The 54,504-nt window shown below is 58.6% G+C and carries 59 protein-coding genes and 2 tRNA genes (2 of these 61 running past the window's edge); 33 read left to right on the top strand and 28 right to left on the bottom strand.

The window, feature by feature from the left end:
- Window positions 1-283, bottom strand: partial view of a transcription-repair coupling factor gene (mfd, locus tag KQ661_RS00810; RefSeq protein WP_216685396.1) — the start only. 3,137 nt of this gene lie to the left of the window's left edge; only the first 283 of its 3,420 coding nucleotides appear in the window; the start codon lies at window positions 281-283; the stop codon falls past the left edge of the window.
- A gap of 193 nt (window positions 284-476) precedes the next feature.
- Between mfd and KQ661_RS00805 the strand changes: the two genes are divergently transcribed.
- Together KQ661_RS00805 and KQ661_RS00800 are read left to right on the top strand one after the other, a co-directional pair.
- The gene (locus KQ661_RS00805) at window positions 477-1,217 is read left to right on the top strand and encodes a metal-dependent hydrolase (RefSeq protein ID WP_216678911.1); all 741 of its coding nucleotides are present in this window, start codon (window positions 477-479) and stop codon (window positions 1,215-1,217) included.
- A gap of 392 nt (window positions 1,218-1,609) precedes the next feature.
- Complete coding sequence (locus tag KQ661_RS00800) at window positions 1,610-2,608, top strand: NYN domain-containing protein (protein ID WP_317196048.1); 999 nt, start codon at window positions 1,610-1,612, stop codon at window positions 2,606-2,608.
- A 93-nt stretch (window positions 2,609-2,701) separates the two neighbouring features.
- Here the strand turns inward: KQ661_RS00800 and KQ661_RS00795 are convergent, their stop codons facing one another.
- Window positions 2,702-3,181 (bottom strand): PaaI family thioesterase, encoded by a 480-nt coding sequence (locus KQ661_RS00795; protein WP_216678909.1) that lies wholly within the window; start codon window positions 3,179-3,181, stop codon window positions 2,702-2,704.
- Window positions 3,182-3,291: 110 nt separating this feature from the next.
- Between KQ661_RS00795 and KQ661_RS00790 the strand changes: the two genes are divergently transcribed.
- Window positions 3,292-3,600: a DUF962 domain-containing protein gene (locus KQ661_RS00790; RefSeq protein WP_216685395.1), complete on the top strand. Its 309-nt coding sequence runs from the start codon at window positions 3,292-3,294 to the stop codon at window positions 3,598-3,600.
- A 72-nt stretch (window positions 3,601-3,672) separates the two neighbouring features.
- Here KQ661_RS00790 and KQ661_RS00785 read toward each other — a convergent pair whose 3' ends face one another.
- Window positions 3,673-4,131 carry a GNAT family N-acetyltransferase gene (locus KQ661_RS00785; RefSeq protein ID WP_216678907.1) on the bottom strand — a complete coding sequence of 153 codons (459 nt, stop codon included), beginning with the start codon at window positions 4,129-4,131 and terminating at the stop codon, window positions 3,673-3,675.
- Window positions 4,132-4,235: 104 nt separating this feature from the next.
- On the opposite strand from KQ661_RS00785, the gene KQ661_RS00780 reads away from it, so the two are divergent.
- Entirely contained in the window at window positions 4,236-4,727 is a 492-nt protein-coding gene (locus KQ661_RS00780; protein ID WP_168671249.1) for a YajQ family cyclic di-GMP-binding protein, read from the top strand.
- A gap of 133 nt (window positions 4,728-4,860) precedes the next feature.
- Entirely contained in the window at window positions 4,861-5,628 is a 768-nt protein-coding gene (locus KQ661_RS00775; protein WP_216678906.1) for a TerC family protein, read from the top strand.
- An 89-nt stretch (window positions 5,629-5,717) separates the two neighbouring features.
- Here KQ661_RS00775 and KQ661_RS00770 read toward each other — a convergent pair whose 3' ends face one another.
- Together KQ661_RS00770 and KQ661_RS00765 are read right to left on the bottom strand one after the other, a co-directional pair.
- Window positions 5,718-6,119, bottom strand: coding sequence for a hypothetical protein (locus KQ661_RS00770; RefSeq protein WP_216678905.1), 402 nt, complete (start codon window positions 6,117-6,119; stop codon window positions 5,718-5,720).
- A 54-nt stretch (window positions 6,120-6,173) separates the two neighbouring features.
- The gene (locus KQ661_RS00765) at window positions 6,174-6,707 is read right to left on the bottom strand and encodes an RNA methyltransferase (RefSeq protein ID WP_216678904.1); all 534 of its coding nucleotides are present in this window, start codon (window positions 6,705-6,707) and stop codon (window positions 6,174-6,176) included.
- Window positions 6,708-6,967: 260 nt separating this feature from the next.
- Here KQ661_RS00765 and mutS point away from each other — a divergent pair, with 260 nt between their 5' ends.
- The 4 genes from mutS to KQ661_RS00745 all read left to right on the top strand — a co-directional run bounded on the left by mutS (window position 6,968) and on the right by KQ661_RS00745 (window position 10,512).
- On the top strand, window positions 6,968-9,661 hold the full coding sequence (gene mutS / locus KQ661_RS00760; RefSeq protein WP_216727916.1) for a DNA mismatch repair protein MutS: 2,694 nt from the start codon (window positions 6,968-6,970) through the stop codon (window positions 9,659-9,661).
- A 131-nt stretch (window positions 9,662-9,792) separates the two neighbouring features.
- Window positions 9,793-9,868 (top strand) — tRNA-Gly (locus KQ661_RS00755).
- 62 nt (window positions 9,869-9,930) lie between these two features.
- Window positions 9,931-10,425 (top strand): HNH endonuclease, encoded by a 495-nt coding sequence (locus KQ661_RS00750; RefSeq protein ID WP_216685394.1) that lies wholly within the window; start codon window positions 9,931-9,933, stop codon window positions 10,423-10,425.
- Window positions 10,426-10,429: 4 nt separating this feature from the next.
- Window positions 10,430-10,512: transfer RNA gene (locus KQ661_RS00745), tRNA-Leu, on the top strand.
- 237 nt (window positions 10,513-10,749) lie between these two features.
- On the opposite strand, the gene KQ661_RS00740 is transcribed toward KQ661_RS00745, so the two are convergent.
- On the bottom strand, window positions 10,750-11,148 hold the full coding sequence (locus tag KQ661_RS00740) for a hypothetical protein (protein ID WP_216685393.1): 399 nt from the start codon (window positions 11,146-11,148) through the stop codon (window positions 10,750-10,752).
- Between the two features lie 135 nt (window positions 11,149-11,283).
- Here KQ661_RS00740 and KQ661_RS00735 point away from each other — a divergent pair, with 135 nt between their 5' ends.
- Window positions 11,284-12,279: an AAA family ATPase gene (locus tag KQ661_RS00735; protein WP_168671242.1), complete on the top strand. Its 996-nt coding sequence runs from the start codon at window positions 11,284-11,286 to the stop codon at window positions 12,277-12,279.
- A 73-nt stretch (window positions 12,280-12,352) separates the two neighbouring features.
- Here the strand turns inward: KQ661_RS00735 and KQ661_RS00730 are convergent, their stop codons facing one another.
- The 3 genes from KQ661_RS00730 to KQ661_RS00720 all read right to left on the bottom strand — a co-directional run bounded on the left by KQ661_RS00730 (window position 12,353) and on the right by KQ661_RS00720 (window position 16,250).
- Entirely contained in the window at window positions 12,353-14,251 is a 1,899-nt protein-coding gene (locus KQ661_RS00730) for a T9SS type A sorting domain-containing protein (protein WP_216685392.1), read from the bottom strand.
- A 177-nt stretch (window positions 14,252-14,428) separates the two neighbouring features.
- The gene (gene mnmH, locus KQ661_RS00725) at window positions 14,429-15,451 is read right to left on the bottom strand and encodes a tRNA 2-selenouridine(34) synthase MnmH (protein WP_216678900.1); all 1,023 of its coding nucleotides are present in this window, start codon (window positions 15,449-15,451) and stop codon (window positions 14,429-14,431) included.
- An 82-nt stretch (window positions 15,452-15,533) separates the two neighbouring features.
- A complete protein-coding gene (locus KQ661_RS00720) occupies window positions 15,534-16,250 on the bottom strand; it encodes a pyridoxine 5'-phosphate synthase (RefSeq protein ID WP_216678899.1) in 717 nt (238 codons plus the stop codon).
- A gap of 246 nt (window positions 16,251-16,496) precedes the next feature.
- Between KQ661_RS00720 and KQ661_RS00715 the strand changes: the two genes are divergently transcribed.
- From KQ661_RS00715 to KQ661_RS00645, 15 genes are all read left to right on the top strand, one after another.
- Window positions 16,497-17,525, top strand: coding sequence for a hypothetical protein (locus KQ661_RS00715; RefSeq protein ID WP_216678898.1), 1,029 nt, complete (start codon window positions 16,497-16,499; stop codon window positions 17,523-17,525).
- Window positions 17,526-17,563: 38 nt separating this feature from the next.
- Entirely contained in the window at window positions 17,564-18,025 is a 462-nt protein-coding gene (locus tag KQ661_RS00710; RefSeq protein ID WP_216678897.1) for a GatB/YqeY domain-containing protein, read from the top strand.
- Between the two features lie 123 nt (window positions 18,026-18,148).
- Window positions 18,149-18,679, top strand: coding sequence for a CvpA family protein (locus KQ661_RS00705; protein ID WP_216685391.1), 531 nt, complete (start codon window positions 18,149-18,151; stop codon window positions 18,677-18,679).
- An 80-nt stretch (window positions 18,680-18,759) separates the two neighbouring features.
- Window positions 18,760-19,341, top strand: a complete 582-nt coding sequence (locus KQ661_RS00700) for an anthranilate synthase component II (protein WP_216678895.1) — start codon at window positions 18,760-18,762, stop codon at window positions 19,339-19,341.
- A 26-nt stretch (window positions 19,342-19,367) separates the two neighbouring features.
- On the top strand, window positions 19,368-20,150 hold the full coding sequence (locus KQ661_RS00695) for an alpha/beta fold hydrolase (protein ID WP_216727915.1): 783 nt from the start codon (window positions 19,368-19,370) through the stop codon (window positions 20,148-20,150).
- Window positions 20,151-20,297: 147 nt separating this feature from the next.
- Entirely contained in the window at window positions 20,298-20,975 is a 678-nt protein-coding gene (locus KQ661_RS00690; RefSeq protein WP_216678894.1) for a CBS domain-containing protein, read from the top strand.
- A gap of 36 nt (window positions 20,976-21,011) precedes the next feature.
- A complete protein-coding gene (locus KQ661_RS00685; protein ID WP_216685390.1) occupies window positions 21,012-22,436 on the top strand; it encodes a BamA/TamA family outer membrane protein in 1,425 nt (474 codons plus the stop codon).
- A gap of 228 nt (window positions 22,437-22,664) precedes the next feature.
- Window positions 22,665-23,558 (top strand): NAD kinase, encoded by an 894-nt coding sequence (locus KQ661_RS00680; protein ID WP_216678892.1) that lies wholly within the window; start codon window positions 22,665-22,667, stop codon window positions 23,556-23,558.
- 138 nt (window positions 23,559-23,696) lie between these two features.
- Window positions 23,697-24,575, top strand: coding sequence for a DUF6089 family protein (locus KQ661_RS00675; protein ID WP_216685389.1), 879 nt, complete (start codon window positions 23,697-23,699; stop codon window positions 24,573-24,575).
- 48 nt (window positions 24,576-24,623) lie between these two features.
- Entirely contained in the window at window positions 24,624-25,379 is a 756-nt protein-coding gene (gene porG / locus KQ661_RS00670) for a type IX secretion system protein PorG (protein WP_216685388.1), read from the top strand.
- A gap of 132 nt (window positions 25,380-25,511) precedes the next feature.
- Window positions 25,512-26,258 (top strand): isoprenyl transferase, encoded by a 747-nt coding sequence (locus KQ661_RS00665; RefSeq protein ID WP_216678889.1) that lies wholly within the window; start codon window positions 25,512-25,514, stop codon window positions 26,256-26,258.
- Window positions 26,259-26,276: 18 nt separating this feature from the next.
- Window positions 26,277-28,799: an outer membrane protein assembly factor BamA gene (gene bamA / locus KQ661_RS00660; RefSeq protein WP_317196047.1), complete on the top strand. Its 2,523-nt coding sequence runs from the start codon at window positions 26,277-26,279 to the stop codon at window positions 28,797-28,799.
- 38 nt (window positions 28,800-28,837) lie between these two features.
- A complete protein-coding gene (locus tag KQ661_RS00655) occupies window positions 28,838-29,515 on the top strand; it encodes an OmpH family outer membrane protein (RefSeq protein ID WP_216678887.1) in 678 nt (225 codons plus the stop codon).
- Window positions 29,516-29,556: 41 nt separating this feature from the next.
- Window positions 29,557-30,195 (top strand): OmpH family outer membrane protein, encoded by a 639-nt coding sequence (locus KQ661_RS00650; RefSeq protein WP_216685386.1) that lies wholly within the window; start codon window positions 29,557-29,559, stop codon window positions 30,193-30,195.
- A 73-nt stretch (window positions 30,196-30,268) separates the two neighbouring features.
- Entirely contained in the window at window positions 30,269-31,324 is a 1,056-nt protein-coding gene (locus KQ661_RS00645) for an RluA family pseudouridine synthase (RefSeq protein ID WP_216685385.1), read from the top strand.
- A 78-nt stretch (window positions 31,325-31,402) separates the two neighbouring features.
- Here KQ661_RS00645 and KQ661_RS00640 read toward each other — a convergent pair whose 3' ends face one another.
- From KQ661_RS00640 to mazG, 8 genes are all read right to left on the bottom strand, one after another.
- On the bottom strand, window positions 31,403-33,025 hold the full coding sequence (locus tag KQ661_RS00640; RefSeq protein WP_216685384.1) for a tetratricopeptide repeat protein: 1,623 nt from the start codon (window positions 33,023-33,025) through the stop codon (window positions 31,403-31,405).
- A gap of 54 nt (window positions 33,026-33,079) precedes the next feature.
- Window positions 33,080-34,072, bottom strand: coding sequence for a PstS family phosphate ABC transporter substrate-binding protein (locus KQ661_RS00635; RefSeq protein WP_216678883.1), 993 nt, complete (start codon window positions 34,070-34,072; stop codon window positions 33,080-33,082).
- On the bottom strand, window positions 34,065-34,337 hold the full coding sequence (locus tag KQ661_RS00630) for a hypothetical protein (protein WP_216678882.1): 273 nt from the start codon (window positions 34,335-34,337) through the stop codon (window positions 34,065-34,067). The genes KQ661_RS00635 and KQ661_RS00630 overlap by 8 nt, the downstream gene beginning before the upstream one ends.
- A 358-nt stretch (window positions 34,338-34,695) precedes the next feature.
- Complete coding sequence (locus KQ661_RS00625; protein ID WP_226915670.1) at window positions 34,696-35,523, bottom strand: energy transducer TonB; 828 nt, start codon at window positions 35,521-35,523, stop codon at window positions 34,696-34,698.
- Window positions 35,520-36,056: an ExbD/TolR family protein gene (locus tag KQ661_RS00620; protein WP_168671221.1), complete on the bottom strand. Its 537-nt coding sequence runs from the start codon at window positions 36,054-36,056 to the stop codon at window positions 35,520-35,522. The genes KQ661_RS00625 and KQ661_RS00620 overlap by 4 nt, the downstream gene beginning before the upstream one ends.
- Before the next feature lie 52 nt (window positions 36,057-36,108).
- On the bottom strand, window positions 36,109-36,741 hold the full coding sequence (locus tag KQ661_RS00615) for an ExbD/TolR family protein (protein ID WP_168671220.1): 633 nt from the start codon (window positions 36,739-36,741) through the stop codon (window positions 36,109-36,111).
- A gap of 88 nt (window positions 36,742-36,829) precedes the next feature.
- Window positions 36,830-37,711 carry a MotA/TolQ/ExbB proton channel family protein gene (locus KQ661_RS00610; RefSeq protein WP_394369597.1) on the bottom strand — a complete coding sequence of 294 codons (882 nt, stop codon included), beginning with the start codon at window positions 37,709-37,711 and terminating at the stop codon, window positions 36,830-36,832.
- Between the two features lie 270 nt (window positions 37,712-37,981).
- The gene (gene mazG / locus KQ661_RS00605; RefSeq protein WP_216678881.1) at window positions 37,982-38,839 is read right to left on the bottom strand and encodes a nucleoside triphosphate pyrophosphohydrolase; all 858 of its coding nucleotides are present in this window, start codon (window positions 38,837-38,839) and stop codon (window positions 37,982-37,984) included.
- Window positions 38,840-38,914: 75 nt separating this feature from the next.
- Here mazG and glmM point away from each other — a divergent pair, with 75 nt between their 5' ends.
- Window positions 38,915-40,312 (top strand): phosphoglucosamine mutase, encoded by a 1,398-nt coding sequence (glmM, locus tag KQ661_RS00600; protein ID WP_216678880.1) that lies wholly within the window; start codon window positions 38,915-38,917, stop codon window positions 40,310-40,312.
- Window positions 40,313-40,453: 141 nt separating this feature from the next.
- Window positions 40,454-41,629 carry a cysteine desulfurase family protein gene (locus KQ661_RS00595; protein WP_216685383.1) on the top strand — a complete coding sequence of 392 codons (1,176 nt, stop codon included), beginning with the start codon at window positions 40,454-40,456 and terminating at the stop codon, window positions 41,627-41,629.
- Here KQ661_RS00595 and KQ661_RS00590 read toward each other — a convergent pair.
- The 5 genes from KQ661_RS00590 to KQ661_RS00570 form a co-directional block, all read right to left on the bottom strand.
- A complete protein-coding gene (locus KQ661_RS00590; RefSeq protein WP_216685382.1) occupies window positions 41,626-42,255 on the bottom strand; it encodes a hypothetical protein in 630 nt (209 codons plus the stop codon). The two genes, KQ661_RS00595 and KQ661_RS00590, sit on opposite strands and share 4 nt — an antisense overlap.
- Complete coding sequence (locus KQ661_RS00585; RefSeq protein ID WP_216678877.1) at window positions 42,228-42,476, bottom strand: hypothetical protein; 249 nt, start codon at window positions 42,474-42,476, stop codon at window positions 42,228-42,230. The genes KQ661_RS00590 and KQ661_RS00585 overlap by 28 nt, the downstream gene beginning before the upstream one ends.
- Before the next feature lie 198 nt (window positions 42,477-42,674).
- Window positions 42,675-42,824, bottom strand: coding sequence for a hypothetical protein (locus tag KQ661_RS00580; protein ID WP_216678876.1), 150 nt, complete (start codon window positions 42,822-42,824; stop codon window positions 42,675-42,677).
- A gap of 56 nt (window positions 42,825-42,880) precedes the next feature.
- Window positions 42,881-43,378: a hypothetical protein gene (locus KQ661_RS00575; RefSeq protein WP_216685381.1), complete on the bottom strand. Its 498-nt coding sequence runs from the start codon at window positions 43,376-43,378 to the stop codon at window positions 42,881-42,883.
- A 31-nt stretch (window positions 43,379-43,409) separates the two neighbouring features.
- Window positions 43,410-43,862: a DUF2157 domain-containing protein gene (locus KQ661_RS00570; protein WP_216685380.1), complete on the bottom strand. Its 453-nt coding sequence runs from the start codon at window positions 43,860-43,862 to the stop codon at window positions 43,410-43,412.
- Window positions 43,863-43,978: 116 nt separating this feature from the next.
- Here KQ661_RS00570 and KQ661_RS00565 point away from each other — a divergent pair, with 116 nt between their 5' ends.
- Both KQ661_RS00565 and KQ661_RS00560 read left to right on the top strand, forming a co-directional pair.
- Window positions 43,979-44,644, top strand: a complete 666-nt coding sequence (locus KQ661_RS00565) for a hypothetical protein (RefSeq protein ID WP_216685379.1) — start codon at window positions 43,979-43,981, stop codon at window positions 44,642-44,644.
- 83 nt (window positions 44,645-44,727) lie between these two features.
- Window positions 44,728-45,180: a PRC-barrel domain-containing protein gene (locus tag KQ661_RS00560; RefSeq protein ID WP_216678872.1), complete on the top strand. Its 453-nt coding sequence runs from the start codon at window positions 44,728-44,730 to the stop codon at window positions 45,178-45,180.
- An 18-nt stretch (window positions 45,181-45,198) separates the two neighbouring features.
- Here KQ661_RS00560 and KQ661_RS00555 read toward each other — a convergent pair whose 3' ends face one another.
- Together KQ661_RS00555 and hemH are read right to left on the bottom strand one after the other, a co-directional pair.
- Window positions 45,199-46,392 carry a T9SS type A sorting domain-containing protein gene (locus KQ661_RS00555; RefSeq protein ID WP_216685378.1) on the bottom strand — a complete coding sequence of 398 codons (1,194 nt, stop codon included), beginning with the start codon at window positions 46,390-46,392 and terminating at the stop codon, window positions 45,199-45,201.
- Between the two features lie 134 nt (window positions 46,393-46,526).
- Window positions 46,527-47,570 (bottom strand): ferrochelatase, encoded by a 1,044-nt coding sequence (gene hemH, locus KQ661_RS00550; RefSeq protein ID WP_168671210.1) that lies wholly within the window; start codon window positions 47,568-47,570, stop codon window positions 46,527-46,529.
- A 227-nt stretch (window positions 47,571-47,797) separates the two neighbouring features.
- Here hemH and era point away from each other — a divergent pair, with 227 nt between their 5' ends.
- The 3 genes from era (at window position 47,798) to KQ661_RS00535 (ending at window position 50,615) form a co-directional block, all read left to right on the top strand.
- On the top strand, window positions 47,798-48,694 hold the full coding sequence (gene era / locus KQ661_RS00545) for a GTPase Era (protein ID WP_216678870.1): 897 nt from the start codon (window positions 47,798-47,800) through the stop codon (window positions 48,692-48,694).
- 175 nt (window positions 48,695-48,869) lie between these two features.
- A complete protein-coding gene (der, locus tag KQ661_RS00540) occupies window positions 48,870-50,198 on the top strand; it encodes a ribosome biogenesis GTPase Der (protein WP_216685377.1) in 1,329 nt (442 codons plus the stop codon).
- A gap of 156 nt (window positions 50,199-50,354) precedes the next feature.
- Window positions 50,355-50,615 (top strand): hypothetical protein, encoded by a 261-nt coding sequence (locus tag KQ661_RS00535; protein WP_216678868.1) that lies wholly within the window; start codon window positions 50,355-50,357, stop codon window positions 50,613-50,615.
- Window positions 50,616-50,684: 69 nt separating this feature from the next.
- Here KQ661_RS00535 and KQ661_RS00530 read toward each other — a convergent pair whose 3' ends face one another.
- From KQ661_RS00530 to KQ661_RS00515, 4 genes are all read right to left on the bottom strand, one after another.
- Complete coding sequence (locus tag KQ661_RS00530; protein WP_216690314.1) at window positions 50,685-51,269, bottom strand: hypothetical protein; 585 nt, start codon at window positions 51,267-51,269, stop codon at window positions 50,685-50,687.
- Between the two features lie 106 nt (window positions 51,270-51,375).
- Window positions 51,376-52,176 (bottom strand): N-acetylmuramic acid 6-phosphate etherase, encoded by an 801-nt coding sequence (murQ, locus tag KQ661_RS00525; RefSeq protein WP_216727914.1) that lies wholly within the window; start codon window positions 52,174-52,176, stop codon window positions 51,376-51,378.
- A 77-nt stretch (window positions 52,177-52,253) separates the two neighbouring features.
- On the bottom strand, window positions 52,254-52,499 hold the full coding sequence (locus KQ661_RS00520; RefSeq protein WP_216678867.1) for a cytochrome b5 domain-containing protein: 246 nt from the start codon (window positions 52,497-52,499) through the stop codon (window positions 52,254-52,256).
- A gap of 64 nt (window positions 52,500-52,563) precedes the next feature.
- Window positions 52,564-53,721: a formimidoylglutamase gene (locus KQ661_RS00515; RefSeq protein ID WP_216685376.1), complete on the bottom strand. Its 1,158-nt coding sequence runs from the start codon at window positions 53,719-53,721 to the stop codon at window positions 52,564-52,566.
- A gap of 197 nt (window positions 53,722-53,918) precedes the next feature.
- Here KQ661_RS00515 and KQ661_RS00510 point away from each other — a divergent pair, with 197 nt between their 5' ends.
- Window positions 53,919-54,504, top strand: the beginning of a protein-coding gene (locus KQ661_RS00510) for an AMP-dependent synthetase/ligase (RefSeq protein WP_216678865.1). The gene runs 1,193 nt beyond the window's last position; 586 of the gene's 1,779 nt are visible here — the first part of the coding sequence; its start codon is at window positions 53,919-53,921; its stop codon lies beyond the right edge, outside the window.

The raw sequence follows: 54,504 nt of genomic DNA, 5'->3' as shown, positions 1-54,504 counted from the left end.
TGTAGGAGCTCGGAAACAGCAGCACTTCCGGCCCCTCGGGCAGCAGGTGCTGCAGGTCGGCCAGGAAATACGCCGCCTCGTCCTTGTCGTGCAGAATGAATACGTGCGGATGCTGCGGCTGGGCCACGGCGGCCACCACCACGGCATCTTGGCTGCCCACCAGCCCGCGCAGGTGCAGGCGCGGCCGGTCGGCGTCGGGCTTCACGGCGTCGCGCAGGCGCGCGGCCAGCACCTGCAATTCGGGGGATAAACGGTATAGGCGAAGAAAATCAGCTACTTGCACAAGTAATCAGGCTAGGGCGGGGCAAATGAAGTAGCCCGGCCGGAGATTTCTCCGGTCGGGCAGCGGGGTAAATACACAGCAGGGGCAGCGAAGGTTTCCGGGGCTGCCCGTAGCTTCGCGGCCCGCCGGTCATGTAGAGCGCAGCGAAGCATGACCAGCGAAACCAGGAACAAATAACCAGAAACAACAATTAATGCGCGGCTCTTCCCACCTGGCCATTGGCTTCATTACCGGCGTGGCCGTAGCCGGGCTGGTGCCGGGCATTCCGTTTTCGCTGGCCGGCATTGCCCTGGCCGGCTTCTCCAGCCTCGCCCCCGACCTCGACCATCCCGAAAGCCGCCTTAGCAAGCGTCTCGGCTTCACCCAAAATTATGTGCGCTGGGCCTTTGCCGCCGGGGCGCTGGCCCTGGCCGCCTACGCCTACTTTCAGCGGGCCCCCGGGGCCGAGCAGCGGCTGTACTACACGGCGGCGCTGGCCTTCGGGCTTATTGGCGTGGGCATGCAGGGCGGCTCGGCCCGGCGGCTGGCGCTGCTGTTCACGGGCTTGGGCACGGTGGTGGCCGGCCTCTATACCGAGCAGCTTTGGCTAAGTCTGCTGGGCACGTTCGTGGCGCTGGCCCCCTTCACCACCCACCGCTCCTGGACGCACACTATTTGGGCCACCGCGCTCTGGACTTACATCGGCTACCTCGCCGACCAGCACCTGGGCTGGCGCGGCGTGGCTCTGTATGCGGGCAGTGGCTACGCCTCCCACTTGCTGGCCGATACGCTCACCAAATCGGGCGTGCGGTGGCTTTTGCCCATTTCAGGGTTCTCGTTTAAAGTGCCACTTATCAGCACCGGCTCGGCTAGCGGCAACGCCATGGAAGTGGGCATTTGCGTGGGCTACGCGCTGCTGGTGCTGGGGCTGGTGCTGGGGCACATGCGCTTTTAGCCGGGCCGCCTCCCGCCGATTGGCTTGGCGGCGCTAGAAGCGCCATCCGCTTGATTGTGGGCACTATTGCATAAGTCAGCTAAGACCGTTAGCTTCGCAGCAGATATGCTGGTAAATTAGGGTCGATTTGGCATTGAATCGTGTTATTATTCTGCGTTTTCAATCGTTTTCGCCAGCCGGTATCATTAAAAATCAATTAAGCTACATTTTAATCCCGTCAGCCACCGCTTTTTAGCGAGCTGTCGCGCCGGAGTTTTCTTGCTAATTATACTGAGAGCCGGGACAGGTGACGAGTATTTTGTCGCGTGTTGTTCCGGCATTTCTACTTGATTCACTCTCCTAGCCCACTCAAAACACTTCTCTAACTTTACTTAACGCATCCCATGAACCAGATGAACAGCCCCTTGATTCGGGTTGGTGTCTTTTATGACGGCAACTATTTCTTAAAAATTAGCGACTATTATTATTTCCAGCACGACCGCAAGGCCCGTATCAGCCTCGAAGGCCTGCACGAGTACATTCGCCACCAGGTGGCCGAAGAAGAGGATGTAGACGTGCGCTTGGCACAGATTACCGACGCGCACTTTTTCCGGGGCCGCCTCTCGGCTACCGAAGCCCGCGACAAGGACCGCCTGTTCCACGACCGCCTGCTCGACGATATCCTGATGAACTTGGGCGTGCAAACGCACTACATGGCCCTGAAAACCCGCGACGGCCGCCTCCAGGAAAAAGGCATCGACGTGTGGCTCAGCCTCGAAGCCCTTGAGCTCGCCCTGCACAAAACCCTCGATGTTGTGGTGCTCATCGCCGGCGACAGCGATTACGTGCCCCTCATCCGCAAGCTCAACACCGTGGGCACCCGCGTAATGCTGCTGAACTGGGATTTCAAATACGAAGATTTCAAGGGCGAAACCCGGGTTACGCGCGCCTCGCAGCAGCTGCTGGAGCAGGTGACCTATCCGGTGGCCATGCACGACGTGATTGACCGTGGCCTCGCCCAGCAGGATGAGGTGGTGGAAGCCATGTTTGTGAGCCAGTCGGAGCCCGCTGCTTTTGCGCCCAACACGGCGGCCGCGCCCAAGCTGGCCCGGCCCACCGGCCCAACCGCCGCCGGCCCCGTGGGCACACTCGGTATGAGCACCATCAAGAACCTGAAAAACGGTTTTGGCTTCGTGGTAATGCCCCCCAACAACCTGTTCTTCAGCTACGCCGACCTTACTGAAGGTGACTTCAACGACCTGCGCGAAGGCGACTGGGTGGAGTTCACCGTGGGCCGCAACCACCGCGACGAGGACTGCGCCCGCAACGTGCGCAAAGTCACCGCCCCGCAAATGACCGACGGCGAAGACGAGTACGAGCCCGTAGGCGTGCACGCCACGGCCGAGCTCTAGCAGTAGGTAAAAGTTAAGAGTTGAGCGTTAAAAGTTAAAAAGGCCCGTCTGAATTGTCAGACGGGCCTTTTCACTTTTAACGCTTAACTCGACTTACCCCATCAACAGCTGGGCGAAATCACGCTTAGAGGCCGGGTAGCGGTTGAAGGTGCCCAGACCGCGTGCTACGGCCACATCGTCGTGGCCGTCCTTTAGGCGGTAGACTACGCAACTACTCACTACTAGGGAGTTGCCGCTGTGGTCGACTACGCCACGCGCCACCAGCTCATCGTGCAGGTGCACGGCGTGCAGGTAATTCATCTTGAATTCGACGGTGGACACTAATTCGAGCTTGGTGAAGGCCAACGAGAGGGCGGCCGCGCCCAGGGCCGCATCCATCAGGCCGGCAATTACGCCGCCGTGGCAGGTGTTGGGCGAGGAAAGGTGCTCTTCGCGGATGCGCATGCGGTATTCGATTTGGCCGGGGGTGCTCACCGTCAGCTCCATGCCGTTGGTGCGGCCATAGTGGTTCATCTGGTTGTAGGCAGTCACCATGGTGGCGAGGTCGGGGAGGAACGGATTTTGGTCGGACATGAGCGAAGGGGAATTGCGCCGGCAAGATTGCCGGAAAATTTGCTTCATTTGCTGAGAGCGGTGCTTTCAGGTCTGAAAAGCCGTGGTTTTACCTTTTTCGCACTTCTGCCATGTCCACGCAGCCGCTCACGTTCGCCGAGTTTTATCCGCGCTACTTGCGCGAACACAGCCGGCGGGGCACGCGGGTGCTGCATTTTGTGGGCACCACGCTGTTTATTATCTGCCTGGGTATGCTGTTGCGCACCGACAATTGGAACTGGCTGGCGGCCGGCGTGGTGGCGGCCTACGGCTTTGCCTGGGTGGGCCATTTCTTCGTCGAGCACAACCGGCCGGCCACGTTTCAGCACCCGCGGTACTCGCTGCTGGGCGACTTCCGCATGTATTTCGACCTCTGGCGCGGCCGCGAGAAGTTCGGCTGATGTATCGTGGACGCTGTGAGTCCGTGCGGTTGAATATTCACTCGCGCGGACTCACAGCGTCCACGGTACATCTTACAGCTGCTTACGCATCAAAAAATGCTGAATTTCACTAAACAACAGGTGCGAAGGCTCTACTACCGCGTAGCCCAGCTTCTCATAAAAACCAACGGCGGCCTGCCGCGCGTGTAGCACGATTTCGCCCAGGCCCGCCGCCCGCGCCTGCTCTTCCAGATACGCTGTCACGCGCTGGCCCAGGCCCTGCCCGGCGGCGTCCGGGGCTACGGCCATGAAGCGAATCTGGCCCTGGCGGGTGCCGGTGGGTTGCAGCATGCCCACGGCCAGGGCCTCGGGAGCCGCTGAGGCAGCGGCCAGTAGCAGGGCGTGAATGGTACCGGCCTCATCGTCGGCCGGTACGCGCTCCGAGCCGGGGGGCTGCTGCCAGGGCTGGCGCAGCACGGCGTAGCGCAGCTGGTAGTAGGCGGCCCACTCGGCGGGCGTGCGGGGCGGCTGGATGGCGGCGGCTGGATTCATGAGCGAAACGTGAAGCGGGGGCGTAACCCGGGCCGGTGCGGGTTGTTACCTTTACGGCCCGGTGAATCCCGGTTTAAATCTCTCAAAACTACGCCCCACCCGCCATGGCATCCTTCGACATCGTGAGCAAAGTTGACCCGCAAACCCTCGAAAACGCGGTAAACACAGCCCAAAAAGAACTTCAGACCCGCTACGACCTGCGCGACACCAAGGGCGGCATCGAGCTCAACAAAAAGGACAACACCATTCTCCTGTCGTCGGAAAACTCGATGCGCGTAAAGGCGCTGGAGGACATCCTGCTCGGCCGCGTGGTGAAGCAGGGCATCGACGGCACCAGCCTCGACTTTTCGGCCGATGAGCAGCCCAGCGGCCAGCTCATTAAGAAAACCATCAAGGTACGCGCCGGGGTGGACAAGGAGTTCGGCCGCAAAATCATCAAGGCCATCAAGGATGCTAAGGTGAAGGTAGAAGCCCAGATGCAGGACGACCAGGTGCGCGTGACGGCCAAGAAAATCGACGATTTGCAAGCTGCCATCGCCGTACTGCGCCGTACTGATATCGGCCTGCCGCTGCAGTTCGTGAACATGAAGTCATAAAAATATGATGATGAGAGAGATGTGGAAATGTGAGAATGGGCTTTCGTAATGCAGGAGTGACCTCCGCTATTAACCCTGCCCAATTACTCGCTTTCAATCATTTTCACATTCGCACATTCCCACAATCAATTTAATGTACGATTTTTCGGCCTTTGTCCACCCCGCTACCTGGGTTAGCCTGCTCACCCTCACGTTCATGGAAATCGTGCTGGGGATTGACAACATCATCTTCATTTCCATTGTGGTGAACCGGCTGCCCCGCGAGCAGCAGGCGCGTGGCCGTACCATTGGCCTGCTGCTGGCGCTGCTGTTTCGCATTGGTCTGCTGCTGAGTATTTCCTGGATTGTGGGCCTGCGCACGCCGCTGTTCGACCTGCCGTTTCCGTGGCTGGCGCAGCCGTTTGGCGTGACGGGGCGCGACCTGATTCTGCTGGCCGGCGGCCTGTTCCTGATGTACAAGAGCACCACCGAAATTCATACCAAGCTGCAAGGCGAGGAAGAAGAGGAAACCGTGGGCGGCAAGGGCGTTTCGATGATGAGCATCATCCTGCAAATCGTGGTTATCGACATCGTATTCAGCTTCGACTCCATCCTCACTGCCGTGGGCTTGGTCGATAACGTGCTGGTGATGATTGCGGCCGTGATTTGCGCTATGGGCATCATGCTGGCCTTCAGCGGGGTAGTGGCCAATTTTGTGAACGATAACCCCACCATCAAGATGCTGGCCCTCTCGTTCCTCATCATGATTGGCTTCATGCTGGTGATGGAAGCGGCCCACAAAGACATCGAAAAAGGCTACCTCTACTTCGCCATGGCCTTCTCGCTCACGGTAGAAGTGCTGAACCTGCGCCTGCGCAAGAAAACCAAGCCCGTGCAGCTGCGCGACTCGCAGTTCGACTAAATTTTAGCCCGCAGAGGGCGCAGAGGGAAGGCGCAGAGGCCGCAGAACGTTCTGCGACTTCTGCGCCTTCCCTCTGCGCCCTTTGCGGGCTAATTTATTAGCGCTACCTGGTCGAGTACGCGGCGCAGGGTCATTTCCAGCATCCGGCGGTTCAGCTCGGCGCGCTGCGGGCGATAAAAAGCATATTCGGCGGCGGTGAACTGGCCGGTTATCAGGCCCACGATGGTATAGCGCAGCTTGGTATTGCGGGTCAGCAATTCCGTGAGCTGGTGGTGCTGGTCGGTGGGGCGCAGGGCGATGTGGTGTTCGTGCACGAAATCGGTCACCACGGCCAGCAGCAGGTCGTTTTGCAGCTTGAGGACCGGGCGCAGGGTGGCGTGCAGGAAGTGGCCCACGGTGCCTTCGGCATCGGTCGCTGCCGCGTTGATAGTTGGGCGCAGGGCCAGCAGGGCGGCATCGGGCCGGGTGGCGGCGGTAGGGGAGGGGAGCATGAGAACCCAACCGCCGGCCGGGCCAATGGTTGCCGGATTTCGACCCTTAGACCCTTACACCACGCCCAGCTTCACCAGCGCATCCCAGAGCACTACGCCGGCCGCCACGCCCACGTTTAGCGAGTGCTTGGTGCCGAACTGCGGAATTTCCACGGCCAGGTCGCACAGCGCTAGCACGGCATCCTCAACGCCAAAAACTTCGTTGCCCAGCACTAGTGCCAGCGGCCGACCTGTTTCGGGCCGAAACTGCGGTAGCGCGACGCTGCCCGTGGTTTGCTCCACGGCGGCAATGTGGTAGCCGGCCGCCTTGAGGGCGGCCACGGCCGTCACGGTTTCGGCGGCGTATTCCCAGGCCATCGACTCCTCGCTGCCCAGCGCCGTTTTGGTGATTTCGCGGTGTGGCGGGCGCGGCGTGATGCCGCAGAGGTAAATTTTTTCGAGCGCAAAGGCGTCGGCCGTGCGGAAGATGGCGCCCACGTTGTGCATGCTGCGCACGTTGTCGAGCACTAAAACCACGGGGCTTTTGGGCGTACTTTTGAAGTCATCAACCGAGGCCCGGTTCAGCTCGGCCATTGTGAGTTTTCGCATGGTGCTTGTGCGGTAAGCTTTAGCTTGCCGTGAAGGAAAAGGGGAGGGCCAACGCCACGAAATCGCCGCGAGCCGGCCACGGAACGCGTTGCCCGCGCCGGGCGTTTTTAACTAATTGACTTGTTTGCTGCCGGCTGATTTTCCGGCAAGCTAAAGCTTACCGCACAATTTTGCCCGCACCTAAAAAAGAATTCGTCATTAAATCCGTCGGCCCCGACCACTTCACCGTGCCCATCCCGGCTGTGAGTGAAACGCCGCTGATGAAGCAGTATTACCAGCTCAAGCAGCAGCATCCGGGCGCGGTGCTGCTATTCCGGGTGGGTGACTTTTACGAAACCTTCGGCGAGGACGCCGTCACGGCCAGCCGCATTCTCGACATCACCCTCACCAAGCGCGGCGCGGGCAGCAGCAGCGAAGTGGCCCTGGCCGGCTTCCCGCACCACTCCCTCGACAACTACCTGCCCAAGCTGGTGCGCGCCGGCCAGCGCGTGGCCATCTGCGACCAGCTCGAAAACCCCAAGGAAGCCAAAGGCCTCGTGAAGCGCGGCATCACGGAGCTCGTGACGCCCGGCGTGAGTATGCACGATAACGTGCTGGAGCGGCGCAGTAACAACTACCTCTGCGCCATTCACTTCGGCAAGACCGAGGCCGGCATTTCCTTCCTCGACATCAGCACCGGCGAGTTCCTGGCCGCCCAAGGTACCCTCGACTATCTGGGCAAGCTGATGCAGAATTTCAGCCCCGCCGAGGTGCTGTTCTGCAAGAAGAGTCGCGCTGAGTTTGAGCAGAACTTCGGCCCCGACTACTGCACCTACGCGCTGGACGACTGGGTTTTCGGGGCCGACTACGCCCACGATACCCTCACCCGCCACTTCCGCACCACCTCGCTCAAGGGTTTTGGCGTCGATAACCTGAAGGAAGGCGTGATTGCGGCCGGCTGCATCCTGCACTACCTCGCCGAAACCAAGCACAACGACGTCCAGCACATCGCCAGTCTGGGCCGTTTGGAGGAGGATAAGTACGTGTGGCTCGACCGCTTCACGGTGCGCAACCTGGAGCTGGTGCACGCCCAACACCCCGGCGGCGTGCCCCTCATCGACGTGCTCGACCAGACCCTGACGCCCATGGGGGCCCGTCTGCTGCGCAAGTGGATAGTGCTGCCGCTCAAGGAAGTAAGCCAGATTCAGCGCCGCCTCGATACGGTAGCCGCGCTGGTGGCCGATGAGGAATTGCTCAGCGACCTTACCCAGCATCTGCGTCAGATAAACGACTTGGAGCGCCTGATAAGCAAAGTGGCCGTGCGCCGTGTGAACCCCCGCGAGCTGCTGCAGCTGGCCCGCGCCCTCGAAGCCATTGCCCCCATGCGCGAGCGGCTGGCCGTGTCCGGCGTGAAGGCGCTGGTGAAGCTCTCGGAGCAGCTGAACCCCTGCGCCAACCTGCGCCAGGAAATCCTAACCAAAATCAAGCCCGACGCGCCCATCCTCACCAACCAGGGCGGCGTGCTGAACATGGGCGTCGATGCCGAGCTGGACGAGCTGCGGGCCCTGGCCTTCTCGGGCAAGGACTACCTGTTGCAGCTTCAGCAGCGCGAGCAGCGCAATACCGGTATTTCGTCGCTGAAAGTGGCTTACAACCGGGTATTCGGCTACTACCTCGAAGTCACCAATGCCCACAAGGATAAGGTGCCCGCCGAGTGGATTCGCAAGCAGACCCTGGTGAACGCCGAGCGCTACGTAACCGAGGAGCTGAAAACCTACGAGGAAAAAATCCTCAACGCCGAGGAAAAGCTGTTTGTGATTGAGCAGCGCATCTACAACGACCTGGTGCTGGCGGCCCTCGATTTCGTGCCCCAGATTCAGCAAAACGCTCGCGCCATTGGCGTGATGGACTGCCTGGCCAGCTTTGCCCTCACGGCCCGGCAGCAGCGCTACGTGCAGCCACTGGTGAACGACGGCACCGTGCTCGACATCAAAGCCGGCCGCCACCCCGTCATCGAGCGCCAACTCCCCCCCGGCGAAAGCTATATCCCCAACGACATCTGCCTTGACCAGGACGACCAGCAGATTGTGGTGATAACCGGCCCCAACATGGCCGGCAAGTCGGCCCTGCTGCGCCAGACGGCCCTCATCGTGCTGCTGGCTCAAATCGGCTCCTTCGTGCCCGCCGATGCCGCCACAGTAGGCATCATCGACAAGATTTTTACCCGCGTAGGAGCCTCCGACAACCTGAGCAAGGGCGAAAGCACCTTTATGGTGGAGATGACCGAAACCGCCTCCATCCTCAACAACCTCTCCGACCGCAGCCTGGTGCTGATGGACGAAATCGGGCGCGGTACCAGCACCTACGACGGCATCAGTATCGCCTGGGCCATCGTCGAGCACCTGCACAACAACCCCAAAGCCAAGGCCAAAACCCTGTTCGCCACCCACTACCACGAGCTCAACCAACTGGCCGACGACTGCCCCCGCGTGCGCAACTACAACGTGGCCGTGAAGGAGGCCGACGGCCGCATCCTCTTCCTGCGCAAGCTGCAGCCCGGCGGCTCCGAGCACAGCTTCGGCATCCACGTGGCACGGCTGGCCGGCATGCCCACCAGCGTAGTGCTGCGGGCAAATGAAATCATGCACCACCTCGAAGTGGAGCGCACCGGCACCGGGGCCGAAAGTGATATACCCACCGAATTCGACGACGTGCTGGCGGGCATCGAGCCCAACGGCAGTTCTATGCGGGCCGGGGTTGCTGTGCCGCCACCCCGCGAGCCTGCCCAGCCCAAGCCCCGCGCCACTTCGGCCGTGGCAACCGCGCCGCGCGCCCAGCTCAGCATCTTCGAGCCCAGCGACCCGGCCCTCGAACGCATCCGCGAGCTGCTCCAGCACCTTGATGTGAACACCCTCACGCCTATCGAAGCGCTGATGAAACTGAACGAATTGAAGCTCACATTAGGGAAAGGTTAATTTTTTCAGCCTGAAAATGAAGGAGAAAGGCCTCTGGGATGATAATTTCCACACCTGGTACTTGCTTCCTCAAAAAAGCCCCTTACCTTTGTCGCACCATTCAGCACAACGAAACTTGTTCTGAACCTCCTGCGAGAGTAGCTCAGTTGGTAGAGCGCGACCTTGCCAAGGTCGAGGTCGCGAGTTCGAACCTCGTCTCCCGCTCCATAGTTCGAAAAAAGACGTTGCTTTACAGCAGCGTCTTTTTTGTTTTAACTCATGTCATCCGTATGGCTGCTACACGCAAATGCCTCAGTACAGATGATGAATTCCGGCAGGCGGTTAGCGAAAGCCTATCGGTGGCGCAGGTATTGGGGCGCATCGGGCTGGTGCCGGCCGGGGGCAACTACAAAATCGTATATGCCCGCATCGCGAAGCTAGGCTTGGATACCAGCCACTGGACGGGCGCAGCCTGGAACCAGGGAGCCCGCTACAAGAGTTTCGGACGCAAAGCCACCCTTGAAGAAATTCTGGTAGAAAATTCGCCGTATAATTTCACCCATGGTTTACGGAAAAGGCTGCTGGAAGAAAGCGTGAAGGCCAGACATTGTGAGGATTGTGGACTAGTAGAATGGAAGCACCAGCCTATTCCGCTGGAATTACATCATCGGAATGGGATAAATAATGACCACCGTTTGGAAAACTTGCAGTTACTTTGTCCAAACTGCCATGCTCTGACGGAAAACTATCGGGGCAAAAACAGAGTTAATATCATAGCTAAGTAGCTGAGCCAGAGTGGTGTAATGGTAGCCACGAGGGACTTAAAATCCCTTGTCTTCGCGGACGTACGGGTTCGAGTCCCGTCTCTGGTACTATTTGCAAAGCCAAAAAAGCCCGCTCACCTTTTCAGGTGGCGGGCTTTTTTGGCTTTGCCTTCAGCAGTTACTTGGGCTATTCGTGTACCACGCGGCGCGTTTCCAGGCTGGCGGCGGTGCGTACCTGCAGCACATACACGCCGGCCCCCCACGCTGGTGAGGTCCAGCGGCTGGGTGGTGCCCTGGGGGTTGGGCGCTGCTACCGATTTGTGCGCCACCATGCGCCCCAGGGCATCAAACACCGTTAGCTCGACGGGCTGGCGGTAGCCGCTGAGGAGCACGCTGAGGCGGCCGGCATCGCATCGCCGGCATCGCATCGCCGGCCAGCTTACTGGCCAGCGTACCGGTGTACAGCTTCACCGCCATGCGCCACTGGGCCGGGGCGAGCACCAGCTGCAGCAGGCAAATGCCGATGCAGAGGGCCGCGTAGGGGACTACGGCCGGCAGCAGGCGCTTGGTAATGCCGCCGTTGATGTCCTGCTGCATCGCCGCCGCTAAGTGGTGCAGGCTACTGGCAGCCAGCAGTCGCTGCCACAGCACCGTGAGAAACGAGAAAGTTTGCTCATCGTAGGCGCCAATGAGTAGCAGGGCCAGCAGCAGCAGCAGCAGCGCCAGCAAGGCCCAACGCCCCATTTGCCGGGAGCGTGCTACGGGCCCGGGCCATGAGGCAAGGCTCGTGACAGGGCCGAAGGAATATAATGTCCCGGTATCGGCCGTGACCGGCCTTGTGCCTACCTTGCAGCTGCTGTTTTGTCCACGCTCCCACGTATGAACCCTGTTTCTGATACTCCTGTGCCGGCGGCACCCATCGACTATCATCCGCTTATCCGCCAGGTATTCGCGGAGATGGGCAAGGTGGTGGTGGGGCAGCAGCCGCTGCTCACCCGCCTGCTGATTGGCCTGTTCACCGGTGGGCACATCCTGCTGGAAGGGGTGCCCGGCCTGGCCAAAACCCTCACCATCTCGACGCTGGCTAAGGTGCTGCACCTGCACTTTCAGCGGGTGCAGTTCACGCCCGATTTGCTGCCATCGGACCTAGTGGGCACCATGATTTACAACCAGAACCAGTCGGTTTTTGAAGTAAAGAAGGGGCCGATTTTTGCCAACCTCGTGCTGGCCGACGAAATCAACCGCTCGCCGGCCAAGGTGCAGAGCGCCCTGCTCGAAGCCATGCAGGAAAAGCAGGTCACCATCGGCGATACCACGTATCCGCTCGACCTGCCGTTTCTGGTGCTGGCCACCCAAAATCCCGTGGAGCAGGAAGGCACCTACCCGCTGCCCGAGGCCCAGGTCGACCGCTTTATGTTGAAGGTGCACGTTGACTACCTCAAGAAGGCCGACGAGCTGGAGGTGATGCGCCGCATGGCCAACCTCAGCTTTGTGGAAGATGTGCAGCCCATTCTGACTAAAGAAGATATTTTCGGTATTCGTCAGCAAATCAATCAGGTGCAGATTTCTGACACCCTGGAAAATTACCTGATTGAGCTGGTGTTTGCCACCCGCCGGCCGGCCGACTACGACCTGCCCGAATTTGCCCAGGCCGTGCAGTTTGGGGCCAGCCCCCGGGCCAGCATTGCCCTGCACCGCGCCTCCAAAGCCGTGGCCTACCTCGAAGGCCGCGACTACGTGCTGCCCGAAGACATCAAGGAAGTGGCGGCCGATGTGCTCAACCACCGCATCCTGCTCACCTACGAGGCCGAAGCCGACGGCATCCGCACCCAGGATTTGATTGAGGCCATTCTGCGCAAGGTGCCCATCAGCTAAGCTTGATGCCGTCCATAAAAAAAGGGCTGACCATGCGGTCAGCCCTTTTTTTATTGGTGCGGGGCGGGAATGGTTATTCCACTACCACGCGCTTCACCACGAGGTCAGCCCCCGATTTCAACGTCAGCGTGTACACGCCGGGAGCAAGGCTGCTCACGTTGAAGTCGGCGGTGCCGCCGGCGGCGGGCAGGTTCAACTGGCGCGACTGCACCACTTGGCCCAAGGTGTTGCTCAGCGTGGCCGAAGCAGTACGCAGGCCAGTAGGCACCGTGAGCTGGAAGCTCTGGTGCGCGGGGTTGGGGTACAGGCTCACGGTAGCGGCCAGGGCCTCGTTGCGAACGGCCGTGAAAGTGGACAGGCCAACATTGACAGCCAAGCGCGAATTGAGCGTGGAAGTGTTGATGTCTATCCAGGTGGTACCGTTGGTGGTGGTGTAGAAGAACGTGCCGCTGCGCAGCGGCACTTCGGTCTGGTAAGCAACACTCAGGTTGTCGGCGGCAACGGTTTTGAGGCCGACAAAAAAGCCGCCATTTACGGCGATATTCGGAATAGCTACCGTTTCTGTGGTAACCACGTTAGCAGCACCGGCGGGCCGGGGGCGCGCAGGCGAGGTGTAGAGCACGGTGCCGGGCTGACCATTGGCAGCGGCGCTATATACCAATACTTGATAAGTAGCTGTAGCCGTGGTGGTGCCGGCAAAAGAAGGGCTTACCGACGTTACAGCGGCGGCACCCACGGTGCGGTACCCAACGGCCAAGACGCTGCCAGCCGCACCCACACCAGCGCCACCGTTGATGGTGGTGCCCGAAACGTAGCTCAGGGTGCCAGTCGAAATGGTTTGGGTGAAGGTTTGGGTGTTGTTGCTAGCTAAGCCATCCGCAGGAATGGTCACGGTCAGGGTATTGGTGCCGGTGGTGCCCGCCACGGGGTAGGTGAAGGTAACCATAGTGGAAGCACCTGGGGCCAGGGTTGCTACCGTTTGCGTGTTCGTGTAGGTAGTGGCACCACTTACCGCGAGGGTCACGGCAAGGTTGGTTTGAGCAGCAGAGCCAGTATTAGTTACCAGGGCCTGGGCCGTTACTGGCGAACCGTAGGCGCTCGATACTGTACCCAAGGTATAGATAGCCGTAACAGCGGCATCGTTGCTCAGCTGCACGGTGGGTACAAAGCGGTAGGTACGGCCAGCATCCGGCAAACCTACCTTGTTTATGTTGTGAGCCGAAGTGCCGTAGTTCTGGCTAATGAAAGTAGTCGCGCTCCAAGGGTCGCTGGGTACTCCTTTGAGCGCCAGCGCTACCTGGTTGGTTGCGGTACTGCTTCCTTTCAGGCCCACGTTTGGAAAACGAGTGGCTGTGGCATTCGCCGAGGCAAGTGCAGTATTGTAAACAAATTCAATGTTACCGCTTTCGTACAGCTTCGCCTGGAAGCTGAAGTTGCTGTACTGGGCAGGAGCACCGGTGCCGGGCTCTGACTTGTCTTTTACGTTTTTCCACTGAATTGTGCAGACGCGGTTAGGCGCTGTGCCGGTGGTTTGCACCCGGAAATCAGCCGTACCGCTAATGCCTTCCTCCAGGTCGAAGTTGAAGGGCATAATCAGGTTTGTTTCGGCTGCTGCGGCCGACGAAAGCGGGTCGATACCAACGCCACCGGCGAAATTCTCATAGTACAGGGCTGCGGTCGAAGGCGCAACCGAGCCAAGCTTGATGAGGCCGTTGGTGTTTAAGATAAACTGTGTAAAAGCCGTGCCGTTGTAATTGAAAGTGAAGCCAATAGGCTGTGCCGTAGAGTTGGCATCGTCAGGGTTGGAGGTAGCAATAGCCGTTCCACCCGTGCCTAAATCGGTATACGTACCGGCAACGGTTACGGCATTTGCAGCACCATAATTGAACTGTGCGTGCGCCGCGAATGGCAGCAAAGCTACCGGTAGCAAATGACTGGCTTTTTTTAGCCGGGTTTGTAGGTTTGTTAACATGGAAAAAAGAGGAAAAGTGGGGAATAGAAAATACTTAAGTGAGCGAAGACAGAGAAAGGAAAAGGAGGGGGATAAGTGAAAAGCTGAATTGCTATTTCAGCCGACAAATTACAATATATCACCGATACCCGGCCGAATTATCGACTGGCGGCACATTTGTCATGATGCTCAAGCCTTTTAGATGGTCGCAGTGGCCTGTAACAGCTGCGCCGCATTTGCGGCGGCATCGCAGTCGGCCACGGGCACCAGGGTGCGGGGCGGCTCTTCGGGGCGGGGAGCCAGGCCGTAGGTGTAGGTCTTGTCGTAGTAATCGAGCACCAGCTCCACCATCAGCGGGAAGTCGCGGGCGGCCACGGCGGCCAGCGCTTGCTGGGTGGCCAGGCCGCCAAGGCGCTTTTGCAGACGCCCGATGGATTCGGCCAGCAGGGTTGGGTCTTCGGCCCCGTACTCGGCGGCCAGCTTGGCCACGCGGGCGGGGCGGGGCACCTCCAGTACGAAGCGCGGGGAGGCCTGGAGCTGGGCAAACAGCCCGGGCGGAATGGTGAGCCGGCCAATCTGGCGGCTCTCATCCTCCACCCAAATCGGGGTATCGGTGGGCAGGGCGGCCATTGCCGCCGCCAGGTTGTTCTCAAACTGCTCCTGGGTGGGCTGCACCGGCTGCCCAATGGCCCCAAAGGCCGAACCCTTGTGACTGGCCAGGCCCTCTAGGTCGAGCACCAGCTGGCCGGGCATGGCGGTTAGCTGGTGCAGCACATCGGTTTTGCCGCTGCCGGTGAGGCCGCCCAGCACGCGCCACTGCCGGGGCTGCGCAAACGAGGCCAGCACATCGCGGCGGTAGTCCTTGTACCCATGGTCGAGCAGGTGCACTTTGAAGCTGGCCAGCTCCAGCAGCCACATCACGGCCCCGCTGCGCATGCCGCCGCGCCAGCAGTGCAGGCGCACTTCCTTGCCGGGCACCAGCTTTTTGGCCTGCTTCACCATGGCCGACATCTTCGGCCCGAAAAACTCCAGGCCCAGGTGCACGGCCCGCTCCTGGCTCATCTGCTTATAGGTAGTGCCGATGCTGGCCCGCTCCTCATCCGTAAACAAAGGCAGGTTGAGCGCGCCCGGCATGTGGCCCTGCGCAAACTCGATGGGAGCCCGCACATCGAGCACGGGGTAGGGGAGTGCTTCGAATTCGGCTAGGGAGTGACGGGGCATGCGGGGCAATAATTGAAAATAAAAAAATGAACGTCATGCTGAGCGAAGTCGAAACATGACGTTCTCTGAAAAAAACGTCTGACTACGACTTCAGCTGGCGTTTATACAGCTGTACCGTGTTTTCGAGGCCCAGGTACAACGCGTCGCACACCAGAGCGTGGCCGATGCTCACCTCGGCCAGTTCGGGCAGCTGCTGGTGCAGCCAGGCCAAATTATTGAGGTCGAGGTCGTGGCCGGCGTTCACGCCCAAGCCCAGCTGGCCGGCGCGGGCCGCCGTGGCGCGGTAGGGGGCCACGGCGGCTTCGCGGTCGGCGAGGTAGTGCACGGCATAGGCTTCGGTGTAGAGCTCGATGCGGTCGGTGCCGGTGCTGGCGGCGGCTTCCACCAGGCGCACGTCGGGGTCGAGGAAAATGCTCACGCGGGCTCCAAACGACTTCAGCTCGGCCACCACTTCGCGCAGAAACTGCTGGTGCGCCACCACGTCCCAGCCCGCGTTGGAGGTAATGGCGTCGGGGGCGTCGGGCACCAGCGTCACTTGCTCGGGGCGCACCTCGCGGCACAGGGCCAGGAAATCGGGCGTGGGGTTGCCCTCCACGTTCAGCTCGGTGGTCACAATGTGCTTGAGGTCGCGCACGTCCTGGTAGCGGATGTGGCGCTCGTCGGGGCGCGGGTGCACCGTAATGCCTTCAGCCCCGAAGCGCTCGATGTCGCGCGCGACCAGCAGGATGTCGGGGCGGTTGTGGCCCCGGGCATTGCGCAGGGTAGCCAGTTTGTTGATATTGACGCTGAGCTTGGTCATCTTTTATTAGGGTAGGAGGGGATGGGGGTGGGCGGGTAGGAGTTGTTGGAGAGAATAGGAAAACCGGTTGTCATCCTGAGCTTGTGAAGGACCTCATTCCCGCTGAAAAGTTTGCCGTAACTCAACCGGCGGCACCGTAATAAGGTCCTTCGCTGCACGGATAATAAATAAAGGATGCCAACCAGAGCCGTAGCTTCGGGGCGAATTTACACCACACACGGCCCCGCCCCGGGCCGGGGGCCTGTCATGACGCATCCGTCCTCCCTATCTGTTCGGCTACGGCCGGTGCTGGCATTTGCCGCGCTGGCTTTCCTGGTTGTGGGCATCGAACATACCGTTGTGCGACTGCCCTCGTTTCCGCAGCATCCGGCCTTGTCGTGGGCCGTGTTGTTCGATGTGCTGGTGGGGCTGCCGCTATTGTTTTACGTATTGCTGCTGCGCCGCTACCGGCTTTCGCCCCTGGTGTTGGGTGGCGTGGTCAGTGCCTGCCTGGCGCTTGCGTGCTGGCTGCTGCCCGTACCACAATGGCCCTCGCAGGCGCTGCTGCGGCTGCTGCCTATGGCGCTCGAAGCCGTGACGCTGCTGGCCCTGGCTGCCCGGGGGCGGGCACTGCTGCGCGCCTACCGGGCCGCCGGGGCGCATGAAACCCGACTACTCCTTCGCCTGCGGCTGGCCGCCGCGCAGGAGTTGGGCATGGCCGGTGGGCTGCTGGTAGCTGAGCTCGATATGCTGCGCTACGCCCTGTTGGGCTGGTGGGAACCTATACCAGCCACGCGGTCGGGGGTGGCCGCCTTCGCCAGCCACCGCGAGTCGGGCCTGGGAGCTTTGCTGGGAATCGTCTGCTTCGGCCTTTTAATCGAAAGTGCTGCCTTGCACCTGCTGGTGCGGATGTGGAGCCCGGTGGCCGCCGGCTGGTTGCTCGTGGCCGATGCCTATGCGCTGCTGCTATTCATTGCCCACGGCCACGCCGTCCGGTTGCAGCCCACGCTGCTCACCGCCGATGAGCTGCTGGTGCGGGTTGGGTTTTTCTGGCACGTCGCGGTGCCGCGCAGCAGCTGGCCCACCGCCGAGCTGCTGCGGGGAGACTTCGCGGCCGATGCCGAAATCCTGAACCTGGCGCGCCCCCTGCTGACGGCTCCGAATGTAATGCTGACCTTTGCGGCCCCGATATCCGTAACCGGGCCGTATGGCATCTGCCGCCCGGCCCGCCGGCTGGCCCTGTATCTCGATCAGCCCATGGCCTTGCTGGACGCCCTCGCTGCCCCTCGTCACTGAAACTTTTACCCGCGCCAACGCGCCCATCCATTTTCTCCATGCTCAAAACCACCATCGACGCCGCCATCAAGCAGGCCATGCTCGCCAAAGACAAAGTGCGCCTTACCGCCCTGCGCAGCATCAAATCGCAAATTATGCTGGCCGAAACCGCCGACGGCGCCAGCGTTGACGGCCTCACGCCCGAAGCCGAGCTCAAGCTCCTAAACAAAGCCGCCAAGCAGCGCCGCGACGCCGCCGCCATCTACAAGGAGCAGTTCCGCTCCGACCTCGAAGAAACCGAGCTCGCCGAGTTGGCCATCATTGAAGAATACCTGCCCGCCCAGCTCTCCGAGGCTGCTTTGGTAGAGCGCCTCGTGCACATCATTCAGCGCGTGGGCGCTACCGGCCCTTCCGACCTGGGAAAGGTGATGGGCGTAGCTGCCCGCGAGCTCTCCGGCCAGGCCGACGGCAAGCGCATCTCCGACGTGCTCGGCCATTTGCTGAACAACACGAATCTGTAGTTGAGTAAGTGAGTAAATGAGTAACGGGAAGTCGGGCCTGCTGAACGAAACAATGGCTATGCGCTATGCCGCTTAGTAGGCCCGACTTCCCGTTACTCATTTACTCACTTATCCCCTTGCCGCATGACTGCCCTCGACATCCTCCTGCTCCTCCCGCTCGGTATCGGGGCCGTGAAGGGCTACCGGCGCGGGCTGGTGCTGGAAGTGGTGTCGCTGCTGGCCTTCGTGCTGGGCGTGGTGGGCGGGCTGCTGCTGCTTTCGGCCGCTGTGCCGCTGGTGCGGCAGTACGTGGGCGATGCCTTCGGGATGCTGCCGCTGCTGTCCTTCGCGCTGGTGTTCGTGGCCATTATGTGGGGCGTGCACCTGCTGGGCGGCCTGCTCAAAACGGCCGTGCACCTCACCCCGCTGGGCGTGCTGGATAATCTTTTGGGCGGGGCCGCCGGCGTCATCAAGTGGCTGTTGGGGCTGAGCCTGCTGCTCTACGGTACCCGCCTATCGGGCCTGATGCTGCTCTCGCCCAACCTCGTGGTGGGCTCGCAAATCCTGCCCATCGTGAAGCAAGCCACGCCGCTGGCCCTGCAAATCACGGGCTATGTGCTGCCCTTCGTCCAGGATTTACTAAGCCGAATGCGGGCAGCTTTTGTGAAGAGTTGAGTTTTGAGGGTTGAAGGTTGAGTTTTCTCAAATAGTCCTCTTTTAACTCCGCCTTCAACCCTTAAAACTCATCCCTTCAAATGCGTCTCCTACTGCTCGATAACTTCGACTCCTTCACCTTTACGCTGGCCGATTATCTGCGCCAGCTAGGAGCCGAAGTGGTGGTGCGACGCAACGATGTGCCCCTGGTCGAATTAAACGTGCCCGATTTCGACGGCCTCGTCCTGTCGCCCGGCCCCGGCACGCCGGCCGCAGCCGGCGTGATGCCGGCCGTCATCCAGACCTTTCATCGCCACATCCCCATGCTAGGCGTCTGTCTGGGCCACCAGGCGCTGGGCGAGTTTTTTGGGGGTGCGGTGGTACGGGCCGCCCGGCCCATGCACGGCAAAGTCACCGACATGCGCTGTGATACCGCCGCGCCGCTCTTTGCCGGCCTGCCAGTCGTGCAGTCCATCACGCGCTACCACTCGCTCATTCTCAGCGAGCCGCTGCCGGCCGTGCTCCAGCCCCTGGCCTACACCACCGGCCCCGCTCCCGAGCTCATGGCCTTGCGCCACCGCACGTTGCCGCTCTACGGCGTCCAGTTTCATCCCGAAGCCCTGCTCACCCCGCACGGGCTGGCAATTTTGGGCAATTGGCTCCGCTGTTGTATCATTGCCTAAACCGCCGGTAATTGACGAAAAACGAGATGGAATTGCGCCGCCAGCACCAGCATGGGTACGAATTAATGGACGAAGGCCAGGGCCCGGTGCTGCTACTGCTGCACGGCCTGTTCGGGGCCCTCAGCAACTGGCAGGACGTGGTGCGGGAGTTTGCGCCCGACCACCGCGTCATCATCCCCCTGCTGCCCATCTACGACATGCCCCTCACCCAGGCCGGCGTGCCGGGCCTGGTCGCCTACGTCGAGGGTTTTGTGAAAGTAATGGATTTGCCGGCCAGTTTCACCGTGCTCGGCAACTCCCTCGGCGGCCATATCGCCCTGGTCTACACCCTGAAAAACCCGGCCCGCGTCAATCGGCTGGTGCTCACCGGCAGCAGCGGCCTGTTCGAGGACAGCATGGGCGGCTCATTCCCCAAGCGCGGCAACTATGCCTATGTGCAGGAACGGGTAGGCTACACCTTCTACGACCCCAACGTAGCCACCCAGGAGCTGGTCGATGAGGTGTTCAATGTTACCAACTCCAATGCCAAGTGCCTGCGCATCATTGCTATTGCGCGCTCGGCCCAGCGGCACAACCTGAGTAAGGAGCTGGCCCGCATCACCGTGCCCACGCTGCTGGTGTGGGGCCTGAACGATACCATTACCCCGCCGCCCGTGGCCCACGAGTTCGAGCGCCTGTTGCCCCACACCGAGCTGCGCTTCCTAGACCACTGCGGCCACGCCCCCATGATGGAGCGCCCCGCCGGTTTCAATGCCTACCTGCGGCAGTTCTTACGTACCACCGAAGCTGCCCACGCGCTGTCTGCCTAAAAGTTATCTATCATTCTGCCGGCCCGATTGTTGTTAGCCACTATCCGGCCGCTAGTCCCGGCCAGAGTCCATCATGAATGTACTGCTTTCTCAATTTCTCCTATCTTTTCGACTGCACCTAATTCATAATTTATAATTACTAAAAGTATGCCCGCCCTGCTTGCCGAAGACCTCCTCAACGAAATGATTCCGCCTCTGAAGGGCACCGATTCGGTGGGCAAGGCAGCGCGCTGGCTCGATGAGTTCCATGTGGCCCAGCTGCCCGTCCTCGATAACCGCCACTACCGGGGCCTCGTCACCGAAGCCGACCTCGCCGATTTCGACGACCCCGAAACCCCTCTTTCCGCAATGCCCCTGGGCTACGCCGATGCCTACGTGCGGCCCGACCAGCATTTTTATCGCGTGATGGAGCTGGCCATTGAAAATAAAATCCAGCTCGTGCCCGTCGTCGATGAGCGGCATGAGTACGCCGGCGTCGTCACTATTGCCGATGCGTTGGCGGCCTTCGGGCAGCAGCCGGCCGGCGGCGGCCAGGGCGGCATCATCGTCCTCACCATGGAGGAGCGCGACTATTCGCTCACCCAAATCAGCCGCTACGTCGAGGAAAATAACGCCAAAATCATCAGTGCCCTGGTAGCCCAGGACGAAGTCGACCCCTACCGCATCCGCCTCACCCTGAAGCTGAATACCGACAACCTGGCCCGCATCACGGCCACGCTGGAGCGGTTCGGCTACGTCGTGACGGCGCAGTTCAGCGGCACCGCCGTGGTCGACGACGACGAGCAGGAGCGCTACGATGCCCTCCTGCGCTACCTGAGCGTGTAGAGGCGGGTGCTGTTCGGAATCCTTCTCTCGTTGCAGATGCTGCTGGCCGGCTTAGGGCCGGCTCAGGCCGATACGCTGCCGCACCCGCTGCGCCCCGTGGTGGCCCCCACCGATACCCTCGTGCAGATACTGCCTTGCCCCGGCATTGTGCGGGCACCGGTGGGTACCATCATTTTTGCGGGCAATGCCGTCACCAAAGACCGCATTCTACGGGCCGAACTCGATTTTCACGAAGGCGACACCCTTAATCTGGTCGACCTGCCGGCCCGCCTCGAAGCCAACCGTCGCCGGCTCTTCAACCTCCAGCTGTTTCACGCCGTGGTGGTGCAGTCTAGCTGCACTGGTAGCCGGCTGCTCATCGTGTTTGGGATGCAGGAGCGGTGGTATACCTTCCCAGTGCCCATCCTTTCGCTGGCCGACCGCAACCTGCGTTCCTGGCTCGACCGCGCCGACCGCTGGCGACGCGTCGACTACGGCGTGCACCTCGTGCGCAGTAACTTTCGCGGCCGCAACGAGCAGCTCATCGCTAACCTGCAGCTGGGCTTCAACCGCAAGTACGAGCTGTTCTACGAAGCCCCCGGCCTGGGCCACTACCGGCGGCTGGGCCTCGGCGTAGGCGCGTCCTACTTCCAAAGCCACTCTCTCGACTATATCACCCTGGCCGACCGCCTCACCCCGTTCCGGGCCGATGACGGCTTTCCCATCCAGCGCTTCTACGTCACGGGCGGGCTGCGCTTCCGGCACACCGTTCAGTTTCTCACGGCCCTCAACTTTTCCTACCACCGCGAGCAAATCAGCGACTCGGTCAATCATTACAACCCCACCTATTACCTCGGCCTCACTCAGCGCAAATACCTCGACCTGAACCTCATCAGTACCCGCAACCAGCGCAACACCTTCGCCTACCCGCTCACCGGTCGCTATGCCCAGGTTGCGCTCACGCACCGCATCTTTCTCGACGGTACCACCCCCAGCATCACCACCCTGCATCTGAACTATACCCGTTACCTGGCCCTGGGCCGTCAATTCTACTACAGTGTCGGCCTCAGCGGACAGGCCCGTCTCACCCGCCAGCTCGCCTACGCCGATAGCCGCGCCTTCGGCTACGACGATTTGGTGCGCGGCTACGACCAATACGTCATCGACGGCCGCCACTATGCACTGGTGCAGCAGGGCCTGTCGTACCCGCTGCTGCGGCCCCAGCCCATCCGGCTGCAATCCATCGACAATCCCAAAATCAATACCATCCCGCTCGCCCTCTACCTCAATATCTTTGCCGATGCCGGCTACGTTATCGCCCCGCATTCATTGTCCCAAAATCGCCTGCCCAATCAGCTGTTGAGTGCCGTTGGCCTCGGCCTGCACCTCGTCACGTATTACGACCGGGTATTTACGGCCGAATACACCCTCAATGGCTTAGGGCAAACCGGCTACTTTTTCCGGGCCGAATTCCCGATTTAGCCGTTTCATTCTCGCCATCCATATTATTTATTTGTTACGTAAGTACCCGCTATTATTACGGAGTTGTTTAGAAAGTCACAAAAGGTACTCAAACGGTGATGCAGAGCGCAGCATCTTGCTCTCATCGTTGAACAGGCCTGACGATGCGAGCAAGATGCTTCGCTGCGCGCTGCATGACCGTTCGGGGACTTTCTAAACAGCTTCTACGTAATCCGCTTTTCCATCCGCATGAAAATCGCCATTTTTGGTAAGCCTTTCGACGACGAAGCCGCCCCCGCCATTCAGGCCCTGCTCGACGATTTGGCCGCCCGTCGGGCCGAAGTCCGCATTGGCGAAGCCTTCCGCACCTTCCTCGACAACCGCCTGCGCCTGCCCGAAGGCACCACCGAGTTCCACCGCGGCGACTCGCTGCGCGGCGTCCAGTTCGTGCTCAGCATTGGCGGCGACGGCACCCTGCTCGATACCGTCACCTACGTCGGCAGCCTCCAGATTCCCATCCTCGGTATCCACACCGGCCGCCTGGGCTTCCTGGCCACCATCACCCCCGACCGCATTGCCCAGGCCATTGATGCCCTTTTCAAAGGTCATTTTACCATCGAAGAGCGCAGCCTGATTCGCGTCGACACCGACCCCGACGTATTTGGCAGCCTCAATTTCGGCCTCAACGAGTTCAGCGTCCTCAAGCGCGACACCTCGTCTATGATTGTCGTGCACACCTACATCGACGGTGAATACCTCAATTCCTACTGGGCCGATGGCCTCGTCGTGGCCACGCCCACCGGCTCAACTGGCTATTCCCTGAGCTGCGGCGGCCCGGTAATGCTGCCGCAAACAAACAATTTTATCATTGCTCCCGTATGCCCCCACAACCTGAATGTGCGCCCCTTGGTGGTGTCCGACCAGAGCGTGATTTCCTTCGAAATTGAAGGCCGCAGCTCCAGTTATATGCTGGCGCTCGACTCCCGCTCTCTGCCCGTCGAAGCTTCCGTTCAAATTGCCGTTCGCCGAGAAGCTTTCAACGCTCGGCTGGTAAAACTTAACCACGTCAACTTCCTCAGTACCTTACGCAGCAAACTGAATTGGGGCCTCGACCGGCGCAACCCCGCTGGTATTCAGGTCTGAAAACAGAGTTTTTTGCTGAAAAAATTGTCGAAGTTTTTTTTAGTTCCCGATTAGGCCTACTTTTGTCACCGTCTGAAACTGTGCGCTCTCTGCATTGCTTTTGCTCGCCGAACCTAGTATCATCATTTTAGTTGCCTTATGAAAAATATTTTCACGTATTCTACGGCCGTAGTGCTCGGGCTGGCTTTGGTGGCAACACCGGAGGCTGATGCCCAGCAGTTTAGCAAGCGGAAGCAATACAACTCCATCGGCTTCAGCCTGAATGCTATGAACTACTTCGGGGATTTGACGCCCGTAACTAGCTTCACTAGCTTGCGCCTAGGTGCTACTCGGGTTGGTGCAGGTATTTCTATTACCCGTCGTTTCTATCCGCGTGTGTCGGGCCGCCTTGGCTTGTCGTATGGCCGTATCTCGGGCGATGACTCCTTCGCCAGCGACCAGGACCCGGATGCTCGTTTCCGTAACAACCGCAATATGAATTTCCGGAATGACATTCTGGAAGCTTCGGCCGTTGCCATCGTTGACCTTATCGAAAACCGCAACAATTACCTCAAGCGTTCGGACTTTGTGCCCTACGTTTTCGCTGGTGTAGCTGGTTTCTACCACAACCCCCAGGGCCTCGATAAGAATGGTAACTACGTTGACCTGCAGCCGTTGAGAACGGAAGGCCAGGCAACTGCGTACAGCAAGACCCAGTTTTCGATTCCTTTCGGTGGTGGTATCCGCTACCGCATCAACCGTAACTTCGATGCAAGCCTGGAAATCGGCTGGCGCAAGACGTTCACCGACTACCTGGATGATACGGGTGGACGGTATGCTGCAACCTCTCAGCTTGCTCCCGGTGCCGCCACCTATTTCGGACATGACATCACCAAGGACCGCGCAAAATTTCCCGGTTTCGATAATGCTGGTGAGCAGCGTGGTGACTCGCGCAATAAAACCGACTGGTACATCGTAACTGGTGTAACATTGAATTACATCTTGACGCCCCGCATCAAGAACCCTAAATTCCGCTAGCCAGCGAATGCTGGCTTAGGTTTCTTTTTCCGAGTCAGCAATTACTAAATGACGAATTCAGTTCTCAAAAACGTACTCCTCGCTTGCTTTGTTCAGGCGGGGAGTACGTTTTTTTGTGTTTCAGCCAACGCGCAGAACACCAGCGAAGTAGGTATTGGTATTGGAGCCACCAATTACCGGGGCGAAATATCGCCCGATTTCCAGCTGCAAAATAGTCGGCCTGCCTTCACCGCCTTCTATCGTAAGGACGTATCGGTGCCCATCACCTTGCGGGGCGGCTTCACCGCCGGTTTCCTGCGCGGTGCCGATGATAACGTGACGGGCGTGAATGGGGGAGTGCCCCCGCTGCAGAGCTACCGGCAGGCCAATACCAAAGGCAGCGTGCTCGAAGCATCGGCGGTGGTAGAGTACAACTTCATGGATTACCATTACCGGACAGATAAGGTGCATTTTACGCCCTATCTGTTTGCCGGCTTGGCGGGGTTTTATGCCAATACCACTACGGTATCCAATAACCCCCTCCTACAGCCAACCTTCAACCAGAAAGGCAGCATGTTGGGGCTGGCTATCCCGGCTGGCGCAGGCATTAAGTACGCACTTTCGGAACACCTTAATCTGGGACTGGAAGTAGGTGTCCGCAAAACATTTACTGACCAACTCGACCATTTGAGCACCCAAGACCCCCTACTGGTAAATGTTCATGACCAGGATTGGTATTATTATAGTGGGGTCAGCTTATCGTATACGTTCTATAAAATCCGCTGCCCCGACCAATATAAAAAGAATAAAGGGCTGTTAAAGTAGTAGTTAGCTGATAGCTGATGAATGCTTTATATATAATTGTGAATTGCATATAGCCAAAAGCTAATATTGGCATTCGGCTGCTAAATGCAACCATTTCCGTAACTTGCTGGCTCTTTTAGCGAAACCGCAAAGATGACCGGCAAGGCCGAAATAGATACTCAAAATATTCCCGCTCATGTGGCCGTCATCATGGATGGCAATGGGCGCTGGGCCAAGCAGCGTGGGGGCTTGCGCGTATTTGGTCACCAAAGCGCCATCACGGCTGTGCGTGAAACTGTGGAGGAAGCCGCCGAATTAGGCGTGCGCTTCCTGACCCTGTATGCATTTTCAACGGAAAACTGGAATCGTCCGGCGTTGGAGGTAATGGCTCTGATGCAGCTGCTGGTGCACACCATCCGCAAGGAGACGGCTACGCTGCTCAAAAACAGCATTCGCCTGGAAGCCATTGGTGACCTGGCTACTTTGCCCAAAAGCTGCCAGCGGGAGCTGGCCGAGGCAATGGAGCTAACCAAGTATGGCACGCGCATGACGCTGGTGCTGGCCCTGAGCTACAGCGGCCGTTGGGACCTCACTCAAGCGGCCAAACGAATGGCCGATGACGTGGCTTCGGGCCGGCTCCAGCCCAGCCAGGTGACCGAAGCTACGGTGGCGAGCTACTTGGTAACGGCCAAAATGCCCGATCCGGAGCTTCTTATCCGAACCAGCGGCGAGCAGCGAATTAGCAACTTTTTACTGTGGCAGCTGGCCTATACTGAGTTGTATATCACCGATTTGCTGTGGCCGGACTTTCGGAAGCAGCACTTTCAGGAGGCCATCCGGGCTTATCAGCGCCGGGAGCGGCGGTTTGGTAAAACCAGTGAGCAAATCACTGTATCTTAAATCTTTGTAATGTTTATTGTGCGTAATTTTTTTATCAAGTGTGCGCTTTTGATGGTGGTATTGGCCGGCTTGATAGCGCAGCCAATACACGTACAGGCGCAGCAGCAAGCAGCCGCCGGACTCGATGAGCCCAAGAAATATGAGCTAGGGGGCATTACCATTAGCGGTGCCCGCTACCTCGACCCCAATACCCTGATTGGCTTGACTGGTTTGCGCGTGGGCGACCCCATCAGCATTCCAGGCGAGGAGATTGGAAAATCCATCCGGAAGCTGTGGGCCCAGGGCATCCTCGGCGATGTGAGCGTGACGGTGGCTCGATTCGAGGGCAATAAAATATTCCTCGACTACAACCTGAAAGAGCGGCCGCGCTTGTCAAAATTTACTTTTACGGGCATTAAAAAAGGACAAACCGAAGACCTGACGAAAAAAATCACCCTGATTCGGGGCAAGGTGGTGACGGATGCTCTGATGAACAATGCGCGGACGCAAGTGCGCAAATTCTTCGTAAACAAAGGCTACCTCGATACCAAGGTTGGCATTGTGCAGGTTGCCGATTCCAGCTTGTCAAATAGTGTGGCCCTGCGCATTGACGTGGATAAAGGCTCGAAAGTGCGCATCCATGAAATTGCCTTTGAAGGCAACAAAGCCTTTACGGACCGTAAGCTGAAGGGCAAGCTCAAGAAGATCAAAGAGCGTAAGCCGTATAAATTCCTGACCCCCGGCAAATTCCAGCGTAGCGATTACGAGGAGGACAAGAAGAAGCTGCTGGAATTCTATAATTCCGAGGGCTACCGCGACGCAACCATCGTGAGCGATACGCTTGTGCGGGACGATAAAGGCCTGGCCTTGCGCATCACCGTAGACGAGGGCCCCAAGTACTACTTCCGCCACATTACCTGGAACGGCAACTACCTGTATGACGATAAGACGCTGGCCAATGTGCTGGGCATCAAGTCCGGTAGCACTTACAGTAAGGAGATTCTGGATAAGCGCCTGAACTACAATCCGACCGGGCAGGATATTTCTTCGCTGTATCTCAACGACGGCTACCTGTTCTTCACCATCGACCCGGTGGAAACCAAGGTTGAAGGCGACTCAATTGACATTGAAATGCGCCTGAATGAAGGGGTACAGGCCCACATCAAAGACATCAACATATCGGGCAATACCAAAACCAGCGACCACGTGCTGCGCCGCACGCTGCGCACGCTGCCCGGCGATAAATTCAACCGGGAGCTACTCATCCGCTCACAACGCGAAATTGCTACCCTCGGCTATTTCGACCCGGAAAAAATTGGCATCAACCCCATTCCCAACCAAGCCGATGGCACGGTTGATATCAACTACACGGTGGTAGAAAAGCCTTCGGACCAGGTAACGCTGTCGGGGGGCTGGGGCGGTTATGCCGGTTTTATTGGTACGGTAGGTCTTGTTTTCAACAACTTCTCACTTCGCAAAGCCGGTACGCTGCGTAACTGGACGCCTGTGCCCTCCGGCGATGGCCAGCGCCTGTCGCTCAACGTACAGGCCAATGGCTTGCAGTACCAGGCTTACTCCTTGTCATTTACCGAGCCCTGGCTGGGTGGCCGTCGGCCGAACTCCTTCTCATTCAGCCTGAATCACAGTGTGCAGCGGACGGGTGCGGCACTAGATGCAGCTTCAGACCAGTTCATTAAGGTGAACAGTGCCACCGTGGGCCTGGGCCGCCAGCTTCGCGTGCCAGATGACTACTTCACGCTCAGTAACTCGCTGTCGTACAGCCAGTATCAGACACAAAATTATGCGGTGATTGCCGGGGCTGCTTCGGGTACGTTCAACAATATTACCCTGAATACCACGCTGGCCCGCAACAGCATCGACAATCCCACCTATACGCGCCGGGGTTCATCGCTAAGCCTGAGCGTGAACCTGACGCCGCCTTATTCGCTACTGAACCCCGACCATCCGAGCAACAACCAGTGGATTGAATTCCACAAATGGATGTTTGATGCTTCGTGGTTTACCCCGATTGTGGGCAAGCTGGTACTGAACACCCGCGCCCACTTTGGCTACCTGGGAACCTATAATTCCAAGCGCGACGTGGGGCCATTTGAGCGATTTAAAATGGGTGGTGCGGGCCTGGGCTACAACGGCGGCGGCAACTACCTGGTGGGTACCGACTACGTGGGCCTGCGCGGCTACGACGACCCCAACGCGACCTTCGCCATCCCGACGGCGCAGTCTGGCCAGGCCGGTGGCATCGCATTCAACAAGTACGTGCTGGAGATGCGCTACCCCGTCAGCCTCAACCCGGCCGCTACGGTGTACGTGCTGGGCTTTGCCGAAGCGGGCAATGCCTTCGGCTCCTACCAGAACTATAACCCCTACAAGCTGTACCGCTCGGCTGGCGTAGGCGCTCGTATCTTCATGTCGGCCTTTGGTCTGCTGGGCTTCGACTTCGGCCATGGCTTCGACTCCGTGATACCGCCGATTGGTACTCCGGCCGGCACCAAGCAAGACCCCAACCACTTCCACTTCATCATTGGCCAGCAAATTCGCTAGCAAGGCACTAGCGAGCGGAGTTTCACGTTTCCTCCCGTATGAAGAATTTTGGCGGCCTGATACTGGCCTTGTTGTTGCTAGTTGTTGCACCAGAAGCCCAGGCCCAAAAATTTGGTTGGGTCGATTCGGAGTTCATCATGGCTAAAATGCCGGAGTACGCTAAGGCCCAGCAGGAGCTGACCCTGCTGTCGGATACCTGGCAGAAGGAAATTGAAACGCTGCAAAAAGACCTCGATAAGCTGCATCGGAACTATCAGAACGAAGAAGTTGTGCTGACGGAGGCCATGAAGAAAAAGCGGCAGGACGAAATTTTGCTCAAGGAGCAGGAGTTGAAAGCTTATCGCAACAAACAGTTTGGCTACGAAGGGCAGCTATTCAAGAAGCGCCAGGAATTGAACAAGCCCGTGCAGGACAAGGTATTTGAAGCCGTCGAAAAGGTCGCCAAGAAGAAAACGCTGGCAGTGGTTTTCGATAAATCCGGCGACCTGACCATGCTCTACACCAATCCTGCGCACGATTACACCGAATTTGTGCTCGAAGAGCTGGGCCTGGGTGCTGAAGACCGCAACCAGCCCGGCCCCAAAGGCGCGGTGAAGACGGTGGCCCCACCAAAAACACCGGTTGACCCTAACTTTGAATCGGACTCGGGCACGCCCGAGGCTGCCCCGGCAACCAAGCCGGCAGCCAAGCCAGCGCGTCCGACCAAAAAGAAGTAATTACCTTTGCCCCAATATTTTTCTGACCCTTTTTCTTTTTGATGAATCTCGTGAAAATCTTTCGTCTGACGCTCGCCGCCGCTCTGCTGACCGCCGGAACCCTGGCTGCCACTTCCGCGCAGGCCCAGGCCCCCCTGAAAATTGGCTACACCGATGTTCAGTACGTGTTATCCCAGATGACCGAAAGCAAACAGATTGAGTCGGAGCTCAAAACCTACAACGACCAACTCGCGGCCCAGCTGAAAAGCAAAAGCTCCGAGTTCGAAACCAAAGTGAAGGATTATCAGCAGAAGTCCGGCACCATGACGGACGTAGTGAAAGCGGATACCGAAAAGGAGCTGCAGCGTTTGCAGCAGTCCATTCAGGAGTTTCAGCGCACTGCCGAACAGTCGCTCCAGCAGAAGCAGCAGACGCTGCTGAAGCCGGCGCTGGACAAGCTGCAGAAAAACATCGACCTCGTTGCTGACGAGAACGGTTTCACCTATGTGTTCAACTCCGATGGTGGCGGCAGCCCGCTGCTGTTGCATGCTCCTAAGGATGGCGACATTTCGGACCTCGTATTGAAGAAAATGGGCATTACGCCCGGTGCAGCCGCTCCCATCAAGTCGGGCCCGGCCTCGCCTGTTAGCGCGCCGGTTACACCTGGTGTGAACAAGACCAAGACTAAAACCAAGAAGTAAGCGGCAACCGCCGCCTGCCTAAAAAAGCCGGAGCATTTGCTCCGGCTTTTTTCATATACCACCAATTTGGGAAATGATAGACGACGAATTTGAGGCGGATGAGCTGCTCGACAGCGAAGCCGATGAGGAAAATGGCGATGAGCTTTACGAGCATCACCGCATCATAGTAGACCGTGGCCAGGAGATGCTGCGGATTGATAAGTTCCTGCATAGCCGGCTGCGTAATACTTCGCGCAACAAGGTGCAGGATGCCATTCGGGCATTAGCAGTAGAGGTGAACGGAGTGGCTGTGAAGCCCAATTATCGGGTCAAGCCGCAGGATGTTATTACCGTCACGCTACCCGAGCCGCCGCGTGAAGGCCGGGTAGTGCCGGAGGAGATGCCCCTCGACATTCGCTACGAGGATGCTGAGCTGCTTATCGTGAATAAGCCCGCTGGCCTTGTGGTGCACCCGGCGTACGGCCACTGGCAGGGCACGCTGGTAAACGGCCTGGCGCATCACCTCGCCAATCTACCTACGGGCCGCAACGGGGAAATCCGCCCCGGTCTGGTGCACCGCATCGACAAGGATACGTCGGGCCTGCTGGTCATTGGCAAAACCGAGTTTGCCATGACGCACCTGTCGTTGCAGTTTTTCCATCACACCATTCAGCGCAGCTACCTGGCATTGGTGTGGGGCACTCCGCCCGGCCCCACGGGCACAATAACCGGCCACCTGGGCCGCAGCATGCGCGACCGCAAGGTGCAGGCCGTTTATCCCGGCGGCGAGCAGGGCAAGCCCGCTGTGACGCATTATGAGGTGTTGGAGAACTTCGGCCCGGTAACGCTGGTACGCTGCGTACTCGAAACCGGCCGGACTCACCAGATTCGCGCCCACATGCAGTACCTCGGCCACCCCCTGTTCTCCGATGCGACCTATGGGGGCGACCGCATTCGCGTGGGCCAGAATAATGGCACGTACCGGGCATTTGTCGAAAATGCTTTTCAGCTGATGCCGCGTCAGGCGCTACACGCCCGCTCGCTCGGCTTTGTGCACCCAACTTCCGGCGAGCAGCTGCTATTCGAAGCCGAGCTGCCCGAAGATTTCGCGGCAGTGCTCGAAAAATGGCGCAACTGGGCTGCTACCTAAAACTGAGCCCACCCTATAAAAACGAAAAGGTCCCAACGCATTGCGTTGGGACCTTTTTGCATAAGTGACAGGTAAGAATTACTTCTTCTTCGGCGCAGCCTTCTTAACTACTGCCTTGGGCTTGGCAGTGATGATGTCCAGGTTGCTCTTGGCACCCTTGTTCTCAGGGTCCAGAACCAATACCTGCTCGAAGTATGACTTGGCTCCGGCTTTATCACCCTGCTGGAAAGCATATACACCCAAGTAGCCATAGGCCTGCACCAAACCTTCGCGGAATTTAGCCGGCTCGGCATCTGCTGCTTTCGAGAGTTCGATGTACTTCTCGTAGTTCGGCTTGGCCAAGCCCTGCTTGCCTTCCGGGTCGCGCTGAGCGTTCACCGAAGCCCGGTAAAGGTATGCCGGAGCATACGTGGGCTTGGCGATGTTGATGATGTTGTACACGCTGTCAGCCTCAACGTACTGTTTGTCGCTGCTGAAAGCCGTAGCCAGACGGAACTGGTCAGTCAGGTCGCCGCTGCATTTGTTCAGCTTGTACTTATACACGCTGATGGCACCTTTGTAGTTTTTCTGGTTGGCATAAATGCTGGCCAGGTCGTTCTGAAAGTCGCAGGCCTTAGACGGGTCCTTTGCGATAATCTTGCCGATAAGCGCTACCGCTTCCGGGCCTTTACCCGTTTTGCTCAGGATTTTGGCCTTGTAGATGTAATCTTCGGAAATAATCTTATCGGCTGGTACCACCGACATATAGGTGTCAATGGCGGTAGCCGCTCCTGCAAAGTCACCAGTTTCATACAGCAAATAAGGCTTCAGGCGGTTCATGGTAAGGTTTTGCGGGTCGTTTTGCAGCACCTTATTTACCTCCGTCAACGCCTCCTGGTACTTCCTGGTCAGATACAGGAACGAGGCGTATTGAGCATTCGTCGAAGACGAATTTTCCGCCAGGTCGGTGTATTTCTTGAATGTGCTCAAGGCCAGGTCATACTGGCCGGCGTAGTAGTACATGTCGGCCAGCTCCCGGTAGGCCGGTGCGTAGCTGGGGTCAAGCTCTATGGCCTTGCTCAGGCTCTCACGGGCCGCGTTGAAGTTGCGCGAGCGCACGCTCAACACACCTTTCTTGTAGTAAGCCTGGGCGAAGCTGGGGTTTGCCGCAATAGCACGGTCAAAGCTGGTCATGGCCTCTCCACCACCCTGGTCAGAGTGCAGGAACACATCACCACGAGCAACCATCAGGGCCGGGTCATCCTTTTTATAGGCGGCCTGAGCCGCATCCATGTAAGTCTGGGCTTTGCCAGTATTCTTACCATCAATCTCCCCATACGCCTGCGCTATCATGGTGAGCAATTTGGCATCTTTGTTCTTGGTCGCCTTCGCAGCGGCATCAAACTGAACTTCAGCCGGAGCAATCTGGCCTTTGGCCAGTAGCGCACGGCCGGCAGCTACTTGGCCGAAAGGAGTGGAGCCCGCTGCTTTGTTGAAGAAATAAGCAGCCGAATCGGCCATATCACGCATCTGATAAAGGCGGCCCAGCTCGAAAGCAGTTTCGGGAGTGGAGCCGGGACGCAAAATGGCGCGGGCTTCGTTGTACCGACCCAATTCAATATCGCGTTGGGCGGTTTGCACGTTTTGGGCGGTGGCCGCCGTAGTACCTGCTACCATTGCAACGGCAGCGAGCAGCGGCTGTTTCCAGGGCTTGAAACTCATAGGAGAAGAAAAAGAATGAAAAAGCAATGAAAAATTTTTACGCGAAAAGCGTAATTACAGTTTAGGCGTGGTAATAATTCGGGCCTGCATCTGAGCCGGTAGTAATCCCGACTTCTGAAAAATCAGCTGTCCGTTCTTGCCTGCCACGAAAGATGCAAACCCTGTGCCTAATCCTGCGCGCGCTTCCCGACTGATGATGTAAAGGTTGCGCCGGAGCGGGTAATTCTGCAAATCCGGGTCCTGGGCCAGCTGCTCAGGCGTCTTTTCGGCCAGGTATGCTTGGTAGGGCTGAATATAGTCGTTAGGCTTTGGGTTGGGGCGGGACGTGATGCTGGCCACCCGGACCTTATTGGCAAACGTCATGGCAGTCGGGTCGTCCCGGTCTGAAATCCAGTTTACCCCCACTACTCCAATAGCGCTGGGATGCGTTGCAACATAATCAAGCAGGGCAGGGTTCGAAGTTGCGGCAAATACCCGGCTGGTGAGCGGGGCACCATGCGTCACCGAATCGAGCACGAAGCGCGTCGTGCTGCTCCGGTTTGCATCGAATACCACATTGATGGACGACAGGCCCTTCTTGCCGCTAATCTGGTTCCAGCTACCGGTTTTGCCCGTGAAAATATCGGCCAGCTGCGCCACCGTCAGCAACGAATCCGGATTGCTGCGATTAAGTACGATGGCCAGGCCATCGATGCCAATACGGATAGTGCGCGGCACAATAGTTTGCTTGGCTAAATCAGCCTGCTCTTCCGCGTTCAGCTCGCGCGACACCACCGCCAGCTTCACCTTATCGTTGATGAGGTCCAGCATCACCTTTTCCTCCGGCTGAAAGCTCATCTTGACATGAGCATTCGGATAAAGCTTAGCAAACGTATCTATCTGCGCCTGCAGGATAGGCGCAAACGTTTCATCCACGCTCACCGCAACATTGCCGCTGGTAGTGGTATCCTGAGCTCCTGGCGACCCTGGACCATTGCAGGAGGTAATGGCAAGTGCTCCGGCCAATACCGTAGCTCCGGCAGTCAAAAAGTGGGCACATTTAATCATTATCGTCAGAAATGGTTTTTTTGCGAAAATGGGCCTGGTAGCCTCGGCCAAAACGGACCAGCCCATAGAGAATGAATACAGAACCCAAAATCCGGCGGGTTATTGGGCCAAGCTGAACCAGTCCCCCAACCGAAGGACTATTGGCCGACCACCACAGCCATACCCCAAGGCCCATGTAAATGGAGGCCATCAGGAGCACAAAGTAACGCACTAGCCGCTGGGGCGACTTACCAAGCCGCTCCTCAGTAGTAGGTAAGTTGAGCATAAAAAAGAAAATGCAGAAATGGAGATATAATAAACCCGAAAAACGCGGGTAAAGGTTCGGCGCATCAGCTTGGAGCTCCCATACCAGCCTGCAAAAAAGCCAAAAAATAGCTGCTTTTCATAGCGGACAACTCACTTGGTTTGTCTCGTAATGTGCTCGCAAATGAGTTTGGTAGTTAGTCAACAGACGGCTTTCTAATTGAAGTTAGCGCCCTACAACGAACTATTGCTGCCTATCGGTACCTGTGGAGCAACTTTTTGTACATGCCCTGAGGTGGTGTGTAATAAAAAACCCTGGACCGAGCCATGAAGCTCAATCCAGGGTTTCCGCTACTTCTGAAAAAACCAGAAGTAAGAAACTATTGAATTTTGAAGGTAATCGGTACCGTAAACGAAACGCTTACTGCACGGCCGTTCTGCTTGCCGGGGATGAATTTAGGCAGGGTTTTCACCGCCCGCATCGTTTCCTCGTCAAGACCCGAACCCAGGCCTTTTACCACTTTCACATCTGAAACGTCGCCCTGCGGGTTTACCGTAAAGCTAACGAAGATGCGACCTTCAACTTGGTTGCGAAGTGCCAGCGGGGGGTATTTCACCGCCTTCTGGATGGCGTTTACGATAGCACCGTTTCCACCACCACCGGGCAGCTGAGGCATTTGCTCTACGTAGGTGTAGACTTTGTTCTCAACTACTTCTTCAACCACTTTGTCGCCGGGACCCGAAAGTTCGGACAGGTCAGGAGCATCCGTGTTACCTTTTACGGTTACGGTGGCCACCGTCTTATCCTTCAGCTCCTCCTGGTCCGGAACCTCTTCCTTCTTCACTTCCTCATCCTTCTTCACCACCGGAGGAGTGAATTTGATGGTGGTAAGCTTGGGGGGAGGGGGTGGCGGCGCCTCGGGGGGCGGCGGGGGGGGCGGCGGCTTGGTTTCGTCCAGGGGAGGAGCGTCCATCAGCACGTTCTCCTTCAGATTCTTCGCGGGCTCCTTCGGCATCTTTTCTTTCAGATACTGAGCGATGAGCGGGAAAGCAATCAGAAGGACAAACAGCGCCGTAGCAATAATCAGCGCCCGGGTTACGTGGCGCTGATACAGGCGTCGGAGCACATAAGCGCCGTAGGCCTTGTTGCGACCCTCAAAAACGATATCGTTTAAGCTGGCTTTCGCAATTTGCGCATTGTCCATCATAGGGCTGAGTCTTTAATAAGGTCCAGGTCGTCTTTGGGTACCTTCACCAGCGCGTATTTTTTCTGGTTCGTGATGTTCATCTCGTCCAGAATATCCACCATGTTTTTATACTTGGCGTCTTCACTTGCTTTGATGAGGATGATGGGGTCCGGCTTCTGGCGCTGGCGGTCCAGCAATACCTGCCGAATGCCGGAAGCGGAGAAGTTCGTCACCTTCAACTCAGGCTTGGGTACCGTTTTGTCGTTGGGCGTATTCAACCCGAAGTAGTAATACGCCTTGTTGTCTTTGCCAAGGATGATGGTCATGGCCTGCGAGGCCTTGATTTTCGTGTCCTCGACATCGTCGGTCTTCTTCACCGGCATCGTGAGCTGCATCACGTTGGGCTTGGCGAAGGTGGTGGTCAGCATGAAGAAGGTGAGCAGGAGGAAGGCCAAGTCCACCATTGGGGTCATGTCGATTTTGGTCGACATTTTCTTGGCCCGCTTCTTCCCACCTTTTCCACCGGAGTCGGCTTTGCCTTGAATTTCTGCCATGGAATTTAGTTAAGTGAAAGGATTGGGAATGAAGCAGTAGCAACAACCAAAATTATTTGGCGGCGGCTACTGGCTTGTTTTCCATATCCGTGATGAGATTGAAGCGGTTGATGTCTCTTTCCTGCAACACTTTGATAACCTGCTCTACCGTAGGTATGTCAGCATTGCCATCGCCTTTGATAGCGATGTAAGTAGGCTTGTGGAAGATGGCCTGGTTAGCTGTACGAGCTGCAAGTACCCAGTCAATCAACTGGTTATTGAGCGAGTCGAGCGGAACACCGGGCTGCTGGGCATTTACCTGCTTGCGGTCTTCCTTTTCCATGTTCAGGTAAGAACCCAACTGGCTGATAGGCAAGCCAAAGTTGGGTAGGTTGCTGAACTCCTTGGCTTGGGCTGCGGTGAAGTTTACGCCGTATTTGGCGCCTACTTTCTGCAAGGCCTGAATCTTGGTTTGCGGCGCATCGACACCAAAGAAGACGCGCTTCTTGTTGTCGATGGTGAGCGTGATTACGTTGTTCTCGGGCAATTTAAGCTCCGAAGTCGACGAGGGCGTGTCCACTACCACAGTCTCTTCGGGGGCAAACTTGGTGGTGAGCATGAAGAATGTCACCAGCAAGAAAGCCAGGTCCACCATCGGCGTCATATCGAGCGACGGTGAGGTACGGTGCGGTTTTACTTTGGGCATTGCGAGGTGGGGGTAAAAGGGGGCGATTCATTCCGGAGAACGAACCGCCCCGCGTTTTAGTGCATCAGCAGTTTGCTAACAAACGGAATTAAACCGTTTGGGCGTTCTGCTTATTGCCGTGTTGAGCGGCAAAGGTTTGGATGATGCTGAAACCGGCCTCGTCAATGCTGTAAGTCAGCTCGTCAATCTTGCTGGTGAAGTAGTTGTAGGCTACGATGGCCAGGGCCGAAGTACCGATACCCAGTGCCGTGTTAATCAGGGCTTCCGAGATACCGTTTGCCAGAGCTACTGCATCGGGAGTACCGGCCTGCGCCAGAGCGGCGAAGGCACGAATCATACCGAATACCGTGCCCAGCAGACCCGTCAGCGTGGCAATAGAAGCCAGCGTCGAGATGATAACCAGGTTTTTCTCCAGCATGGGCAGCTCCAGGGCGGTGCTTTCTTCGATTTCCTTCTGGATGGCGAGGATTTGCTGGTCAGTGGCCATCGAGCGGTCACGGCCCATCTCGTTGTATTTCATCAGGCCGGCTTTCACCACGTTAGCTACCGAGCCTTTCTGCTGGTCGCAGGCAGCGAGGGCGCCGTTGATGTCATTGCTGTTCAGCTTCTGACGCACGGTGCGCACAAAACTCTCGATGCTCTTGGAGCCTTTGGCCTTGCTGATGGTCAGCATCCGCTCAATCGAGAAGGTGATAACCATGAGCAGCATCGACATCAGAATCGGCACTACAAAACCACCCTTAAAAACTACCCCGAGGTAGTCGCCGGGGTTGGGGTTATTCTCATTGTTGCCGCCTTGAAAGTGGCTTGAGTCGCCTAGCACGAACTTATAAATGAGGAGGCTGACAACGTAAGCAAGGATGATAACCAGGACGGAGAACAGCGAGGCACCACCGCTGCTTTGGGCTTCGGCTTTGGCGGCCGTTGCGGCGGGCCGGGGGCTCGTATTCATGGCATTTTTCTGTTCCATTTGTTCCGGATTGTTTGGGGGTTGTTGTGTGAAGTATTTGAATTGAGTGGGTAAAGAAAATGCAAAAAGTTGGTTAGGAGTGCAGGCGTTAGCAAAAAAGACAATCGATAATCCCGTTCCGAGAGAAGTCGAATAGCACTTATCAAAGTCTAAATTACCCACCGAGCCCACTTAGTTGAGCAAACCTAACCAAAAAGCGCGGCCTGACCAAAGAAAAGTTGCCAGCGCCCACTAGAATTACCATGAAAGTTGGATGAAGCCTCCCCAATGCTAAACCGTGCCTTTGGGTTGAGCAGGGCGTCGTTTGGCTTCTTCCCAGTACACATCCATCTGGGCCAGCGAGAGGTCGGCGAGGTGCTGATTATTGGCGGCAGCGGCCGTTTCCAGATACTGAAAGCGGCTGATAAACTTGCGGTTGGTGCGCTCCAGTGCTTCTTCGGGATTGATGCCGGCGAAGCGGGCAAAATTGACCAGCGAAAAGAGTAAATCGCCAAATTCATCGGCCGCTTTTTCAGCGTCCATCCGGTCGGGATTGCCGTGGCTGTACTCGGTACTAAACTCGTTTAATTCTTCCTGCACTTTGTCCCATACCTGCTCGGGCTGCTCCCAGTCGAAGCCCGCGCCCCGGGCTTTTTCCTGAATACGCATGGCCTTTACCAGCGCAGGCAGGGAAGTGGGTACCCCGCCGAGCACCCCGTTGGTATTGCCTTTTTCTTTGAGCTTGAGCTGCTCCCAATTGCGCTTTACCGTCTCCTCGTCGTGGGCCTGCACATCGCCGTAGATGTGCGGGTGGCGGTAAATGAGCTTCTCGCACTGGGCATTGAGCACGTCGGCAATGTCGAAGGCGCCTTTTTCGGCGGCGATGCGGGCGTAAAAAATCAGGTGAAGCATGACATCGCCCAGTTCCTTTTTCAGGTCGGGCAGGTCGTCGCGCAGAATGGCGTCGCTGATTTCGTAGGTTTCCTCGATGGTGAGGTGCCGCAGGGTCTGCAGGGTTTGTTTTTTATCCCAGGGACATTCAGTGCGGAGGCGGTCGAGTACGTCGAGCAGGCGGCCGAATGCTTCGAGCTGCGCGGGCCGGCGAGCACTGGTAAGCAGAACATTAGGCGAATTTGTGGGGTTTTCCATTGTTCCAAAGATAAAAGTCCGTGCCGCCAACCGGTTGCTAATGCCTAATTTTGGTCTTTCAAATTAACTACCTCCGTGACTTTAATCAAATCTATTTCCGGTATCCGTGGCACTATTGGCGGGCCGGTGGGCCAGGGCCTCACGCCGCTCGACGTGGTGAAGTATGCCGCCGCGTATGGTACCTGGGTTAAAACCCAAAATACTGATAGCAAGCTGATTATTGTCGGCCGCGATGCTCGGATTTCGGGCGATATGGTGAGCCGCCTGGTGGCCGCTACGCTGCAGGGCCTCGGCCTCGATGTGTGCGACCTCGGCCTGAGCACCACGCCCACCGTGGAAATGGCGGTGCCCGCCATGAAGGCGGCCGGCGGCATTATCCTCACGGCTTCGCACAACCCCAAGCAGTGGAACGCACTGAAGCTGCTGAACGCCATCGGCGAATTTATCTCGGAAGCCGATGGGCAGCAGGTGCTGGCCTCGGCCGAAAACGAGGACTTTGACTTTGCGCCCGTGACCAAGCTGGGCCAGTACACCACGGATACCACTTTCTTGGAAAAGCACATTGAAGCTATTCTGGCGCTGCCGCTGGTGGACGTGGAAGCCATTAAGGCCCGCAACTTCCGGGTGGTGGTGGATGCCGTGAACTCGTCGGGGGGCTTTGCCGTGCCGCAGCTGCTGGAAGCGCTGGGCGTGACGACCATCGAAAAATTGCATTGCGAGCCCACCGGCGACTTTGCCCACAACCCCGAGCCGCTGCCCGAGCACCTGCGCGACATTGCCAAGGTGCTGGAAAAAGGCGGCTTCGACCTCGGCATCGTGGTAGACCCCGACGTGGACCGCCTGGCGCTGGTGAGCGAAAACGGCGAGATGTTCGGCGAAGAATACACGCTGGTGGCCGTGGCCGACTACGTGCTGCAAAGCTTGGGCGGCGGCAATACCGTGAGCAACTTGAGCAGCACCCGCGCCCTGCGCGACGTGACCGAGAAGGCCGGTGGCAACTATTCGGCCGCCGCCGTGGGCGAGGTGAATGTGGTGACGAAAATGAAGGAAACCAACGCCGTAATCGGTGGCGAAGGCAACGGGGGCATCATTTACCCCGAACTGCACTATGGCCGCGACGCCCTGGTTGGCATTGCGCTGTTTCTGACGCACCTGGCCAAAACCGGCCTCACGGTGAGCCGCCTGCGCAACTCGTACCCGAGCTATTTCATCTCGAAAAACAAGATTGAACTGACGTCGGACATCAACACCGACGACGTGCTGGCCAAGATGGAGCAGCGCTACGCCAAGCAGCCCGTGAATACGATTGACGGCGTGAAAATTGAGTTCGATAAGGAGTGGGTGCACCTGCGCAAGTCTAATACCGAACCCATTATCCGCATCTATGCCGAGTCGGATTCGAACTCTACGGCTGATTATCTGGCCCAGAAAATCATTGGTGATATCAAGGAAATTATCGCCGCAAAGGCGTAGTTAGTCGGGGTGTTGCGCATTTAGCGCGGCTGCTGTGGAGTAGTTTCAATTCGAAAGCCCAAATTTGTATTTGTGTATAGCTTGAAAGAAGCCGGGTGCACCCACACCCGGCTTCTGCCTTTTTCTGCTGAAACGATTCCTATGAGCACAATTTCCCCCAACGCGCCCGCTTTCGTTTATTTCGACAATGCCGCTACCACGCCCCTCGACCCCGAGGTGCTGGAGGCCATGCTGCCCTTTCTGAGCCAGCACTACGGCAACCCGAGCAGCCTGCACGGCCCGGGCCGGCAGGTGCGCGCCGCCATCGAGAACGCCCGCAAAACGGTGGCGCACCTGCTGAATGCCGCTCCGGCCGAAATCATTTTCACGAGCGGTGGCACCGAGGCCGACAATTATGCCGCCTTTGGCAGTGTGCGCACACTGGGGCTAAAGCACGCCATTACCTCGCCGATGGAGCACCATGCCGTGCTGCACCCGTTGCAGGTACTGGCCAAAAGCGGCGAGATTGAGCTGCACTACGTGAAACACGACGCGCAGGGAACCCTGGATTTGGGTCACCTGGAGGAGCTGCTGGCCACGCAGTCGCGCACGTTTGTGAGCCTGATGCACGCCAACAATGAAATTGGCAACCTGAATGACATTGCCGCCATTGGTGATATCTGTGCCCGCTACGATGCCGTGTTTCACACCGATACGGTGCAGACGATGGGGCATTACCGGCACGACGTGCAGCAGCTGAAAAACCATTTTCTGGTGGGTTCGGCCCATAAATTTCATGGGCCGAAGGGGGTGGGGTTTATCTACACCCGCAGCGGCTTGCGGGTGAGTCCGCTCATTCACGGCGGCTCGCAGGAGCGCAATGTGCGCTCGGGTACGGAGAACGTGTACGGCATTGTGGGCTTGGTCAAGGCGCTGGAAATCGCGGTGCGCGACCTGGCCGCCCACCACGCGCAGGTGCAGGCGTTGAAGACCCGCTTCATCGAAAAACTCCGCGCCGAGGTGGAGGATGTGCAGTTCAACGGCCTGTCGGAGCACGCCGATAAGAGCCTTTACACGGTGCTGAGCGTGAGCCTGCCACCGTCGGCCATCAGCGAAATGCTGTTGTTCAACCTCGATATCAGCAAGGTGGCGGCTTCGGGGGGCTCGGCCTGCACCAGTGGGGCCCAGGCGGGCTCGCATGTGCTCGAAGCCCTGGGCTGCGACCCCGGCCGTGCCACCGTCCGCTTTTCGATGAGCAAGATGAATACCGAAGCAGAAGTGGACTACGCCGTGGCCGTGCTGGCCAAGCTGTACCGGCCGGTGGCAGTGCAGGGTTAAAACTGCCCGGTGGCCCCTCCGCCACCCGATTGCCCACCGCCGAACTCGAAGCCACCCAAGGCGGGCGCATCGAGTGCGTGGGCAGTTTGGGCCTGAATCAGGTTTTCGAGGTTGAAGTGGCGTGGCTCATCGTCGGGCAGCGAGGTGAGGCCGAAGCGGGCGGGGCGTAGGGCGCGGAGCAATGCGCCGGCCAGCAGTACCGTAAGCAGAGCGCCAGTCGCTACGGCGGCTATTTCGGGCGGTAGCAGCGAGCGGTAGTGCCGCAGAGTGAAGATGGAGAATGCCAGTGCCAACAAGCTCAGCAGGAGCAGGGGGCGGTCGGCCCGGCGCAGGCCCAGCGTGATATACAGAAGTGGAATGCCCGCCGTGAATAGATAGAAGAGCGGCGCAAACGGTATTTGCACAGATACATTGAGGCTGTGAAGCTCGGCATTCCCTTCGCACACTACCAGGTAGTTGCCGCCGAGGTAGAATACGGCCAGGGTCAGTACCTTCAGCATGAGCAGGCAGCTGGTGTAGTAGTCGGCCAGGGGCGTGCCGGCCACGCGCCGGGCCAGCATGCGGTAGAGGAATAGCCCGCCGGCCGCCGTGGCCATTATCAGGAAAGGCAGCAGGGCCTGCCCCACGGACTTTGCAGGGCCGTAACACTCACCAAGAGCAGCAGGACAGCAAAAGCGGCTGCCGTGACCAGCGCATCGGCATAGCGCAGGACCGCCGCTGCCAGTAGCGCCAGTATCAGGGTGAGCGGAACCAGCAAATGGCCATCGGTGACGCGAAACGATGCGTAGTAACCGCTCCACAAATAGGTGCTGAAAATGTAGGGAATCAGGCTGCCCGCCGCAGCCAAGCCTACCTATAGCAAGGTGTTATCGGCTCCGCAGTGGTAGAGGCGGCGGTCTTTTATCAGTAGTTCCAGCATGCCAAAGCATGCCGCACAGCTAATGATACCGCTCGCGATTGGCAGCTTATGGCCAATCAAAAAAATGAAGCCGGATGCCATGCTTATTCCCAGCAATGCAAACAGGAACAGGCCCACCCGCAGGGGCTACGCCGGGCGGTAGTACTCCAGCGGATATGCCGCTTCAATGGCCTTTAGCTGGTCCTCACCAAGCAGCTGCTGGCGCTGCCAGCGTGCCGCCCGGGCGCGCAGGGCAGTATGAAATGCCCAGTTGGGGTTGTAGGCTTGCCTGTTCATGGCTGAGGTAGGGGGGAGGGGAGCAACAGGCGCCGCCGGGCCGTGCAGGATTTTCCTCACATTGAGGAAGAACAACACGACCAGCAGGGCTGACAGCGGTAATAGCAGGAAGGGGCCATCAGTACGATGGTGTCATCGGGAAACAGCAGCACCAGCTGCACCAGTAGGTAGCAGGCGCCGAAATAAGCGTAGCCCGCCGCCAGCACCAGAAACCAATACGACTGCGTGCGCCGGGCGTATGAGTACAGACCCGCGCACAGCCCCAGCATGAGTGCCACCGTGCCTTGGCCCACCAAAGGCTGCTCGTGAAAAGCCGCCCGTACCAGTGAAGTCGCCAGCGCGGCCAGCGCCAGGTTGCTGCCCAGCAACAGGTACGTGAATGCGAAATGCGCCTTGCGCCCCCGGTACTCCGAGTAAAAACCCGTCAGCATCAGCAGCCCGCCCAGGCCGACGGCGGCCCCGCGAATATGGTCGCTCCAGAACTCGTTTTCGGTGAGCACGGCCAGCGGCGCTACCGTGAGGCCCACCCACGACGCCAGCGCGGTAAGGCCCATGGAGCACCTCCCCGGTGGTCGAACCAATAGGCTAGCGGCACGAAAACCAGCGCCGGCAGCGCCGTGGCCAGCCCGTAGCGGTTGCCGAAAAACTGGTATTGGTACTGTACGTAACCCTCCAGCACCACCAGCACCACCAGCAGCAGGTAGCCAGCAGGAGGTAGTCGGCCCCCACTGAGGTTTTAGAAGCCACCCCCCCAGGTGAAGGGAGCGGCGCCGCGTAGGTGAAGCACGCGGCCATGAGGGCGGCAATGAGGGCGATGATAATGCCGTGCCCAATGGTGTTGATATGCTGGTACACCAGCACGTCCAGGCCGCCGGCCAGCAGCGTAATGCCCAGGTAAAGCAGCGCCCGTAACTCGTAGTGCAGGGAAAATGGCTGGGTGCGCTCGCTGGCGATAATGCGGGTGGTCTGGGTCGGTGGCAGCAGCCCCCGCGACTGTAAGTCAGCCAGGTAAAGGGTGGATGGTGGTGGTGAAGGCATTGGGTGGGGGCGCCGACCCTGGGTGGCGGGCGTAGCCGCAAGTATGCTACCGGCCGCGCAAATCGGCTATTTTTCGCCGCACCTCGTAAATTCAAGCCATTCTCCCAACTCCCGATATGGCTGACATCAACATTCAACGTAAAAAATCGGCGCCCAGCCCGTGGCTGCTGGTGCTGCTGGCGGCCGTATTAGTGGCGGTAGCTGCTTATTTCTTCCTGCGTTCCGACCCGGCCGATGAGCCCGCGCCGCCCGTTGCCGCCTCGGATACGCTGGGGGCCGCTGCGGCCGTAGACCAGGCTGCGCGCCGGGAGACCGTTGATGGCATTCCGCAGGGCGATACTACCCAGGGTGCCGCGACTGCCGCCGGTAGTTTCGAAACGGCCGCCTCCCTGGCTACACAGGCCGCCTCCGACCCGGCCGCGCCCGATTACGCTCGCAACGGCCTGCAAAAACTGACCGGCGTGCTGGTTTCCCTCACCGACCGCGACGACCTGCGCACCCCTACCACCACCGAGCAGCGCGACAACCTGACCAGTGCCACCGCCCGCCTCGGCGAGCCCAATACCAGCCTGCGCCCCGGTTTCGTGGCGGCGGCCGGTCTCATCCGGGCCATGCAGCAAAAGGCCTATCCCGAGCTTGAAAATGAGGCCAATACGTTGGTGAGCCTCGCAGGGCAGCTATCTGGCCGTAGCGCTACGGCCCCCGAGCAGCAGCAGAACCAACAGTTCCTAACCCAGGCCGCCGCCGCCGTGCGCGTACTTAGCGAGCCAGCTCAGCGTTAGGTTTCTGGTTTCTCGTTGCTGACTTTGTGCGGCTAACGATTTGAACCAGAAGCCAGCAACAACAAACCAGAAACGTATTTGCTATGGAAACTCCCGTTCTGCGCCGCTTGCGCGACCTCACCGATTTTGAAGTGGCCGACGACAACCCCGACGTGCGCGGCTGGACCGTGCGGGGTAGCGATGGCCAGGCCCTGGGCACGGTGTTCGAATTGATTGTGGAGCCCGAAGCTATGAAAGTGCGCTACCTGGACGTAGCGCTGGATGGTCGCTTCCAAACCAACGAACACGAAAACCACATTTTGCTGCCCATTGGGGCCGCTTCGCTGGATGAGGATGGCGACAACGTGTTCGTGCCCGCGCTCAATGAAGCGTCGGTCCTGAACTACCCGCCTTACATCGAGGTGCAGATTACCCGCGAGTACGAAGAGGCCATGTTGCGGGCGCTGGGAAAAGAGGCTGCCCCTGCCAACCCGCGCTTCTACGAGCAGGACTCGTTCGATACGGGCAGCTTCTATAACCGCCGCCGGGCTTCCTGATCCGGAGCCGGACGGGCTTTATTGCCGGGCAATCTGGCGGGTGAGCACCTGTCCATCGGGTAGGCGCAGGCGCAGCACGTAGAGGCCCGGCGCCAGCCCGGCAGCATCGACGCGCACGGCGCCCACGCCAGCCGCCGCACTGGTAATAGCAATTGCCTTGCCCAGCATGTCGTGGCAGCGGATTTCAACCGGCAGCACGTTGCCGCTGATGAAAAAAGCATCGGCACTGGGATTGGGGTAAATACTGAAGTCGGCTTCCGTGGCGTGGCGGGTGGCCATAGCGGTGCGGGTGGGCGTAGCCAGCCAGATGGTGGCATTGAGCAGCAGGCGGGCATGGTCGCCGTTGGCTTCGGCTGCCCAGCCGTCGTACAGGTTATTGCCGGGCGCACCGGTGCCATCGTCGGGCGGCGAAGAATCGCCCAGGGCAGCTACCCGGCCCTGGCCGTAGCGGGCCCGCGCCACAATGGCCCCCGTGGCACCGGTAGTAGCCACGCTGGGCCGAAACAACACGCCGCGTACGCTGGCATTGGCGGTGGGAGCGAGGGTGATGCTGGCCCCGTTGTGGTATTCCATGGCCACCGGGTTGCCGGCGGGGCCGTGCAGCAGCGAGTCGGCGGGAGCTACGGCCGCGCCCACGCCGGTCGTGAAGGAGAGGTTATTGAGGTCGAAGGTAATGCCGAAGGGATTGACGGGACTGGCCGAGGCCATGAGGTCGTTCCAGATGGCGGGCGAGTCCCAGCCGTCGCCGTTGCGGTCCGAAATGGTGTGGTCCGAAATCATGAACAGGCCGCCGCCGCTGCGCACATAGTTCAGGATGGCCGTTTTTTCGGCCGTGGTATAGCGAATATTCGGCTCGTCCACGATGTAGGCGGCGTAGTAATGCAGGTCCTGGGCATTGGTGGCATCGTTGTAGGTGATGCGGCCGCTGCCCGGCAGCGTCTCAACCTGATAGCCGCGCTTCACCAGCGCAATGCCCCAGGAGGAGAGTGCGCCGGTCCAGTAGCCTTCGGGCGTGCTGGCCGTAACGGTGCTTTGCAGCGGCGTGGGCAGGCGCTGCGGGCTACCCGACACGTCGGCGTCAATCACCCAGTCGGCATTGCCGGCCGTTTCGGCCTTGGTGGCGTCGAATAAGATTTTGACGGCTTGTTGAGCTTGGGCCCGGGTGTCGGCCAACAGGCCGAAAGCAAGTGCTAGTGTGTAGCGAAAGCGCATTTACGTGGGAATTTGCTGATTAATAAATCTTAAAGCTACTATAGCTGCGCTTAATTTGGCTGGCGCCGAAATCGCGAATAGCCCGTGATGCTGCACGCAGCATCACGGGCTATTCGCGATTTCAAACGCTGGTTCTAATTGCGCCGAAGCATATCGGCCACGGCCTCCACCCACTGCGGCTCCGAGTTCAGCGAGGGCACCAGCTGCCAGTGCACGCCGCCGGCTTCCTCGAACAGCTCCTTGAACTCCTCGCCCACCTCGATGGTCGTTTCGAGGCAGTCGGCCACGAAGGCGGGGCTGAAAGCCAGCACATGCTTGATGCCTTTGGCGGGCATCGGCTTCAGCGCCTCATCGGTGTAGGGCTGCAGCCAGGGGTCGCGCAGGCGGCTTTGCAGGCGGCTCTGGAAGGCTACCGTGTATTGCTCGGGCGCGAGGCCCAGGCCGGCCGCCACCAGGCGCGACGTGGCAAAGCACTGAGCGCGGTAGCAATATTGGTTAGCGGGCGTGAGGGTATCGCAGCAGCTGCCGAAGCGGCAGTAGTTGGTGGGGTCGCCCTTTTTTACGTGGCGTTCCGGAATGCCGTGGTAGCTGAACACCACGTGGTCGTAGTGCTGCTTGTCCATCTCAGCCCGGCCCCGCGCCACGATGGTGGCAATAAAGCCCGGGTCGGTAGCAAACTGGCTGATAAAGCTGATGCTGGGCACCACCCACCAGTCTTTCACAATGTCCATCACCTTCTCCTGCACCGAGCCCGTGCTGGCCGACGCATACTGCGGAAACAGCGGCAGCACGATGATGCGCTCCACGTTGGCCGCACGCAGCTCTTCCAGCGCCTTCTCCACGCTGGGCTTTTGGTAGCGCATGCCGAAGGCTACCACGTAGTGCTCGCCCAGGGCAGCCTGCACTTTCTCCTGCAAATCAAGCCCGTGGAAGAGCAGGGGCGAGCCGCGCTCCGTCCACAGCTCCTTGTAAATCTTGGCCGATTTGGGGGCCCGCAACGGCACCACCAGCCCCTGAAACAGCGGGTAGCGAATGGCCGCCGGCATGTCAACCACGCGGCCATCGGTCAGAAATTCGTTGAGGTAGCGGCGCACGTCGGGCGTGTTGGGCGAGTCGGGCGTGCCGAGGTTGACGAGCAGCACGCCGATGCGGGCGTTGGGGGAAGTAGTGGAATTCATTGGGGCAAAGTTCGGGGTTGTACCGTGGATGTAGCGCGGACTTTTAGTCCGCGAGTGAACTGCTCAACTCGCGGACTAAAAGTCCGCACTACATTCATTCGTTCAGCAACCGGCTCACTCCAAACATGGTTTTGGTCACAGCAGCATAAGCCCGATTTCAGCCCTTTTCTAGCTTTTCCGCCCCGCAAGCCGTACCTTTGCGGCCCTGATTATCAAACCCATCCATCGTGAACCCCGAAACTAAACCCCATCGCGCCGGCTTTGTGAGCATCATTGGCAAACCCAATGTGGGCAAGTCCACGCTCATGAATGCGCTGGTGGGCGAGCGGCTCAGCATCGTCACGAGCAAGGCCCAGACCACGCGCCACCGCATTCTGGGTATCCTCAACGGCGATGATTTTCAGCTGATTTATTCCGACACGCCCGGCATTATTCAGCCCAAATACGAGCTGCACAACGCCATGATGTCGTTCGTGTACTCGTCGCTCGAAGATGCCGACGTGGTGCTCTTCGTAACCGACATCTACGAGAAGCACGACGAAGAGCCCGTAGTGGAGCGCCTGCGCAAAATGACGGACACGCCCATCATCCTGCTTGTCAACAAAATTGACCAGGCCAACCAGGAGGAAGTGGAGTCCAAGCTGGCCTACTGGAAAGAGCAACTGCCCAACGCCGCCGAAGTGCTGCCCATTTCGGCCCTCAACCATTTCGGCACCGACGGTGTGTTGCAGCTGGTGATGGAGCGCCTGCCCGTGCACCCGCCCTATTACCCCAAGGATGAGCTAACCGACAAGCCGGAGCGTTTTTTTGCCGCCGAAATGGTGCGCGAAAAAATCTTCAAGCTTTATAAAAAGGAGATTCCGTACAGCTGCGAGGTTGTTATCGAAGAGTTTAAGGAAGAGGAAGATATCATCCGCATTCGCGGCATTATCTACGTCGAGCGCAACTCCCAGAAAGGCATCGTCATCGGCCAGGGCGGCGTGGCGCTGAAGAAAGTAGGCACTTGGGCCCGCGAGGAAATGGAGAAGTTCTTCCAAAAGAAAGTCTTCCTGGAAATGTATGTAAAAGTGAACGAGAACTGGCGCACCGACGCGAAAGCGCTGAGCCGGTTTGGGTACCAGTAGCGAGATGGTGAGGTGTGAGAAGGTGAGTTGATGTTTTAACTGCGGCATTTGCGCGAGCGGAATATCAAACTCACCATCTCACACCTCACTACCTCACCATATTCCGACCATCTATAACTAACACACCCCGGGCACTGCCGAATCTAGGTCGGGTCGGCGGCTGGGGCCACATATCATGTCAAAGCAAAACACGGTCGCCATTGTAGGGCGGCCCAACGTGGGCAAATCCACGCTATTCAACCGCCTTGTAGGTCAGCGCAAGGCTATTATGGACAACGAGAGCGGCGTAACCCGCGACCGCCACTACGGCTACGGCGACTGGATTGGCAAGAACTTCACCGTGATTGACACGGGTGGCTACGTGCACAATTCGGAAGATATTTTCGAGGGCGAAATCAACAAGCAGGTGAAACTGGCCATCGAAGAGGCCGACGTTATCCTGTTTATGGTGGATGCCGAAGCCGGCGTGCACGGCCTCGACGAGGAGTTTGCGCACGTGCTGCGCCGCTACATCAGCAAAAAGCCCATCTATATGGTGGCCAATAAGGCCGATACTAACTTGCGCGCCAACGGCGTGGGCGAGTTCTACTCGCTGGGCCTGGGCGACGGCGAAATTTACGCCATCAGCAGCGCCAACGGCCACGGCACCGGCGAATTGCTGGATGCCGTAGTGGCCAACTTCGACGAGCCCGGTGAGGAAGAGCCGGAATCGGAAATTCCGCGCATTGCCGTGGTGGGCCGCCCCAACGTGGGCAAATCCAGCCTCGTGAACCTGCTGCTCGGCGAAGACCGCAGCATCGTAACCGAAATCGCCGGCACAACGCGGGATTCGATTTCGGCCCGCTACAACGCCTTTGGTAAGGAGTTTATTCTGGTTGATACGGCTGGCCTGCGCCGCAAGGCCAAGGTGAGCGAGGACGTGGAATTCTACGCCAACATGCGCAGCCTGCGCGCCTTGGAAGAGTGCGACGTCTGCATCGTGATGCTGGACGCCAGCCGTGGTATCGAAGCCCAGGACGTGAACATCATCACCCTGGCCGATAAAAACCGCAAAGGCATCGTGATTTTGGTGAACAAGTGGGACCTTGTGGAGAACAAGGAAACCAATACTTCTAAGGAGTTCGAGGCAAAAATCCTCGAAAAGATTGCGCCCATTGCCTACATCCCCGTGGTGTTTATCTCGGTGCTGAACAAGCAGCGGGTGCACAAGGCCATTGAAACGGCCATTGAGGTGTACGGCAACAAGCGCCGTAAAATCCCGACCTCACAGCTGAACGACATCATGCTGAAGGAGATTGAGAAGTACGGCCCGCCCGCGCTCAAAGGCAAGATGATTCGCATCAAGTACGTGACGCAGCTGCCCACGCACAACCCGGTGTTTGCCTTCTTCGCCAACCTGCCGCAGTACGTGCAAACCAACTACGTGCGCTACCTCGAAAACCGGATGCGCGAGCATTTCGATTTCACGGGCGTGCCCATCGGCATCCTGTTCCGGAAGAAATAAGGAGGCAGGAATGTCCTCATAAATTCTTCATAATTTTTTTCGGCAGCGGGTTACCTTCTTTGAGAGTAGGTATAAAGCCACGAATTTGAAGCTAAGCTTCGGCTGGTGCTTCGAACGTTGCTTGAAAACCAACCACATTTTAAAACAAACCCCAAGATGAAAAAAGTATTGTTCCTCGCCCTGGCCCTCGGTTCGTTCACCTTCACTTCGTGCGACAGTAAGAAAGAAGAGGCTCAGGAGCAGGTTGGCGAAAACGTGAAAGACGCTGGCGAAGCCAAAGCTGACGCTATGGAAGACAAGGCTGACATGGTGCGTGACTCGGCTGATGCCAAAGGCGAAGCCATCCAGGACAACGCTGACAAAATGGACGCTGCTGGCACCACCACGACCACCACGACCGAAGAAGTTAAGAAGTAGTTTTAACTGCTTTACAACAAAAAGCCTCTCCGGCAACGGAGAGGCTTTTTTGCGTTTAGAGGAGTTGGACTACAGCTCGGTTTCGGGCAGGCCCAGCCGCCTGCTCAGCAGGTTATCCACTACTTCAAACAGGCGGCGCGGCTCGTAGGTGCGCCAAGGCAGGTCGTCGAGCTGGCCGCCGAAGTTGATGTAGTTGTCCACGTTGTACTGTTTCATTTCGCGCAGCACATGCTCCTGGAAATTGATGCCCGCAATCCAGCCATCTTCCACATCCTCGTACCATTCCTCGTAGTAGTCATCGTCGGAACCGTGGAAGTTGAACACGTTCTCGCCGATGAGAATGAACTTGCGGATGCCCTCGTGCACCAGAATATCGATGATATTCCGCTTGAGCTCCATGATGTCATTTTCAATGGCGTCGTTCCACTCGCCGATAAATTCGAGCACGGCAATGCCATCGTCATAGTCGGCAAAGAGGATTTTGAAGAACAGGGTGTCGGACCCCAGGCTGTCCCATTGCGGATGAATGTAGTATCCGTAAATCGTGTTGGTATAGGTCTCCAGACTGTTCTCGGTCTCGAAAAGTGGCGAACGAGGGTCTTCAGAGGCTGAGTATTGCTCAATCCAGTTGTAGTGCGGCTCGATGGTGTGCATGGGACGATGGAGCACATACTTTAGCTTGTGCCTCCCTAGAAACGCCAGAAATCCCGAATCGTTCGGATGAAAAAGTAAGGCCGTGAGGCACAAGCCGAAGCATGTGCTATGGCTTGACAGCTTCCAGCGCCGTGCGCACGCTGCCGTACTGTTTCAGCAGGGCTGCCGCCTCGGCCTGTGCAATGCCGAGCTCGTCCATCAGCATGCGCTCGCCCCGGTCCACCAGCTTCACGTTGGAGAGCTTCATATCCACCATCTTGTTGCCCCGCACGTAGCCTAGGCGGATGAACGTGGCCGTGGTGAGCATATTGAGCGCCATTTTCTGGGCCGAGCCAGCCTTGAGACGCGTGCTGCCGGTGATGAATTCCGGCCCCGTCACCACTTCCACCGGAAACTCGGCCGCCGCAGCTACCGCCGAGCCGGCGTTGCATACCACGCAACCCGTGGCCAGGCCCGCCGCCCGTGCCCGCGTTAGCCCACCAATGACGTAGGGCGTGCGGCCCGAGGCGGCAATGCCCACCAGCACATCTTTGGGGCCGATGTTGTGGGCCTGCAAGTCTTTCCAGGCCTGCTCGGCGTCGTCTTCCGCGCCTTCCACGGCCACCCGAATGGCGCCATCGCCACCCGCTATGATGCCCACCACCATCTCGGCCGGCACGCCAAACGTGGGTGGGCATTCCGAGGCATCCACCACGCCCAGCCGCCCGCTGGTGCCAGCCCCAATGTAGAACAGCCGGCCGCCCGCTCGTAGCCGGGCCACGGTAACTTCTACCAGTTGCTCAATCTGCGGTAAGGCTTTGGCTACGGTTTGGGGCACGGTTTGGTCGAGCTGGTTCATGCCGGCCAGCAGCTCGGCGGTGGGCAGGGTTTCGAGGTGGTCGAATTCGGAGGGTGCTTCGGTGGTCATCATGTGAGGTAAGCTTTAGCTGGCACCGCAGGGCCGTGGTGGTAAAGAAGAGATTGAGACAGACGGCAGGCTAAAGCTTACCGCACAAGCTGGCCCACAACGGGGAAGTTATCGAATACGTTGGCTGTGTGCGGCGCGTCTTTGTCCAGCTCGGCGGTGAGGTCCTGGCCGGCCCAGTGCTCGTAGTGGTTGCCGCGCCGCCAGAGGCGCGAGCGGCTCACGTCATAAATCCGGCCTTGGTAAGCCACCCAGATTTCGTCGCGGTCCTGGCCATTGCGCAGGGCGAGCTGGTTTTTGGTGTAGGTGGGGAGGGGGGCAATCATACAAAAAGAATGTCATGCAGAGCGCAGCGAAGCATGACGTTCCGGGTAATAAGTCAAATAAAACCTAGCTCAGCAGCGCCTGCAACCGAATCCAGCGCTGCGGCAGGTCGCCCTGCGAGGCGTTCAGGTAGTCCTCATACGTGCAGGGCACCACGCGCTTGGTGGCATTGTCGCCGAGGCGCTCCACTTCCATCCACCATTTCTCGGCGCGGCGCGATTTGTAGAACACCAGCTTGTCGGGGTTACCGGGCAGCACCACGGTGTAGGTGAGGAAGCGGAACGTGCCGAAACCGGTTTCGGGCCGGCGGTGGTAAAAGCCTTCCACGAAGTACCAGAGCATGCTGGCGATGGTGGCGGCAGCCAGGCCGTTGGCATCCACGTCGGCCCGGTAGCCGTAGAGGCCGAAGGAGCTAAGCTGCTCGTTGTGGCCGGCGTACCAGCACAGCTGCGTGGCTTCCTCATTGCCCAGGCCGAAGGGGTTGGCCGGGTAGTAGCCCGGCGAGTCCTGCCAGCGAATGGCGGCAATATCCACGCTCATAAAATCGGCCTGGCGCACCAGCGGCTCGGCCAGGCGGCGGTCGGCGCGCACCTCGCCCACGCTCATGGTATCGAAATGGAGCTTTTCGAGGGCCACCATCACCTCGGGTGGGGTGAGGTACTGCTGGTGGCCGAGGTGGGCCAGGCTGAATATGATGTTGGGCTCGTGCACCAGCAGGCGGCGCAGGTGGCTCTCTTCGGCCGGGGTACCGGGGCCGGGCTCGGCCATGTCGGGCCGCGAGTCTACTATTGTGACATTGATGGTGCGGTCCTGCGCTTCGTAGGCCAGAAATTGACCGTAGTCCAAATCGTGGCTGCCGCCGAGTAGAATGGGCACCGTATTTTCTTCGAGTAGCGCCCCGATAATCTCGCGCAGGCGCTGGTAAGTATCCTCCAGGGTGAGGCCGGGTCGCAGGTTGCCGAGGTCGACGAGGCGCAGCATGCCCGTGCCTTTTTGCAGCTGGTAGAAGCGCTGGCGCACTTCGTTGGGGCCGTGGCGGCGGGGACTGGGCGGTCCGGCCGCGCTGCCGCGCCACTCATCCAGCCCGATGATGGCCAGGTCGGCGGTGCGCCAGTCGGGGAATGTTTCGGTGAAGCGGGTGGCGTAGGCGGCCAGCGTGGTAGGCGCGGGCACGGCCTCGGTCAGCGTTTCCGGCAGCGGGTCAAAAAACAGGGCCAGATTCATTGGGAGCGGGAATGCTAGGGCTCAAAATTACACCGAAAAAAGCCGGATTTTGGGGCTTTTTGAGCGTTTTTGCGGCTCATTTGGTTTTAACGGGCAGCTGCAGCGCTGCAGAAGTGCGTGGCGCGGGGGGGCGCAGCCCCGAAAAAAGCGCTTTATTTAAGCTGAATTTCACGCAATACGCTTTATCCGCCCCACCCATGGACGTTCGTCGCGCCTTTGATATACTAGCCCACCAAATTGCCGAGTCGCCCAAATCCGATGCGCTGGCCTCTAAAATCAACGGAAACTGGGTGCCCATCAGCAGCCAGCAAATTCAGGACCAGGCCAACCTGGTTTCGCTCGGTCTCGTATCGCTCGGCCTCAAACGCGGCGACAAAGTAGCCATCATCAGCATGAACCGCCCGGAGTGGATGCTGGCCGATTTCGGCATCTCACAAATCGGGGCCATCAGCGTGCCGATGTACCCGAGCATCACCGTTGAGGACTACAAGTACATCTTTACCGACGCCGGCGTGCGGGCCGTATTCGTGGCCGACCAGAAGCTGTTCGACAAGGTGAAAGAAGCCACGGAGGGCCTCGACATCCCGGCTGAAAACGTCTTCACCTTCGATAAAATCGACGGTGCCCGCCACTTCGACGAACTGCTGGAAATTGGTAAAAAGGGCAACGCCGCTGCCCTGGAGCCTCTGAAAGCCGCCGTCGAGCCCGACGACCTCCTCACGCTCATCTACACTAGCGGCACCACTGGCAAGCCCAAGGGCGTGATGCTCACGCACGATAACA

The sequence above is a fragment of the Hymenobacter siberiensis genome, from assembly GCF_018967845.1.
GTDB lineage: Bacteria > Bacteroidota > Bacteroidia > Cytophagales > Hymenobacteraceae > Hymenobacter > Hymenobacter siberiensis.
This window is presented reverse-complemented; position numbering and strand designations above follow the sequence as displayed.

What these genes read in the sequence shown, in the direction of transcription:
- KQ661_RS00680 (WP_216678892.1), top strand. Translation starts at nt 22,665, where the DNA reads ATGAAAATCGCCATTTTTGGTAAGCCTTTCGACGACGAAGCCGCCCCC.
- KQ661_RS00595 (WP_216685383.1), top strand. Translation starts at nt 40,454, where the DNA reads ATGAGCACAATTTCCCCCAACGCGCCCGCTTTCGTTTATTTCGACAAT.
- KQ661_RS00665 (WP_216678889.1), top strand. Translation starts at nt 25,512, where the DNA reads ATGACCGGCAAGGCCGAAATAGATACTCAAAATATTCCCGCTCATGTG.
- KQ661_RS00580 (WP_216678876.1), bottom strand. Translation starts at nt 42,824, where the DNA reads ATGAACAGGCAAGCCTACAACCCCAACTGGGCATTTCATACTGCCCTG.
- der (WP_216685377.1), top strand. Translation starts at nt 48,870, where the DNA reads ATGTCAAAGCAAAACACGGTCGCCATTGTAGGGCGGCCCAACGTGGGC.
- KQ661_RS00630 (WP_216678882.1), bottom strand. Translation starts at nt 34,337, where the DNA reads ATGCTCAACTTACCTACTACTGAGGAGCGGCTTGGTAAGTCGCCCCAG.
- murQ (WP_216727914.1), bottom strand. Translation starts at nt 52,176, where the DNA reads ATGACCACCGAAGCACCCTCCGAATTCGACCACCTCGAAACCCTGCCC.
- KQ661_RS00690 (WP_216678894.1), top strand. Translation starts at nt 20,298, where the DNA reads ATGCCCGCCCTGCTTGCCGAAGACCTCCTCAACGAAATGATTCCGCCT.
- KQ661_RS00735 (WP_168671242.1), top strand. Translation starts at nt 11,284, where the DNA reads ATGAACCCTGTTTCTGATACTCCTGTGCCGGCGGCACCCATCGACTAT.
- hemH (WP_168671210.1), bottom strand. Translation starts at nt 47,570, where the DNA reads ATGAATTCCACTACTTCCCCCAACGCCCGCATCGGCGTGCTGCTCGTC.
- KQ661_RS00730 (WP_216685392.1), bottom strand. Translation starts at nt 14,251, where the DNA reads ATGTTAACAAACCTACAAACCCGGCTAAAAAAAGCCAGTCATTTGCTA.
- KQ661_RS00515 (WP_216685376.1), bottom strand. Translation starts at nt 53,721, where the DNA reads ATGAATCTGGCCCTGTTTTTTGACCCGCTGCCGGAAACGCTGACCGAG.
- KQ661_RS00740 (WP_216685393.1), bottom strand. Translation starts at nt 11,148, where the DNA reads ATGGGGCGTTGGGCCTTGCTGGCGCTGCTGCTGCTGCTGCTGGCCCTG.
- KQ661_RS00530 (WP_216690314.1), bottom strand. Translation starts at nt 51,269, where the DNA reads ATGCACACCATCGAGCCGCACTACAACTGGATTGAGCAATACTCAGCC.
- KQ661_RS00645 (WP_216685385.1), top strand. Translation starts at nt 30,269, where the DNA reads ATGATAGACGACGAATTTGAGGCGGATGAGCTGCTCGACAGCGAAGCC.
- KQ661_RS00700 (WP_216678895.1), top strand. Translation starts at nt 18,760, where the DNA reads ATGCGTCTCCTACTGCTCGATAACTTCGACTCCTTCACCTTTACGCTG.
- mazG (WP_216678881.1), bottom strand. Translation starts at nt 38,839, where the DNA reads ATGGAAAACCCCACAAATTCGCCTAATGTTCTGCTTACCAGTGCTCGC.
- KQ661_RS00625 (WP_226915670.1), bottom strand. Translation starts at nt 35,523, where the DNA reads ATGATGGACAATGCGCAAATTGCGAAAGCCAGCTTAAACGATATCGTT.
- KQ661_RS00650 (WP_216685386.1), top strand. Translation starts at nt 29,557, where the DNA reads ATGAATCTCGTGAAAATCTTTCGTCTGACGCTCGCCGCCGCTCTGCTG.
- KQ661_RS00780 (WP_168671249.1), top strand. Translation starts at nt 4,236, where the DNA reads ATGGCATCCTTCGACATCGTGAGCAAAGTTGACCCGCAAACCCTCGAA.
- KQ661_RS00785 (WP_216678907.1), bottom strand. Translation starts at nt 4,131, where the DNA reads ATGAATCCAGCCGCCGCCATCCAGCCGCCCCGCACGCCCGCCGAGTGG.
- KQ661_RS00765 (WP_216678904.1), bottom strand. Translation starts at nt 6,707, where the DNA reads ATGCGAAAACTCACAATGGCCGAGCTGAACCGGGCCTCGGTTGATGAC.
- KQ661_RS00805 (WP_216678911.1), top strand. Translation starts at nt 477, where the DNA reads ATGCGCGGCTCTTCCCACCTGGCCATTGGCTTCATTACCGGCGTGGCC.
- KQ661_RS00520 (WP_216678867.1), bottom strand. Translation starts at nt 52,499, where the DNA reads ATGATTGCCCCCCTCCCCACCTACACCAAAAACCAGCTCGCCCTGCGC.
- KQ661_RS00695 (WP_216727915.1), top strand. Translation starts at nt 19,368, where the DNA reads ATGGAATTGCGCCGCCAGCACCAGCATGGGTACGAATTAATGGACGAA.
- KQ661_RS00610 (WP_394369597.1), bottom strand. Translation starts at nt 37,711, where the DNA reads ATGGAACAGAAAAATGCCATGAATACGAGCCCCCGGCCCGCCGCAACG.
- KQ661_RS00790 (WP_216685395.1), top strand. Translation starts at nt 3,292, where the DNA reads ATGTCCACGCAGCCGCTCACGTTCGCCGAGTTTTATCCGCGCTACTTG.
- KQ661_RS00715 (WP_216678898.1), top strand. Translation starts at nt 16,497, where the DNA reads ATGACGCATCCGTCCTCCCTATCTGTTCGGCTACGGCCGGTGCTGGCA.
- KQ661_RS00675 (WP_216685389.1), top strand. Translation starts at nt 23,697, where the DNA reads ATGAAAAATATTTTCACGTATTCTACGGCCGTAGTGCTCGGGCTGGCT.
- KQ661_RS00800 (WP_317196048.1), top strand. Translation starts at nt 1,610, where the DNA reads ATGAACAGCCCCTTGATTCGGGTTGGTGTCTTTTATGACGGCAACTAT.
- porG (WP_216685388.1), top strand. Translation starts at nt 24,624, where the DNA reads ATGACGAATTCAGTTCTCAAAAACGTACTCCTCGCTTGCTTTGTTCAG.
- KQ661_RS00640 (WP_216685384.1), bottom strand. Translation starts at nt 33,025, where the DNA reads ATGAGTTTCAAGCCCTGGAAACAGCCGCTGCTCGCTGCCGTTGCAATG.
- KQ661_RS00720 (WP_216678899.1), bottom strand. Translation starts at nt 16,250, where the DNA reads ATGACCAAGCTCAGCGTCAATATCAACAAACTGGCTACCCTGCGCAAT.
- KQ661_RS00575 (WP_216685381.1), bottom strand. Translation starts at nt 43,378, where the DNA reads ATGGGCCTTACCGCGCTGGCGTCGTGGGTGGGCCTCACGGTAGCGCCG.
- KQ661_RS00750 (WP_216685394.1), top strand. Translation starts at nt 9,931, where the DNA reads ATGGCTGCTACACGCAAATGCCTCAGTACAGATGATGAATTCCGGCAG.
- KQ661_RS00565 (WP_216685379.1), top strand. Translation starts at nt 43,979, where the DNA reads ATGGCTGACATCAACATTCAACGTAAAAAATCGGCGCCCAGCCCGTGG.
- KQ661_RS00655 (WP_216678887.1), top strand. Translation starts at nt 28,838, where the DNA reads ATGAAGAATTTTGGCGGCCTGATACTGGCCTTGTTGTTGCTAGTTGTT.
- KQ661_RS00620 (WP_168671221.1), bottom strand. Translation starts at nt 36,056, where the DNA reads ATGGCAGAAATTCAAGGCAAAGCCGACTCCGGTGGAAAAGGTGGGAAG.
- mnmH (WP_216678900.1), bottom strand. Translation starts at nt 15,451, where the DNA reads ATGCCCCGTCACTCCCTAGCCGAATTCGAAGCACTCCCCTACCCCGTG.
- KQ661_RS00705 (WP_216685391.1), top strand. Translation starts at nt 18,149, where the DNA reads ATGACTGCCCTCGACATCCTCCTGCTCCTCCCGCTCGGTATCGGGGCC.
- KQ661_RS00685 (WP_216685390.1), top strand. Translation starts at nt 21,012, where the DNA reads ATGCTGCTGGCCGGCTTAGGGCCGGCTCAGGCCGATACGCTGCCGCAC.
- KQ661_RS00710 (WP_216678897.1), top strand. Translation starts at nt 17,564, where the DNA reads ATGCTCAAAACCACCATCGACGCCGCCATCAAGCAGGCCATGCTCGCC.
- KQ661_RS00535 (WP_216678868.1), top strand. Translation starts at nt 50,355, where the DNA reads ATGAAAAAAGTATTGTTCCTCGCCCTGGCCCTCGGTTCGTTCACCTTC.
- KQ661_RS00615 (WP_168671220.1), bottom strand. Translation starts at nt 36,741, where the DNA reads ATGCCCAAAGTAAAACCGCACCGTACCTCACCGTCGCTCGATATGACG.
- KQ661_RS00775 (WP_216678906.1), top strand. Translation starts at nt 4,861, where the DNA reads ATGTACGATTTTTCGGCCTTTGTCCACCCCGCTACCTGGGTTAGCCTG.
- mutS (WP_216727916.1), top strand. Translation starts at nt 6,968, where the DNA reads ATGAAGCAGTATTACCAGCTCAAGCAGCAGCATCCGGGCGCGGTGCTG.
- KQ661_RS00570 (WP_216685380.1), bottom strand. Translation starts at nt 43,862, where the DNA reads ATGCCTTCACCACCACCATCCACCCTTTACCTGGCTGACTTACAGTCG.
- KQ661_RS00635 (WP_216678883.1), bottom strand. Translation starts at nt 34,072, where the DNA reads ATGATTAAATGTGCCCACTTTTTGACTGCCGGAGCTACGGTATTGGCC.
- KQ661_RS00560 (WP_216678872.1), top strand. Translation starts at nt 44,728, where the DNA reads ATGGAAACTCCCGTTCTGCGCCGCTTGCGCGACCTCACCGATTTTGAA.
- KQ661_RS00555 (WP_216685378.1), bottom strand. Translation starts at nt 46,392, where the DNA reads ATGCGCTTTCGCTACACACTAGCACTTGCTTTCGGCCTGTTGGCCGAC.
- KQ661_RS00770 (WP_216678905.1), bottom strand. Translation starts at nt 6,119, where the DNA reads ATGCTCCCCTCCCCTACCGCCGCCACCCGGCCCGATGCCGCCCTGCTG.
- KQ661_RS00795 (WP_216678909.1), bottom strand. Translation starts at nt 3,181, where the DNA reads ATGTCCGACCAAAATCCGTTCCTCCCCGACCTCGCCACCATGGTGACT.